42 protein-coding genes and 1 pseudogene are annotated in these 46841 nt (G+C 71.3%); 28 read left to right on the top strand and 15 right to left on the bottom strand.

Annotated elements, in window-relative coordinates:
• On the top strand, positions 1-2618 hold a 2618-nt coding region (locus ACWDR3_RS29785), incomplete at its 5' end, for a discoidin domain-containing protein (RefSeq protein ID WP_450355664.1).
• Positions 2619-2713: 95 nt separating this feature from the next.
• The gene (locus tag ACWDR3_RS29780; RefSeq protein ID WP_450355663.1) at positions 2714-3259 is read left to right on the top strand and encodes an N-acetyltransferase family protein; all 546 of its coding nucleotides are present in this window, start codon (positions 2714-2716) and stop codon (positions 3257-3259) included.
• Here the strand turns inward: ACWDR3_RS29780 and ACWDR3_RS29775 are convergent.
• Both ACWDR3_RS29775 and ACWDR3_RS29770 read right to left on the bottom strand, forming a co-directional pair.
• Positions 3256-3927: a response regulator gene (locus ACWDR3_RS29775; protein ID WP_450355662.1), complete on the bottom strand. Its 672-nt coding sequence runs from the start codon at positions 3925-3927 to the stop codon at positions 3256-3258. The two genes, ACWDR3_RS29780 and ACWDR3_RS29775, sit on opposite strands and share 4 nt — an antisense overlap.
• A gap of 47 nt (positions 3928-3974) precedes the next feature.
• The gene (locus tag ACWDR3_RS29770) at positions 3975-5276 is read right to left on the bottom strand and encodes a sensor histidine kinase (protein WP_450355661.1); all 1302 of its coding nucleotides are present in this window, start codon (positions 5274-5276) and stop codon (positions 3975-3977) included.
• Positions 5277-5500: 224 nt separating this feature from the next.
• Here ACWDR3_RS29770 and ACWDR3_RS29765 point away from each other — a divergent pair, with 224 nt between their 5' ends.
• From ACWDR3_RS29765 to ACWDR3_RS29750, 4 genes are all read left to right on the top strand, one after another.
• Positions 5501-6217, top strand: coding sequence for an ABC transporter ATP-binding protein (locus tag ACWDR3_RS29765; protein WP_450355660.1), 717 nt, complete (start codon positions 5501-5503; stop codon positions 6215-6217).
• The gene (locus ACWDR3_RS29760) at positions 6214-8568 is read left to right on the top strand and encodes an FtsX-like permease family protein (RefSeq protein WP_450355659.1); all 2355 of its coding nucleotides are present in this window, start codon (positions 6214-6216) and stop codon (positions 8566-8568) included. Before ACWDR3_RS29765 ends, ACWDR3_RS29760 begins: the two co-directional genes overlap by 4 nt.
• 85 nt (positions 8569-8653) lie before the next feature.
• Entirely contained in the window at positions 8654-9013 is a 360-nt protein-coding gene (locus ACWDR3_RS29755; RefSeq protein ID WP_401725999.1) for a DUF779 domain-containing protein, read from the top strand.
• A gap of 75 nt (positions 9014-9088) precedes the next feature.
• Positions 9089-10324 carry a phosphodiester glycosidase family protein gene (locus ACWDR3_RS29750; RefSeq protein ID WP_450355658.1) on the top strand — a complete coding sequence of 412 codons (1236 nt, stop codon included), beginning with the start codon at positions 9089-9091 and terminating at the stop codon, positions 10322-10324.
• 12 nt (positions 10325-10336) lie between these two features.
• Here ACWDR3_RS29750 and ACWDR3_RS29745 read toward each other — a convergent pair whose 3' ends face one another.
• The 6 genes from ACWDR3_RS29745 to ACWDR3_RS29720 all read right to left on the bottom strand — a co-directional run bounded on the left by ACWDR3_RS29745 (position 10337) and on the right by ACWDR3_RS29720 (position 15761).
• Complete coding sequence (locus ACWDR3_RS29745) at positions 10337-10531, bottom strand: hypothetical protein (protein WP_401725995.1); 195 nt, start codon at positions 10529-10531, stop codon at positions 10337-10339.
• A 164-nt stretch (positions 10532-10695) separates the two neighbouring features.
• On the bottom strand, positions 10696-11553 hold the full coding sequence (locus tag ACWDR3_RS29740) for a phosphatidylinositol-specific phospholipase C/glycerophosphodiester phosphodiesterase family protein (protein ID WP_450355657.1): 858 nt from the start codon (positions 11551-11553) through the stop codon (positions 10696-10698).
• 171 nt (positions 11554-11724) lie between these two features.
• Positions 11725-12798, bottom strand: a complete 1074-nt coding sequence (locus ACWDR3_RS29735) for an acyl-CoA dehydrogenase family protein (protein WP_450355656.1) — start codon at positions 12796-12798, stop codon at positions 11725-11727.
• Complete coding sequence (locus ACWDR3_RS29730; protein ID WP_450355655.1) at positions 12795-13976, bottom strand: acyl-CoA dehydrogenase family protein; 1182 nt, start codon at positions 13974-13976, stop codon at positions 12795-12797. The genes ACWDR3_RS29735 and ACWDR3_RS29730 overlap by 4 nt, the downstream gene beginning before the upstream one ends.
• Positions 13973-15010, bottom strand: coding sequence for an NADPH:quinone oxidoreductase family protein (locus tag ACWDR3_RS29725; protein WP_450355654.1), 1038 nt, complete (start codon positions 15008-15010; stop codon positions 13973-13975). Before ACWDR3_RS29725 ends, ACWDR3_RS29730 begins: the two co-directional genes overlap by 4 nt.
• A 139-nt stretch (positions 15011-15149) precedes the next feature.
• Complete coding sequence (locus ACWDR3_RS29720) at positions 15150-15761, bottom strand: helix-turn-helix domain-containing protein (protein ID WP_450355653.1); 612 nt, start codon at positions 15759-15761, stop codon at positions 15150-15152.
• A 77-nt stretch (positions 15762-15838) separates the two neighbouring features.
• On the opposite strand from ACWDR3_RS29720, the gene ACWDR3_RS29715 reads away from it, so the two are divergent.
• From ACWDR3_RS29715 to ACWDR3_RS29695, 5 genes are all read left to right on the top strand, one after another.
• Positions 15839-16789 (top strand): NAD(P)/FAD-dependent oxidoreductase, encoded by a 951-nt coding sequence (locus tag ACWDR3_RS29715; RefSeq protein WP_450355652.1) that lies wholly within the window; start codon positions 15839-15841, stop codon positions 16787-16789.
• A gap of 57 nt (positions 16790-16846) precedes the next feature.
• Entirely contained in the window at positions 16847-18385 is a 1539-nt protein-coding gene (locus ACWDR3_RS29710) for an ATP-dependent DNA ligase (RefSeq protein WP_450355651.1), read from the top strand.
• A complete protein-coding gene (locus tag ACWDR3_RS29705; RefSeq protein WP_450355650.1) occupies positions 18382-18852 on the top strand; it encodes an NUDIX domain-containing protein in 471 nt (156 codons plus the stop codon). The genes ACWDR3_RS29710 and ACWDR3_RS29705 overlap by 4 nt, the downstream gene beginning before the upstream one ends.
• A 74-nt stretch (positions 18853-18926) precedes the next feature.
• Positions 18927-20312, top strand: a complete 1386-nt coding sequence (locus ACWDR3_RS29700) for an NADP-dependent succinic semialdehyde dehydrogenase (protein ID WP_450355649.1) — start codon at positions 18927-18929, stop codon at positions 20310-20312.
• Between the two features lie 25 nt (positions 20313-20337).
• Positions 20338-20574 (top strand): DUF6213 family protein, encoded by a 237-nt coding sequence (locus ACWDR3_RS29695; protein WP_450355648.1) that lies wholly within the window; start codon positions 20338-20340, stop codon positions 20572-20574.
• A gap of 61 nt (positions 20575-20635) precedes the next feature.
• Here the strand turns inward: ACWDR3_RS29695 and ACWDR3_RS29690 are convergent, their stop codons facing one another.
• Positions 20636-21220 (bottom strand): thiaminase II/PqqC family protein, encoded by a 585-nt coding sequence (locus ACWDR3_RS29690; protein WP_450355647.1) that lies wholly within the window; start codon positions 21218-21220, stop codon positions 20636-20638.
• Positions 21221-21393: 173 nt separating this feature from the next.
• Here ACWDR3_RS29690 and ACWDR3_RS29685 point away from each other — a divergent pair.
• From ACWDR3_RS29685 to ACWDR3_RS29675, 3 genes and pseudogenes are all read left to right on the top strand, one after another.
• Positions 21394-22464, top strand: a pseudogene (locus ACWDR3_RS29685) (type III polyketide synthase); the annotation flags it as partial.
• A 1-nt stretch (position 22465) separates the two neighbouring features.
• Positions 22466-23683 (top strand): cytochrome P450, encoded by a 1218-nt coding sequence (locus ACWDR3_RS29680; protein WP_450355646.1) that lies wholly within the window; start codon positions 22466-22468, stop codon positions 23681-23683.
• A gap of 7 nt (positions 23684-23690) precedes the next feature.
• Positions 23691-24212, top strand: a complete 522-nt coding sequence (locus ACWDR3_RS29675) for a cupin domain-containing protein (protein ID WP_401725975.1) — start codon at positions 23691-23693, stop codon at positions 24210-24212.
• A gap of 3 nt (positions 24213-24215) precedes the next feature.
• Here the strand turns inward: ACWDR3_RS29675 and ACWDR3_RS29670 are convergent, their stop codons facing one another.
• A complete protein-coding gene (locus tag ACWDR3_RS29670) occupies positions 24216-25442 on the bottom strand; it encodes an acyl-CoA dehydrogenase family protein (protein ID WP_450355645.1) in 1227 nt (408 codons plus the stop codon).
• A gap of 172 nt (positions 25443-25614) precedes the next feature.
• On the opposite strand from ACWDR3_RS29670, the gene ACWDR3_RS29665 reads away from it, so the two are divergent.
• Positions 25615-26259, top strand: coding sequence for a TetR family transcriptional regulator (locus ACWDR3_RS29665; protein ID WP_450355644.1), 645 nt, complete (start codon positions 25615-25617; stop codon positions 26257-26259).
• Here the strand turns inward: ACWDR3_RS29665 and def are convergent.
• Positions 26256-26831 carry a peptide deformylase gene (def, locus tag ACWDR3_RS29660; protein ID WP_450355643.1) on the bottom strand — a complete coding sequence of 192 codons (576 nt, stop codon included), beginning with the start codon at positions 26829-26831 and terminating at the stop codon, positions 26256-26258. The two genes, ACWDR3_RS29665 and def, sit on opposite strands and share 4 nt — an antisense overlap.
• A 111-nt stretch (positions 26832-26942) precedes the next feature.
• Here def and ACWDR3_RS29655 point away from each other — a divergent pair, with 111 nt between their 5' ends.
• The 7 genes from ACWDR3_RS29655 to ACWDR3_RS29625 all read left to right on the top strand — a co-directional run bounded on the left by ACWDR3_RS29655 (position 26943) and on the right by ACWDR3_RS29625 (position 34783).
• Positions 26943-28181, top strand: a complete 1239-nt coding sequence (locus tag ACWDR3_RS29655) for a MurT ligase domain-containing protein (RefSeq protein WP_401725969.1) — start codon at positions 26943-26945, stop codon at positions 28179-28181.
• Positions 28182-28197: 16 nt separating this feature from the next.
• A complete protein-coding gene (locus ACWDR3_RS29650; RefSeq protein WP_124000634.1) occupies positions 28198-28926 on the top strand; it encodes a type 1 glutamine amidotransferase in 729 nt (242 codons plus the stop codon).
• Between the two features lie 212 nt (positions 28927-29138).
• Positions 29139-30164, top strand: a complete 1026-nt coding sequence (locus tag ACWDR3_RS29645; RefSeq protein ID WP_450355642.1) for a 6-phosphofructokinase — start codon at positions 29139-29141, stop codon at positions 30162-30164.
• 99 nt (positions 30165-30263) lie between these two features.
• Complete coding sequence (locus ACWDR3_RS29640; protein ID WP_450355641.1) at positions 30264-31214, top strand: cytochrome c oxidase assembly protein; 951 nt, start codon at positions 30264-30266, stop codon at positions 31212-31214.
• Between the two features lie 187 nt (positions 31215-31401).
• Positions 31402-32721: a DUF6777 domain-containing protein gene (locus ACWDR3_RS29635; protein WP_450355640.1), complete on the top strand. Its 1320-nt coding sequence runs from the start codon at positions 31402-31404 to the stop codon at positions 32719-32721.
• Between the two features lie 30 nt (positions 32722-32751).
• Positions 32752-34599: a protein kinase domain-containing protein gene (locus tag ACWDR3_RS29630; protein WP_450355639.1), complete on the top strand. Its 1848-nt coding sequence runs from the start codon at positions 32752-32754 to the stop codon at positions 34597-34599.
• 13 nt (positions 34600-34612) lie between these two features.
• Positions 34613-34783 carry a hypothetical protein gene (locus ACWDR3_RS29625; RefSeq protein ID WP_402360866.1) on the top strand — a complete coding sequence of 57 codons (171 nt, stop codon included), beginning with the start codon at positions 34613-34615 and terminating at the stop codon, positions 34781-34783.
• Positions 34784-34822: 39 nt separating this feature from the next.
• On the opposite strand, the gene ACWDR3_RS29620 is transcribed toward ACWDR3_RS29625, so the two are convergent.
• From ACWDR3_RS29620 to ACWDR3_RS29605, 4 genes are read right to left on the bottom strand one after another with little or no spacing between them, the layout of a single operon-like run.
• Positions 34823-36040, bottom strand: coding sequence for a sensor histidine kinase (locus ACWDR3_RS29620; RefSeq protein ID WP_450355638.1), 1218 nt, complete (start codon positions 36038-36040; stop codon positions 34823-34825).
• The gene (locus ACWDR3_RS29615; protein ID WP_450355637.1) at positions 36037-37749 is read right to left on the bottom strand and encodes a sodium/solute symporter; all 1713 of its coding nucleotides are present in this window, start codon (positions 37747-37749) and stop codon (positions 36037-36039) included. Before ACWDR3_RS29615 ends, ACWDR3_RS29620 begins: the two co-directional genes overlap by 4 nt.
• Before the next feature lie 52 nt (positions 37750-37801).
• Positions 37802-38164 carry a hypothetical protein gene (locus tag ACWDR3_RS29610; RefSeq protein WP_124001489.1) on the bottom strand — a complete coding sequence of 121 codons (363 nt, stop codon included), beginning with the start codon at positions 38162-38164 and terminating at the stop codon, positions 37802-37804.
• 2 nt (positions 38165-38166) lie between these two features.
• The gene (locus ACWDR3_RS29605; protein ID WP_450355636.1) at positions 38167-38916 is read right to left on the bottom strand and encodes a LytR/AlgR family response regulator transcription factor; all 750 of its coding nucleotides are present in this window, start codon (positions 38914-38916) and stop codon (positions 38167-38169) included.
• Positions 38917-38993: 77 nt separating this feature from the next.
• On the opposite strand from ACWDR3_RS29605, the gene ACWDR3_RS29600 reads away from it, so the two are divergent.
• The 6 genes from ACWDR3_RS29600 (at position 38994) to ACWDR3_RS29575 (ending at position 46725) form a co-directional block, all read left to right on the top strand.
• On the top strand, positions 38994-39479 hold the full coding sequence (locus ACWDR3_RS29600) for an Lrp/AsnC family transcriptional regulator (RefSeq protein ID WP_450355635.1): 486 nt from the start codon (positions 38994-38996) through the stop codon (positions 39477-39479).
• Positions 39480-39632: 153 nt separating this feature from the next.
• Positions 39633-40454 (top strand): dimethylargininase, encoded by an 822-nt coding sequence (gene ddaH, locus ACWDR3_RS29595; protein ID WP_450355634.1) that lies wholly within the window; start codon positions 39633-39635, stop codon positions 40452-40454.
• The gene (gene rocD, locus ACWDR3_RS29590) at positions 40451-41689 is read left to right on the top strand and encodes an ornithine--oxo-acid transaminase (protein WP_450355633.1); all 1239 of its coding nucleotides are present in this window, start codon (positions 40451-40453) and stop codon (positions 41687-41689) included. The genes ddaH and rocD overlap by 4 nt, the downstream gene beginning before the upstream one ends.
• 358 nt (positions 41690-42047) lie before the next feature.
• Positions 42048-44510 (top strand): SpoIIE family protein phosphatase, encoded by a 2463-nt coding sequence (locus ACWDR3_RS29585; RefSeq protein WP_450355632.1) that lies wholly within the window; start codon positions 42048-42050, stop codon positions 44508-44510.
• 69 nt (positions 44511-44579) lie between these two features.
• Positions 44580-45809: a PP2C family protein-serine/threonine phosphatase gene (locus tag ACWDR3_RS29580; RefSeq protein WP_450355631.1), complete on the top strand. Its 1230-nt coding sequence runs from the start codon at positions 44580-44582 to the stop codon at positions 45807-45809.
• 184 nt (positions 45810-45993) lie between these two features.
• Positions 45994-46725, top strand: a complete 732-nt coding sequence (locus ACWDR3_RS29575) for a lysophospholipid acyltransferase family protein (protein WP_450355630.1) — start codon at positions 45994-45996, stop codon at positions 46723-46725.
• Positions 46726-46841: the final 116 nt, after the last annotated feature.

Raw genomic sequence — 46841 nt, 5'->3', positions numbered from 1 at the left:
CCGCGGCCTTCAAGGGTGTACGCCTCGCCAAGACGGTCACGATCGCCGGCGGCGAGACGACCGACGTGGTCTTCGCCCCCGCCGACAACCCCCAACTCCGGCTGCGCAACCCGGCGTTGTGGTGGCCCAACGGCTACGGCGAGGCCACCCTGCACGACCTCACCCTCACCGCCTCCGTCGGCGGCGCGGAGAGCGACCGGCGCACGACCCGCTTCGGGATCCGTCAGTTCGGCTACGAGTACGAGGTGCCGCTGACGTTCCAGACGGGCGGCGACTCCTACGCGCAGACGGTGAACTTCACCCGCCGCAAGGCGCGTTACGTACGGATCATGTGCCGTACACGGGCGACGAGTTGGGGCTCGTCCATGTGGGCCCTGTCGGTCGTGGACAGCCTGGCCCAGGACACCGACCTCGCCCTCGGCAAGACGGCCACGTCCTCCTCCGTGGACGACCCCGGCAACAAGCCGGACAACGTGACCGACGGTGACGCGGGCACGCGCTGGTCCTCGTCCTTCGAGGACGACCAGTGGATCCGCGTCGACCTCGGCTCCTCGGTCTCCTTCGACCGGGTCGTCATCACCTGGGAGCAGGCGTACGCGAAGACCTACACCGTCCAGGTCTCCGACGACGGCGACAACTGGACCGACGCGGCCTCGGTGGACAACACGGCGGTACCGCTGCCGTTCCGGGCCGGTGGCGCGGCGAGCATCCAGAGCGTGGACATCGACGCGCAGAGCGCCCGGTATCTGAGGATCTTCTGCAGTGAGCGAGCGACGGGTTACGGCTCCTCGATGTGGGCCCTGTCGGTCGTGAACAGCGCGTCACCGGACACCGACCTGGCGCTGCACAGGACGGCGACCTCGTCCGCCGACGAGAACTCGGGCAACGGGCCCGGCAACGCCACCGACGGCGACCCGGGCACCCGCTGGTCCTCCTCCTACGAGGACAACCAGTGGATCCGCGTCGACCTCGGCTCGACCGTGTCCTTCGACCGGGTGGTCATCACCTGGGAGGCGGCATACGCCAAGAAGTACACGATCCAGGTCTCCGACAACGGCGACGACTGGACCGACGTGAAGTCCGTCGACAACAGCACCAAGCCGTTGAAGATCAGCGTGAACGGCACCCGGGTCTTCTGCCGGGGCGGCAACTGGGGCTGGGACGAGCTGCTGCGCCGGATGCCGAAGTCCCGTATGGACGCGGCCGTGCGGATGCACCGGGACATGAACTTCACGATGATTCGCAACTGGGTCGCGTGCAGCAACCGCGAGGAGTTCTACGCCAGTTGCGACGAGCACGGCATTCTGGTGTGGAACGACTTCCCCAACGCGTGGGGGATGGACCCGCCGGACCACAAGGCGTTCCTGGACACCGCGCAGGACACCGTGCGCCGGTACCGGATCCACCCGAGCGTCGTGGTGTGGTGCGGCGCCAACGAGGGCAACCCGCCCGCGGCGGTCGACGACGGCATGCGGGCGGCGGTGCGCGCCGAGGCGCCCGACCTGCTCTACCAGAACAACTCCGCGGGCGGGATCGTCTCCGGCGGCGGCCCCTACGGCTGGGTCGAGCCGGAACGCTATGCCTCCGCCGCCACGTACGGCGGTGGTGTCTTCGGCTTCCACACCGAGATCGGCATGCCGGTGGTGTCGACGGCCGAGACGCTGCGCAACCTCGTCGGCGACGAGCCCGAGTGGCCGATCGGCGGCGCCTGGTACTACCACGACTGGAGCACCCGCGGGAATCAGGCACCGCAGAACTACCGCGCCGCGATCGAGTCCCGCCTGGACACCACGACCGGTCTGGAGGACTTGGCCCGCAAGGCGCAGTTCGTCAACTACGAGAACCACCGCGCCATGTTCGAGGCCTGGAACGCCAACCTGTGGGAGGACGCCAGCGGCTTGATGCTGTGGATGTCCCACCCGGCCTGGTACAGCACGGTGTGGCAGACCTACGACTACGACTTCGACGTCAACGGCGCCTACTACGGCTCCCGCAAGGCGAGCGAGCCCGTCCACGTCCAGGCGGACTCGGCGAGCGGCAAGGTGATCGCGGTCAACCACACGCCCAAGGCGATCAAGGGCGCCACGGTTTCCGCGCGCTGCTACGACCTGACGGGACGTCAACTCGCCGCCGAGCAGCGCAAGAAGGTCGACATCGAGTCCTCCGCGACCACGAGCGCGTTCACGGTGAGCAGGGACGGCCTGCCGGACTTCCACCTCCTCCGGGTGCGACTCACGGACGCGCGCGGCGCGTTGCTGTCCGAGAACACGTACTGGCGCTACAAGAACCCGCAGGACATGCGGGCGCTGAACGCCGCGGCGCGGACCCGGGTGTCCGTCGACATCACCGACACGGACGACTCGGGCTCCCGCCACGGCCTCACCGCCCGCCTCCGCAACCGCGGTTCGTCGGTCGCGGCGATGGTGCGCGTCTCGCTCCTCGACGCGAAGTCGGGCGACCGGGTGCTCCCCACCCTGTACAGCGACAACTACCTGTGGCTGCTGCCGGGTGAGTCCCGCACCCTCACCGCGTCCTGGCCGGCCGAGGCACCGGGCGGGACCCGACCGAAGCTGCGGGTGGAGGGGTACAACGTGCCGACGGCCACGGCGAGGCCGTAGGACAGGATCCGGCCGTGGTCAGGGCGGTCGGAACACAGGAGTCGAGGGTCGGGCACATGCGCCGGGCCCTCGACTCCGCGTGTTTCCATACGCTCATGGCCACCGAACCACTCCGCACGCAGCGTCCCGTCGGCATCCGACCGAGGACCGATCACGACCTCAGCCGCTGCGTCGAGGTGCTCGCCGCCGTGCACGAACACAGCGGCTATCCGGTGAACTGGCCTGCTCGGCCCGCGAGTTGGCTGACTCCGGACTCGCTGCTCGCGGCCTGGGTGGCCGAGCTGGACGGGAGAGTGGTCGGTCATGTCGGGCTGTCCCGGAGTGGTGAGGGAGACGTGGCTCCCGGATTGTGGAGCGCGAGGCACGGCACCGGCACCGATACCGCGGTCGTCAGCCGGTTGTTCGTCTCCCCCGATGCGCGCGGGCACGGCATCGGTGCGGCCCTGATGGACCGTGCCGTCGGGGAGGCGCGGGCGCGCGGGCTGCACGCGGTGCTCGATGTCGTCGCGTCCGACACGGCCGCAACCGCCCTGTACGAGCGGCTGGGTTGGGAGCTGCTGGATGTCGTCGAGCAGCGCTGGGCGGCCGACCAGGTCGTGTCGATCCGTTGCTACGCGGCGCCGGGCGGAGTGCGCCGCTAGAGACTCGACCGCGGACTCACCAGTCCCGTCTCGTAGGCCACCACCACCGCCTGGGCCCGGTCGCGCAGGGTGAGTTTGGTGAGGACGCGGGAGACGTGGGTCTTGACGGTGGCCTCGGACAGATGGAGGCGGGCGGCGAGTTCGGCGTTGCTGAGGCCCTCGGCGAGCAGCTTCAGCACGTCGAGTTCGCGCGGGGTCAGGGCCGCCAGGTCGCGGTGCAGGGCAGCCGACGCGGTGCTGGTGCGGGCGAAGCGTTCGACGAGGCGGCGGGTGATGGCGGGGGCGAGCAGCGCGTCCCCGGCCCGTACCGTGCGGACGGCGGCGACGAGTTGCTCGGGGGTGACGTCCTTGAGGAGGAAGCCGCTGGCTCCTGCGGACAGCGCCGCGTACACGTAGTGGTCGAGGTCGAAGGTGGTGAGCATGACCACGCGGGGTGGATCGGTGGCGCCGTCCAGGATGCGTCTGGTGGCTTCCAGGCCGTCCATGTCGGGCATCCGGATGTCCATCAGCACCACGTCGGGCAGGGTGCGGCGGACCGCCGCCACGGCCTCGCCCCCGTCGGCCGCCTCGGCGACCACGTCGATGCCGTGGGCGCCGAGGATCAGCCGGAAGCCGGTGCGTACCAGGGCCTGGTCGTCGGCGACGACGACCCGGAGGGGCGGGTTCATGAATGCTCCAGTCTCAAGAGTGCCGCCGTCCCCCGGTCGCTCCGACTTCACCGGTGCCGCAGGGGGATGAGGGCGTGCACGCGGTAACCGCCTAGGGGGCGTGGGCCGGTGCGCAGGGTGCCGCCGTGGACGGCGAGGCGTTCACGCAGGCCGATCAGTCCGCGTCCGTTGCCGGTGGCCGCGGCGGGGGCGGGCGGGCCGCCGGTGTCGCTGATCTCCACGTCCAGTTCCTCGTCGCCGTACGCGATCCGTACGCTCGCCTCGGCGCCGGTCGCGTGCTTGACGGTGTTGGTCAGGGCCTCCTGCACCACGCGGTAGGCGGCCAACTCGACGCCCGGTGACAGGGATTGGGGTGCCGTTCCGGTCACGGTCAGCTCGACCGGCAGTCCGGCGGCGCGCATCCGCCCGACGAGGGACTCCAGTTGGGCCAGCCCGGGCTGCGGCCCCAGACACCGCTGATCGAGGTCATCGGTGTCCGGCGTGAGCAGTCCCATGACCTGCCGCAGCTCTCCCATCGCCGCCCGGCCGCCCGTCTCGACCGCGAGCAGCGCCTCGCGCGCCTCCTCGGGCGAACTCTCCATGATCGTGCGGGCGGCGCCGGCCTGGATGACCATCACGCTCACGTTGTGCGTGACGACATCGTGCAACTCCCTTGCGATCCGGGCGCGTTCGAGCTCGACGGCCCGGCGCAGCGCCTCGGCCTGCTCGTGCTCCACGGCGGTCAGCCGACTCCGGGTCTCGGCGGCCCGGCGCCGCCAGGTGCGCAGTCCGACGGCGGCGATGACGAGCGGCACGGACAGCAGCAACGGCACGTACTCGGTGGGCACGGTGGGCTGTGTGGTCGCGAGGTCGGGCGGGACGGGGTACGGGAGCGGATACGCGTAGGGGTAGGGCCGGTCGCCGCCGCCCGTGGGCAGGCCGATCAGCGCGACCGCACCCACCAGACTCACCAGCGTGCCCACCCGGTAGGGGCTGTAGGCCGCCGCCGAATAGGCGGCGATGACGCACTGGTAGAAGGTGATCCGGGCGAGGCTGTCCGGGGTGAGCGCGGTCGCCGTCATGACGATCCACAGCACGGTCAGCGGATAGCGGCGCCGCAGGGCGAGCGCCCCCGAGGCCACGAAGACCAGGTCGAGCAGGCCCACCATGCTGTGCCCGTGCGCCTGTTGGTACCCGTCGTCCATCGTGAACTGGACCGAGAGCACGGCCAGGACCAGCGCCAGCGCCCCGTCGGCGAGCCGGTCGCGCCGGCTCGGCACGGGCAGTGGACCGGTCGGCCGCAGCAACGCCCCGGCGCCGACGCGCAGTCGGCCCGGCGCGCCGTGTCCCACCCGCTCCCACACCGTCACCCGTCCAGTCTCCCGGGCCCGCGGCACCTCGGGAATCCCTCCGCAGGCCTGCCCGCGTACATCCGGCGCGTACATCTCAGGGATGACCCCGCACGCCATGGTCCGCACGCGGTACGGCGATTACCCCCGGCGGCCGTCGTGCCCGCACCGCCTCCGTTCCTAGCGTCGTCGCATCCGATACGAGGAGTTCCTCGCCGTCGCGGCGAGGACCGAGGGAGTGGGCCATGAGCACACCCGTGATCGAACTGCACGAGGTCGGCCGCCGCTACGACGCCGGGCCACCGGCGCTGCGGGAGGCGTCGCTGACCGTACGGGCCGGGGAGGCGGTCGCGATCCTGGGACCGTCCGGCAGCGGCAAGTCGACGCTGCTCAACCTGGTCGCGGGTCTGGACCGGCCGGACGAGGGAACGGTCACGGTGGACGGCGTCCGCGTGGACCGGCTCGGCGAGGCGGCCGCCGCGCGCTATCGGCGGACCAAGGTCGGCATGGTGTTCCAGTTCTTCAACCTGCTGGACGACCTGACCGTCGTCGACAACGTGCTGCTGCCCGCCCGCCTGGCGGGCCTCGGCCGGCGCGAGGCGCAGCGCCGCGCGGACGATCTGCTGGAGTCACTCGGCATCGCCCGGCACGCGCAGACCTACCCCGGCCGGCTGTCCGGTGGTGAGCGCCAACGGGTCGCCGTGGCCCGGGCCTTGATGAACCGTCCGCCGCTGCTGCTGGCCGACGAACCGACCGGCGCGCTCGACTCGGCGTCCGGCGAGGACGTGTGCCGGCTGCTGCGGGAGCTCAACGAGGAGGGCCAGACGGTGGTCGTGGTCACCCACGACCTGGCGCTGGCCCGCTCCTGCACCCGCCGCACGGTCCACCTGGTCGACGGCCGGATCACCTCCGACACCGCGACCGGGACGGACATCGACGCGACCACGGAGCCGGTCCGATGACCGCGCTGGTCCGGGTCGTCCGCGTGGGCATGGCCCGGCGTCGGGTGCAGAGTCTGGTGATCGGCCTCGCGACACTGCTCGCGGTGACGGCGTCCGTGCTGGGCGGGTCGCTGCTGGTGGCGTCGGAGGCGCCGTTCCAGAAGGCCTTCGACCGTCAGCACGGGGCGCAGCTGACCGTGGGGTTCGACGCGGACAAGGTCACCGAGGCACAGGTGAGGGCGTCGGCACGGGCCGACGGGGTCGAGGCCTCCGCCGGACCCTTCCCCACCGCCTCGGTGGGCCTGGGCGTCAACTCGCAGGCCACCGTGCCCCTTTCGCTCGTCGGCCGCTCGACCGCCGGCGGCGCCGTCGACAAGGTGGACGTGACCGAAGGGCGCTGGGTGGAGAAGCCCGGCGAGATCGTCCTGTCGGCGGACTCCGGCCCCTCCATACGTGTGGGCCGGCAGGTGACCTTCCCCGACCAGCCCGGCAGCCCGACGCTGACGGTGGTCGGCCTGGCCCGCTCAGTGAGCCGCACCGCCGACGGCTGGGTGCTGCCGTCCCGGATCGCCGACCTCACCGCGTCCGGCGAGCCCGACGGCTACCAGATGCTCTACCGCTTCACCCACGCGGCCACCTCCGCCCAGATCACCCACGACCGGGCCGCGATCGCCGCGACCGTGCCCGCGAAGTCGCTGACGGGCACGCAGTCCTGGCTGTACGTCAAGAAGGCGGCCACCCGCGAGACTTCGCTGTTCGTGCCCTTCCTGGTCGCGTTCGGCGTGCTCGGCCTGGTCATGTCGGTGCTGATCGTCGGCAACGTGGTCGCGGGCGCGGTGGCCACCGGCATCCGGCGCATCGGCGTCCTCAAGGCCGTCGGCTGCACACCCGGTCAGGTCGTCCGGGCCTGCGCGGGCCAGGCCGTGCTGCCGGCCGCGGTCGGCGCGGTCCTCGGCACGGTCGCGGGCCATCTGCTCGCCGTACCGCTGCTGTCCGAGACGGAGGACGCGTACGGCACGACCGGGCTCGGGGTGGAGGTGTGGGTGGACGTGCTGGTGGTCGGCGGGGTGCTGGCGGTGGTCGCGGCCACGGCCTGCGCGAGCGCCTGGCGGGCCGGCCGGCTGCGTACGGTCGACGCGCTGTCCGTGGGCCGCACGCCCGCTCCGGGCCGGGGCCGGCGGGTGGCCCGGCTCACCGCGCGGCTCCCGCTGCCGCGACCCGTCGGCCTGGGACTGGCCCGACCGTTCGCCCGTCCCGCGCGCACCCTCTCGATGGTGGCGGCGGTCGCGTTCGGCGCGGCGGCGGTCACCTTCGCCACCGGCCTGTCGTCCTCGCTCGGCGAGGTGATCGCGGCGAAGAACCACAACGCGGCCGAGGTCACCATCGGCGCACAGGGACCGGGCGGCGGACCCCAACCCCAAGGACGGGTACGCCAGGGGGCCACGCCCGCCGTTCCCGCGAAGGTCGTCTCGGCGATCCGCGACCAGTCGGGCACCCGCCGCTCCTACGGCTCCGCGAGCACGGAGTCGACGCTGTCGGGTGTGTCCGGAAACGTCACCCTGTTCGCCTTCGACGGTGACGCCTCCTGGGGCGGTTTCCGGATGATCTCGGGACGCTGGCTCGCGGCGAAGGGCGAGGCCGTGGTCGCGAGTACGGTGCTGACCGCGGCCGGGGCCGACGTCGGGGACACGATCACGCTGAACCTGGAGGGCAGGCCGGTGTCGGTCCGGATCGTCGGCGAGGTCTTCGACACGGGCGACGACGGCATGCGCGTCTTCACCGAGCTCAGCACCCTCAAGTCGGCCGCGCCGGACCTGAAGCCCACCACCTACTCCATCGACCTGAAGCCGGGCACCGACACGGATGCCTACGTCGACGCGCTCAACGCCGACCTCAAGCCACTGGGCGTCAGCGCGACGAGCGCCAAGTCCCTGAACGGCAGCGACACGGTCACCGTCCTCAACACACTGACCGCGTTCCTGACCGCACTGCTGGTCTCCGTCGCCGCGCTGGGCGTCCTGGGCGGGGTCGTCCTGGACACCCACGAACGCGTCCGGGACCTCGGCGTCCACAAGGCCCTCGGCATGACACCCCGTCAGACCGTCACCATGGTCGTCACGTCGGTCGTCCTGCCGGGAGTCGTCGGAGGCGTCCTCGGCGTACCGCTCGGGGTGGCGGTGCACGACGCGGTGATGCCGGCGATGGGCCGCAGCGCCGGACTGCGCCTGCCCGACTCGGTCACCTCCGTCTACGGCGGTCCCGAACTGGTGCTGCTGGCCCTCGCCGGCACGGCCGTCGCCGTCCTGGGCTCGCTGCTGCCGGCCGGCTGGGCGGCCCGGATCCGCACGGCGACCGCCCTGCGCGCGGAGTAGGGCGCGGGGCGGACAGTCGTGCAACGGAGCCGTGCGAGGGAGCCGTGCAACCCCCTCGCAACCTTGCCCGTGCTGCCCTGGTGGCATGGACGAGGACACTCCGCGCGTCGAACTCACCCCCGCCGCCGCCGACCTGCTGCGCAAGCTGCACGGGACGCACGGCCCGCTGATGTTCCACCAGTCGGGCGGCTGCTGCGACGGCAGCGCGCCCATGTGCTACCCGGAGGGCGAGTTCCGCACCGGGGGCTCGGACGTGCTGCTCGCGGAGCTGGCGGTCGAGGGGGTGCCGGAGCCGGTGACCTTCTGGATGTCGCGCAGCCAGTACGAGGTGTGGAGCCACACGCGGCTGATCATCGACGTCGTAGCGGGTCGCGGCAGCGGTTTCTCGTTGGAGGCGCCCGAGGGGCTGCGTTTTCTCACTCGTTCTCGCGTAGTCGGCGCCTAGGGACCCCGCCGGACACCACCTTCTGATGCACTTCTCCTGAGTCCTGGGACAGTTGACGAGACTTCAGGGGGCACTGTGACGCGTCGTCAAAGACGTCGTTCGGCACACAGATCGGTACTGGCGTTTCTCACGGCGTTCGGCGCGCTGGCCGGTGCGGCCCTGGCGGGGGCGGCACCGGCCAGCGGCGTGCCGAGGGCCGTTTCCGTCGGTTCGGGGGTGACCTACCAGCAGTTCGACATCCAGGGGATCAAGGGGCTGACGCACGCCCACCTGGTCACCGTGAACCTGCGCGACGCGCGCGTGAAGCTCGACCTGCTGTATCCGGGAACGGTCGCCTCCCGGGCCGCGCTGTCCACGCTGGCCAACGCCAAGGGCGCCGTCGCGGCCGTCAACGGTGACTTCTTCAACATCACCGAGGCCCAGCACCCGGGTGTCGAGGCGACGTTCTCCACCGTGGGCCCGGCGATCGCGAGCGGCCGGACGCTGAAGGCGGCGGTGCCGAACGGACAGCGCTTCGGTCCCTCGATGCCGCCGGGCCGCACCACGCAGGACGTCATCGGCGTGGGCGTCGACCGCAGGGCCCGGCTGGACAGCCTGAGCCTCACCGGCTCGGTCCGCACACCGGTGGGGCAACTGCCGCTCGGCGGACTCAACCAGTACGCGCTGCCGGTGGGCTCCGTCGGCGCGTACACCTCCGACTGGGGCAGCGCCTCCCGGGTGCGCGCCACCTGCGGCACCGACACCAACCGCGCCGCCGCGTGCAGCACGGACACCTACGAGGTGACGATCCGCAGCAACCGGGTCGTCTCGACGTCGGACACCCCGGGCAAGGGCGTCATCGCGGCCGGGACCACCGTGCTGGTCGGCCGTGAGGCGGGCGCGCAGCAGCTGCGGAAGTTCTTCAAGGGCGAGCCGGTGAAGGTGAAGACGCGGCTGGTGGCCTCGACCTCCGGGATCCCGTACCGCTTCGCGCTCGGCGGCTACCCGGTGCTGATGGGCGGTCAGCCGCTGGCCGGGCTCGACAACGCGGTCGCGGCCGTGCGGACCGCCGTCGGCATCGCGGACGGCGGACGGAAGCTGCTGCTGTTCGCGCTGGACGGCGCGCCCGCCTACCGCACGGGTCTGACGATCGCCGAAGTGGCCGCCACCATGCGGTCGTTGGGCTCGGTGGACGCCTTCAGCCTGGACGGCGGCGGCTCGTCGGACCTGGTCGCCCGCGAGCCGGGCGCGACCGCCGTGTCCGTACGCAACCACCCGTCCGACGGTTCGGAGCGTCCGGTGCCGACCGGCATCGGGGTCTTCACCAAGTGAGCCCGGCGGGCCTCACGGCCGCAGACTACTGACGATGTCGGCGGTCGCCGTGAGGCCGCTGTGGATGGTGGGCGCCATGCTCGTGCCGGCCAGGAAGAAGCCGAGCAGGGCGCACACCAGGGCGTGCGACACCTTCAGCCCGCCGCTGCGCAGGAAGATCACCGCCAGGATCAGGAGCAGCACCAGCACAGAGATGGAAATGGCCATCGTCAACCTCCTCCGCCACGCCCGTTTCGCGGCGTTCGGCCGTAAGTGTGGCGTAGCAGAGGGTTCGTCCGGGCGGCTGACCCGCCCCCCGGACGTGTGATGTCCACGGTGCCGGATTGACGCCCGGCGGCGGGCGTCCGGGTGACCGGGTGACCGGCCGCGACCTACCGGTGAGCGTCGAGGAAGGCCTCAAGACCTGCCAGGTCGTCGGTGTTGAAGTAGTCCACGCCGGCGTCCAGCAGTTCGGTCCACAGCGCGTCCCGGGCGGGCCCGGCCACCTCGGGGGTGTTCCAGAAGCGCACCTTCTGTCCGCGGCGGTGTGCCTGGCGGATGATGTCGCGCAGCTTCTGCTGCTCCGCCTCGGGGAAGGCACCCGCGCCGAGCCAGGTGAAGTTGAGCTGCCAGTTGTCGCTGATCAGCGGGACGAAGGAGGCGGGCGCCGCGGTGCCGAGGTCGGTGAGGCGACCGTCGTAGAAGGCGCGGCGCACGGTCTGCGCCTCCATGGGGATGCGGGCGGCCCGGTCGCCGGAGATGACGTTGGTGACCGCGCCGGGGTGCACCCGGCCGTGCGCGTACGTGGTGAACAGGTGCTTGTAGCGCTGGAGATGACGGTCGAGTTCGAGGTACGTCGAGGAGCCCTCGGTCTTGATGTCGATGAGCAGTTGCAGCGGCTGGCGGTAACCCCGGTACACGGAACCGTGGTTGCGCTTGACCAGGGCGGCCAGCGGGTCGAGGTAGAGGGACTCCAGGGTGCGCGTCGGGTCCAGTTGGGTCGCGTCGTGCGCGATCAGGAGCTGGTCGCCGACGAGGAAGATGTCGGCCTCGACGCTGCCGAAGCGGTGGTCGAGGGCGTCGAAGAGAGGGCGCGGATGGTCGTAGTCGTTGTGGGCGTGGGCCTTCCACAACGGGCGCTGCCGGTGCTTGTTGTCGCTCGCGAACGCGCTGCCCGCGGGCGGGGCGAGCACGGCCGCGGTGGCGGCGCCGAGGGTGGTGAGAACTCTGCGACGGGTGATGTGGGCCATGTTCTGCCTCCCTGTGGGGCGGGTCGGAACCACAGGGAGTATGCGGCGGGACCAGGCTCGATGAACCTGTACATGCCAGGAGTTGGCCGGACTGCCGTCGCTCGTTCACTCCTTCCGCCCAGCCGCACGAAAAAGCCCGCCCCAGGTGGGGCGGGCTTCACCGGGTGAATCTCAGGGGGCTCGCAGGTCGACGAGTTCGGCCAACTCGGCGCGATGGGCGCCGGTTGTGCCGTATGCGATGGAGTCGGCCTTGGCCCGCTTGAGGTAGAGGTGGACCGGGTGCTCCCACGTCATGCCGAGTCCGCCATGCAACTGCACGGCCTCCTCGGCCGCGTGGACCGCGACCCGTGCCGCGTAGGTCTGCGCGACGGCGACCGCCACATCGGTGTCCTCACCGGTGGCGAGCGCGTCGGCGGCATTGCGGGCGGCGGCCCGGAGGTTGACGACCTCCAGCCACAGCTGCGCGAGCCGATGCTTGAGCGCCTGGAAGCCACCGACCGGCCGGTTGAACTGCTTGCGCTCCTTCAGATAGCGCACGGTCTCGGTCAACGCCCAGTCAGCTAGCCCGAGTTGCTCGGACGCGAGCAGCCCGGCCCCGGCCCGCAACGCACGCCGCACGGCGGGCCCACCATCACCGACGAGCCGGCCACGCGCCCCGTCGAAGGACACGGTCGCGACCGGCCGGGTGAGGTCCAGGGAAACCTGCGCGTTGACTGTGGCCTCGGCCGCCTCCACCGCATACAGCCCACCGTCCTCCGCCGGCACCAACAGCACATCGGCGACGGCCGCGTCCGCGATCCCGGTCAACTCCCCGTACAGCAGCCCGTCTTCGAGTCGTACGGTCTTGAAGGCGCCGCCCGGAGCGACGTTCAGGGCGACCGCGAGGGCGCCGATGCGCCGACCGGAGGCGAGGTCGGCGAGGAGGTCGTCGGCGTCGCAGGCGAGCAGGGCCTCGGTGGCGACGACGGCGCTCGTCAGATAGGGCACGGGGGCCACGGCGCGCCCCAACTCCTCAAGGACGACGGCGACTTCGCGGTGCGTGGCGCCCTGGCCGCCCTTGTCCTCGGGCACCAGGAGACCGGCCAGGCCCATGCCGTCGGCGAGGGACTTCCACAGCGACAGGTCGTGCGGGGTGTCCGACTCGGTGCGCTTGATCACGCTCGCCGCGTCGCAGTGGTCGGTGAGCAGGTCGCGGACGGCGGCGCGGAGGGCCTCTTCCTCCTCCGAGTAGAGCAGGTCGGTCATCGGGCCAGGTCCTTCCATGCGACGTCCTTGTCGGTGCGCGGCTCGGCGGGCAGGCCCAGGACGCGTTCGGCGACGATGTTCAGCAGGACCTCGCTGGTCCCGCCCTCGATACTGTTGCCCTTGGAGCGGAGGTAGCGGTAGCCGGCGTCACGGCCTACGAAGTCCACCAGTTCGGGGCGGCGCATGGTCCAGTCGTCGTACAACAGGCCCTCCTCGCCCCGGAGTTCGACCTCAAGGCCGCTGATCTCCTGGTTGAGGCGGGCGAAGGAGAGCTTCATGCCGGAGCCCTCGTAGCCGGGCTGGCCGGCGACGAGCTGCTGGCGCAGGCGTTCGGCGGTGAGGCGGGCGACCTCGGACTCGACCCAGAGGCCCAGCAGCCGCTGGTGGAGGTCGGGGGTGCGCAGTTCGGGGCGTTCGCGCCAGGTCTTGGCGACCGGGCCGATCATGCCGCCCTCGCGGGGCAGCCGCATGCCGCCGATGGCCACGCGCTCGTTGTTCAGCGTGGTCTGCGCGACCCGCCAGCCGTTGCCGACCTCGCCGAGGCGGCGCGAGTCCGGGATGCGGACGTTCGTGAGGAAGACCTCGTTGAACTCCGCCTCGCCGGTGATCTGGCGCAGCGGACGGACCTCGACGCCGGGGTCGGTCATGTCGCAGAGGAAGTACGTGATGCCCGCATGCTTGGGCACGTCCGGGTCGGTGCGGGCGATGAGGATGGCCCAACGGGCGAGATGGGCGCTGGAGGTCCACACCTTCTGCCCGTTGACGACCCAGTCGTCGCCCTCACGGACGGCCCGCGTACCCAGCGCCGCCAGGTCGGACCCGGCACCCGGCTCGCTGAAGAGCTGGCACCAGACCTCCTCCCCCACCCAGAGGGGCCGCAGATAGCGCTGCTTCTGCTCCTCGGTGCCGTACTGGAGGATCGTCGGCGCGGCCATCCCGAGGCCGATGCCGATGCGCCGGGGGTCGTTGTCGGGGGCGCCGGCGGCCGCCAACTCGGCGTCCACGACGGCCTGGAGGGAGCGCGGCACTCCGAGTCCGCCGAGCCCTTCGGGGTAGTGCACCCAGGCGAGCCCGGCGTCGAAGCGGGCCTTGAGGAAGTCGAGCCGGTCGGTGGTGGCCGGCGGATACGCGGCCAGCAACTCCGCGGTGCGGCGCGTCAGTTCGGCTGCGTCGGTCATGCGCCGGCTCCGCTCTCCTGAGACCCGTTCCCCTGAGACCCGCTCTCCTGAGATCCGTTCCCCTGAGACCCGGCCTCCAGTGACGGGACGATGACGACCCGGCCCGTGGTGACGCCGTCGCCGACCCGCTGCACGGCGTCCGCGGCGCCCGTCAACGGCACCCGCTCGCTCACCAACGGCTTGATGGCGCCGCGCGAGGCCAGGTCGGTGAGCTCCTCGTGGCAGCGCAGGATCAGCTTCGGGTTCTTGGTGGCGTACAGGCCCCAGTGCAGGCCGAGGATCGAGTAGTTCTTCACGAGCGCGTGGTTGAGCCCCGGGCTGGGGATGTTCCCGCTGGCGAAACCGACGACCACGATCCGCCCCTCGAAGGCGACGACCTTGGTCGACTGCGTGTAGGCCTCGCCGCCGACCGGGTCGTAGACCACGTCCGCGCCCCGCCCGCCGGTGGCCTCCTTGACCCGGGCGACGACGTCCTCGCTCCGTCGGTCGACGACGACGTCACAGCCCAACTCCCGGGCCACGTCCACCTTTTCGGCCCCGCCGACGACCCCGATGACGGTGGCGCCGGCGGCCTTGCCGAGCTGGACGGCCGCGCTGCCGACCCCGCCGGCGGCGGCGTGCACGAGCAGCGTCTCGCCCGCCTCCAGGTGGGCCCGGCGGTGCAGGCCGAACCAGCCGGTCTGGTAGCCGATGTGCAGCGCGGCGGCCTCGGCGTCGTCCAGCGAGTCCGGCGCGGGCAGCAGACCGACGGCATCGGCGACGGCGTACTCCGCGAAACCGCCGTACGGCAGCGCGGGGTTGGCGATCACGCGGCGACCGTCCTCGGTCTCGCCGCAGATCTCCACGCCCGGCGTGAAGGGAAGCGGCGGGCGCACCTGGTACTGCCCCCGGGCCATCAGCACATCGGGGAAGTTGATGTTCGCGGCACGCACCTTCAGCAGCACCTGGCCGTCACCGGGCGTGGGCGTCTCCACGTCCTGGAGCCGCATCACCTCGCTCGGCTCGCCGTTCTCGTGCACTTGCCATGCCTGCATGCGGTGCCTCCACGCGACTGCCTCGCCCGACGGGGTTCGAAACGCATACTAAGCGGTCGCTTGCCCTCAGGGAACCGCCCGCACGGAACCGTCACCCACGTCACGCCCGCCGGTCACCCCCGCACACCATGCCCGCCCGTCATCCCTGTCCCGCCCGCTTGGGCCGCGCTCGCACATGCATCCGCTCCCCCTGCGGCCCGAACAGGCTCAGGAACTCGACCGGCCCCTCCCCCGTCGACCCGAACCAGTGCGGCACCCGGGTGTCGAACTCGGCCGCCTCCCCCGCACCCAGCACCACGTCGTGCTCACCGAGCACCAGCCGCAGCCGCCCGGACAGGACGTACAGCCACTCGTACCCCTCGTGTGTGCGCGGGTCCGGCTCCAGCTTCCGCTGCGGTTCCAGCACCTTGAACGCCTGGAGCCCGCCGGGCTGGCGGGTCAGCGGCCAGTGGGTGCGTCCGCCCATCACGATCGGCTTGGCCCGCACCCGCGGATCGCCGGGCGCCGGCGCGCCGACCAGCTCGTCCAGCGGCACCTGGTGCGCCCGCGCGATCGGCAGCAGCAGCTCCAGACTGGGCTTGCGCAGCCCCGACTCCAGCCGCGAGAGCGTGCTCACCGAGATGCCGGTCGCCTCGGAGAGCCCGGCGAGGGTCGCGCCCCGCTCCTTACGGACCCGCCGCAGCCGCGGGCCGACCTCGGCAAGGACCTCGCTCGTGCCGTCGCTCGCGCCGTCGTGCGTGTCGTCACTCATACAGGTATTGCAGTTTCGGCAAACGAGTTTGTCAATCCCGCGATCTCGCAGGACTGTCGACGTGGAGGTGGTCAACCATGACCGACAGGTACGAGAACAGCGACACGTACGAAGTGGTCGTCGTCGGCGGCGGAGCGGCCGGGCTCTCCGCCGGGCTGGTGCTGGGCCGGGCCCGGCGCCACACCCTCGTCGTCGACGCGGGCGAACCGCGCAACGCACCCGCCGCCCATATGCAGGGCTATCTGACCCGGGACGGCATGTCCCCGGCGGAGTTCCTGGCGACCGGCCGCGAGGAGATCGCACGCTACGGCGTCGAACTGGTCCAGGACCGCGCGGTCGACGTGGCACGGGACGACGGGGACTTCACCGTGTCCCTGGCCGGCGGCCGGACCGTACGGGCCCGCGCCCTCGTCATCGCCACCGGCCTCAAGGACGAACTGCCCGACATCCCCGGCCTCGCCGAGCGCTACGGCCGTGACGTGCTGCACTGCCCGTACTGCCACGGCTGGGAGGTACGCGACCAGGCGTTCGGCGTGCTGGCCACCACGCCGATGAGCGTGCACCAGGCGCTGATGGTGTCCCAGTGGTCGAAGGACGTGACCCTGTTCCTGCACGAGATCGCCGAGGACACACTCTCGGACGACGACCTGCGCAGGCTGGCGGCGGCCGGGGTCAAGGTGGTGCCGGGTGAGGTGGCCGGGCTGGTGGTGGCCGACGACCGGTTGACCGGCATCCAGCTGGCGAACGGCACGGTCCACGACCGGTCGGTCCTCTTCACCGCCCCGCGCGCGATCCCGCAGACCGATCTGCTGGCCAGGCTGGGCGCCGAGATGCAGGAGACCCCCTTCGGCACCTACCCGGTGATCGACGAGCGGGGCCTGACGACCGTGCCCGGCTTGTGGGCGGCGGGCAACGCGAGCGGATTCGCGGAGCAGGTGATCAACGCGGCCAGCCGAGGCTACCGAGCGGGCGCGGCGATCAACGGAGAGCTGCTCTTCGCCGATCTCGACTCGGCTGTCCAGGTGTAACCGCCCAGATGTGCACGCCCAGGTGTGGAGCCGCCGCCTCCGTTGCAACATGGCTGCATGCTCCTTGCCCGGCTGGCCCACGTGTCCCAAGAGGTCGCCGCCACCTCGGCGCGATCCCGGAAGATCGCCCTGCTCGCGGAGCTGTTCCGGGACGCCGAGGCGGACGACGTCCCGATCGTGATCCCGTACCTCGCCGGACGCCTCCCGCAGGGACGGCTCGGCGTCGGCTGGAAGGTGCTGAGCAACAAGGTCGCCCCGGCCGCCGAACCGACCCTCACCGTCCGCGAGGTGGACGCCCGTCTCACCGACCTCGGCAAGGTCGCAGGCGCCGGCTCGCAGGCCGAACGGGCCAGGCTGGTCGGTGAGTTGATGGGCGCGGCCACCGAGGAGGAGCAGCGCTTCCTCTTCGGACTGCTCACCGGCGAAGTGCGGCAGGGCGCCCTGGACGCGGTGGCGGTCGAAGGCCTCGCGCAGGCGACCGAGGCCCCGCCGGCGGACGTACGGCGAGCGGTGATGCTCGCCGGTTCCGTGCAACCGGTGGCCCAGGCCCTCCTCTCCGACGGCCCCGCCTCCCTGGACCGCTTCCGCCTCACCGTCGGCCGCCCGGTCCAGCCGATGCTCGCGCACACCGCCGCCTCGGTCGCCGAGGCGGTCGAGAAGCTGGGCACGTGCGCGGTGGAGGAGAAGCTGGACGGCATCCGCGTACAGGTGCACCGCGACGGCGACTCCGTACGGATCTACACCCGCACCCTCGACGACATCACCGACCGCCTGCCCGAAGTGACGGCCGCCGCGCTGGAGTTGAGAGGCGAGCGGTTCATCCTGGACGGCGAGGTCATCGCGTTCGACGCGGACGGCCGGCCGCGTTCCTTCCAGGAGACCGCGGGCCGTGTCGGTTCCCGTGTGGACGTGGCGACGGCCGCCCGCGAGGTCCCGGTCTCCCCCGTCTTCTTCGACGCACTCTCTGTCGACGACCGCGACTTGCTCGACCTGCCGTTCGTCGAGCGGCACGCGGAGCTGGCCCGGCTGGTGCCGGAGCCGATGCGGGTGCGGCGCGCGTTGGTGTCCGGTCCGGACGACACGGCGGCGGCGGAGGCGTTCCTCGCCGAGACCCTGGCGCGCGGCCACGAGGGGGTCGTGGCCAAGGCCCTCGACGCGCCCTACAGCGCCGGTCGGCGCGGCGCGTCCTGGCTGAAGGTGAAGCCCGTACACACCCTCGACCTGGTGGTCCTGGCCGCCGAGTGGGGCCACGGCCGCCGCACCGGCAAGCTCTCCAACCTCCACCTCGGCGCCCGCAACCCGGACGGCACCTTCGCCATGCTCGGCAAGACCTTCAAGGGCATGACCGACGCGATGCTCACCTGGCAGACGGAACGCCTCCAGGAGCTGGCCGTCGAGGACAACGGCTGGGTGGTGACCGTACGCCCGGAACTCGTCGTCGAGATCGCCTACGACGGTCTGCAGAAGTCGACCCGCTACCCGGCCGGCGTCACCCTCCGCTTCGCCCGCGTGGTCCGCTACCGCGAGGACAAGCGGCCGGAGGAGGCGGACACCGTGGAGACCCTGCTGGCCGCACACCCGGAGGTGAAGCCGTGACCGGCCCGAAGCGCAGCGCGGGTCTGCTGCTGTACCGGCGCACCGGGCAAGGTCTGGAGGTGCTGCTCGGTCACATGGGCGGGCCCTTCTTCGCCAAGCGGGACGCGGGCGCCTGGTCCGTCCCGAAGGGTGAGTACGAGCCCGAGGAGGAGACCGCCTGGGACGCGGCCCGGCGCGAGTTCCAGGAGGAGCTGGGGCTGGCGCCGCCCGACGGGGAGGCGGTGCCGCTCGGTGAGGTGCGGCAGACGAACGGCAAGATCGTCACGGTGTGGGCGATCGAGGCCGATCTGGACCCGGCGACGATCGAGCCGGGCACGTTCCGGATGGAGTGGCCGCCGAAGTCGGGGCAGCTGCGGGAGTTCCCCGAGCTGGACCGCGTCGAGTGGTTCGCGCCGGACCGGGCCAGGGCCCTGATCGTCAAGGCGCAGGCCGCGTTTCTCGACCGGCTGGCGGAGCACTCGGACTGAACAGCGGCCCACACGTTGCGGTGCCCGGCGCCGCGCGGGAAGGTCGGAGCAAGCCCGCCCCCAGGAGGTCAGCCATGCCCATCGCGACGGTGAATCCGGCGAACGGCGAGACGCTCAAGACGTACGAAGCCATGGGCGACGAGGAGGTGGAGCGCCGGATCCGGCTCGCCGAGGCGACGTTCCGCACCTATCGCACGACGACGTTCGCCGAACGCGCCCGCCTGCTCACCAGGGCCGCCGAACTCCTCGACGAGGACCAGGCCGACATCGGCGCGGTCATGACCACCGAGATGGGCAAGCCGGTCAAGCAGGCCCGCGCGGAGGCCGCGAAGTGCGCCAAGTCGATGCGCTGGTACGCCGAGCGCGCGGAGGGTCTGCTGGCCGACGAGGAGCCCGCGGACCACGACGTGAAGGACTCCGGGGGATCCCGCGCCCTGGTCCGCTACCGGCCGCTGGGCCCGGTCCTCGCCGTCATGCCCTGGAACTTCCCGCTCTGGCAGGTGATCCGCTTCGCCGCACCCGCGCTGATGGCGGGCAACGTCGGCCTCCTCAAGCACGCCTCCAACGTCCCGCAGACCGCCCTGTACCTGGAGGACCTCTTCCACCGGGCGGGCTTCCCGGAGGGCTGCTTCCAGACGCTGCTCATCGGCTCCGGCGCGGTCGACGAGATCCTGCGCGACGAGCGCGTACGGGCTGCCACGCTCACCGGCAGCGAACCCGCCGGGCGGGCCGTCGCCTCCACCGCCGGCGAAATGATCAAGAAGACGGTGCTCGAACTCGGCGGCAGCGACCCGTACATCGTCATGCCGTCGGCCGACATCGACCGGGCCGCGAAGATCGCGGTCACCGCGCGCGTGCAGAACAACGGGCAGTCGTGCATCGCCGCCAAGCGGTTCATCGTGCACACGGACGTGTACGACGCGTTCGCCGAGCGGTTCGTCGCCGGGATGAAGGCGCTCACCGTCGGTGACCCCACGGACGAGGGCACGGACATCGGACCGCTCGCCACGGAACAGGGGCGGGCCGATCTGGAGGAACTGGTCGACGACGCCAGGCGCAGCGGTGCGGCCGTGCTGTGCGGGGGTGAGCGGCCGGACCGGGAGGGCTGGTGGTATCCGCCGACGGTCCTGGCCGGCATCGACCGCGAGATGCGGATCCACCGGGAGGAGGCGTTCGGTCCGGTGGCCACGCTGTATCGGGCCGACGGCCTGGACGAGGCCGTGCTGATCGCCAACGACACGCCGTTCGGGCTGAGTTCCAATGTCTGGACCCGGGACGACGCCGAGGTGGACCGGTTCGTACGGGATCTGGAGGCGGGCGGGATCTTCTTCAACGGCATGACCGCGTCGCATCCGGCGTTCCCCTTCGGCGGGGTGAAACGGTCCGGGTACGGGCGTGAGCTGTCCGGGCACGGAATCCGGGAGTTCTGCAACATCACGACGGTTTGGCACGGAGCGTGAACGCTGCGCGGCTACCATCCCGTCTGTGAACCGCGAAGTGACTCTGCCTCTGATCGTCGACGACCGCGGGACCTTGCAGGTGGCTGCCGCCGATGTCAGCAAGTTGTTGCGGACCGTGGGTGGGAGGTGGCTGCATCTTGTCGAGGCCGGGGAGGAGTCCCTGGACGAGGACACGGTTGCCGCTCTGACGATCGAGCTTGCGAAGCTGGCCGATCGGATTGATGTGGCCTGCATTGCGCACAGCAGCGGGGGCGCGTCATAGGGGTGCTTGTGCGGTGCCGGGTGCGGGTTGAGTGTGGCTGGTCGCGCAGTTCCCCGCGCCCCTAGGGAGTGCCCTGAGCCTGCGCCAAGAGGCTTGCCCAGAACATCGCCTCGTAGTGCTGAAGTGCTCGACTGTAGTGCCGTACCGCTTCCTCGTCCGTTGGCTCCGCCCTTGGGGCTGGCGGAGCCGGTTCCGCGAAGAAGTCGAAGAAGGCGCATGCTTCATCGGTGAAGGCGTAGTGGCGGCGTAGGGCCGTGGCGATTGTTGCGCAATAGGCGCCCCATTCCGCGAAGTTGGACGTCAGGGCCAGGAGCGCGTCCGTGGGGTCCGCGTTGAGGGACAGCCAGGCGACGTAGGCGGGGTAGGACTGGCAGCCCGATAGGGGCTCGTATGTGCGGGAGCGGGGCTCGTTCACGCCGCAAGCCGTCGCGAAGGCATCCAGGCGCCGGGCCGCCTCCGCCTCTCCTTCCGCGAGCGTCCTGAAGAAATCCGCGGTCTCCGGCTGCGCCTTCGCGCGTTGCGCCAGGTGGAGGAAGGCGCGGCGGTCGGCCGGGATCACCCGTTGTTGTTCCAGGGCAAGGGTTGCGAGGGTCTCCACGGGGGCCGTGCCGGTCGCGATCAGCGCTACCAGGGGGTTCTCGGTCATCGGGGATCCGTCCGTGTGGGTCCGGCTACTGATCCGACCTTTACACAGGGTCCCTGAATTGGAGTAGTCCACCGAGAGAACGTCGCCCCCACGGGTGATCGTGGGTGCACCACCCCCAGAGGTGAACCACCTTCTGACCGGGGGGCCGAAAGCCTTCCGGACGGCGAAAGCAGGCACGGTTCATGGCGACTTTGTGCAGACCCTCGGTGTCCGTCCCGGAGCACGTCATCACGATGGAGGAGACGCTGGAGCTGGCACGCTCCCGCCACGCCGACCACCCCCAACTGCCGCTGGCCCTCCGGCTGATCGAGAACACCGGCGTACGTACCCGGCACATCGTGCAGCCGATCGAGGAGACCCTGAAGCACCCCGGGTTCGAGGACCGCAACCGGATCTACGTGGCCGAGGCCAAGGCCCGGGTCCCGTCGGTGGTGCAGCGGGCGCTCGACGACGCGGAGCTCCTCACCAGCGACATCGACGTGATCATCTACGTCTCGTGCACGGGCTTCATGATGCCCTCGCTCACGGCCTGGCTGATCAACGAGATGGCCTTCGACGCCACCACCCGCCAGATCCCCATCGCCCAGCTGGGCTGCGCGGCCGGCGGCGCCGCGATCAACCGCGCGCACGACTTCTGCACGGCCTACCCCCAGGCCAACGCGCTCATCGTGGCCTGCGAGTTCTGCTCGCTGTGCTATCAGCCCACCGACCTCGGCATCGGCTCCCTGCTGTCCAACGGTCTGTTCGGCGACGGGATCGCCGCCGCCGTGGTGCGCGGACGGGGCGGCGAGGGCATCGAGCTGGAGCGCAACGGCTCGTACCTGATCCCCAAGACCGAAGAGTGGATCATGTACGACGTCCGGGCCACCGGCTTCCACTTCCTGCTGGACAAGCGGGTGCCGGCCACCATGGAGCCCCTCGCACCGGCGCTCCAGGATCTCGCGGGACTGCACGGCTGGGACGCGGCTGACCTGGACTTCTACATAGTCCACGCGGGCGGGCCCCGAATACTCGACGACCTCAGCAAGTTCCTGCAGGTCGACCCGCACGCCTTCCGGTTCAGCCGGGCCACCCTCACCGAGTACGGCAACATCGCCAGCGCCGTCGTCCTGGACGCGCTGCGCCGGCTCTTCGACGAGGGCGGTGCCCAGGACCGGGCGCGCGGGCTGCTCGCCGGGTTCGGACCCGGCATCACCGCCGAGATGGCCCTGGGCCGCTGGCACCGGGACGACGAAACGACGTGACATGAGCGACGACACGATCACCGAGACCTTCCTGCCGCCGATCCGGCACTGGCCCGCGCGCGATCTGACCGGGGTCGACTTCGACCCCGTGCTCGCCGAGTTGATGCGCGAGGGCCCGGTCACCCGGATCCAGCTGCCCAACGGCGAGGGCTGGGCCTGGCTGGTCACCCGCCACGACGACGTACGCATGGTGACCAACGACCCCCGGTTCAGCCGCGAGGCGGTCATGGACCAGCCGGTCACCCGGCTCGCCCCGCACTTCATCCCGCAGCGCGGCGCGGTCGGCTTCCTCGACCCGCCCGACCACACCCGGCTGCGCCGCTCGGTCGCCGCCGCGTTCACGGCGAGGGGAGTCGAGCGGGTGCGCGAGAAATCGCGCGTGCTGCTCGACGAACTCATCGACGAACTCATCGAGAACGGCCCGCCCGGCGACCTCACGGCCACCGTCCTCAGCCCGTTCCCCATCGCGGTGATCTGCGAGCTGATGGGCGTGCCGGCCGCCGACCGGCACGGCATGCACACCTGGACCCAGCTGATCCTGTCCTCCTCGCACGGCAAGGAGGTCAGCGAACAGGCCAAGCAGGAGATGGGCGCCTACTTCGGCGATCTCATCGGCCTGCGGGAGGGCAGCTCCGGCGAGGACGTCACCTCGCTGCTCGGCGCCGCCGTGGGCCGGGGCGAGGTGACGCTCGACGAGGCCGTCGGCCTCGCGGTGCTCCTCCAGATCGGCGGCGAGGCGGTCACCAACAACAGCGGGCAGATGTTCTACCTGCTGCTGACCCGCCCGGACCTGGCCGAACGCCTGCGCGCCGAGCCGGAGATCCGCCCCAAGGCCATCGACGAACTCCTGCGCTACATCCCGCACCGCAACGCGGTCGGCCTGTCCCGCATCGCCATGGAGGACGTGGAGATCCGAGGCGTACGGATCCGCAAGGACGACCCGATCTACGTCTCCTACCTGGCCGCCAACCGCGACCCGGAGGTCTTCCCCGACCCGGAGAAGATCGACTTCGGCCGCAACCCCAACCCGCACGTCTCCTTCGGCTTCGGCCCGCACTACTGCCCCGGCGGCATGCTCGCCCGCCTGGAGTCGGAGCTGCTGATCGACGCGCTGATGGACCGCTTGCCGGGCCTGCGGCTGGCCGTACCCCCGGACCAAGTGCCCTTCAAGAAGGGCGCGTTGATCCGCGGCCCCGAGTCCCTCCCGGTGACGTGGTGAGCCGCCGATGACCGCGCCAGAGGGCCTGCTGGTTCCGCCGGGGCACGGCCGGATCGTCCAAACCCCGGCACAGCGCGTGACGTTCAAGGTCACCGGCACGCACTCCCGGACGGCCTCCACCTTCGAGGTGGAGGTCCCCCCGGGCTTCGACGTCGGCGCCCACGTCCACACCCGCAGCGAGGAGTTGTTCTACGTCCTCGAAGGCGAACTGGACGTCCTGGCCTTCGAGCCGCGCATCCGAACCCCGGACAACTGGCAGCGCTGGGAGTCGAGTTCGGGCACCCGGGTGGTACGAGCCACTCCGGGCACGCTCATCGCCGTACCCCCCGGATGTCCGCACGCGTTCGCCAACCCGACGGACACCCCGGCGAGAATGTTCTTCCAGGCGTCCCCGCCACCGGACCACGAGCGCTACTTCGAGGAACTGCTGGAGATCCTGGGCAGCGGGGGTCCTCCGGACCATGCGGCGATCGAGGAACTCCGGGCGAGGTACGACATCGAGCAGCTGACGCCGCTTCGACATCGTTAGCCGCTAGCGGATGGGCATGCCCGACAACGTACGGGCTATCACCAGTCGTTGGATCTCACTCGTACCCTCGAAGATCGTGTAGATCGCCGCATCCCGATGCATCCGCTCCACCGGGTACTCCCTGGTGTAACCGTTGCCGCCCAGTATCTGGATCGCCTGGGCGGTGACCTTCTTCGCCGTCTCACTGGCGAACAACTTCGACATCGACCCCTCGGCCGCGGTGAACTTCTTCCCGCTGATCGCCATCCAGGAGGCCCGCCACGTCAACAGCCGGGCCGCGTCGATGGACGTCCGCATGTCGGCCAACTGGAAGGCCACACCCTGGTTGTCGATGATGGGCCGCCCGAACTGCTCACGCGTCGTCGCGTATTCGAGGGCCACCTCGTAAGCAGCCCGAGCAGTACCGACCGCCATCGCCGCCACCGCCGGCCGCGAAGCCTCGAACGTGGCCATCGCCGCGTTCTTCACCCGCTCCCCCGCCTTCTTGGCCCGCTCCCGGGCACGGGCGAGGCGCTCGTCGAGCTTCTCCTTGCCGCCGAGCAGACAGGAACCGGGAACACGGGCGTCCTCAAGCACGACCTCGGCGGTGTGCGAGGCACGAATCCCGTGCTTCTTGAACTTCTGGCCCTGCGAGAGACCGGGAGTGCCGGGCGGGACGATGAAGGACGCGTGGCCCTTGGAGCCCAGCTCGGGGTCGACGACCGCGACGACGACGTGGACGTTGGCGATGCCGCCGTTGGTCGCCCAGGTCTTCGTGCCGTTGAGGATCCACTCGTCGTTCGCCTCGTCGTACACGGCACGCGTGCGCATGGAGGCCACGTCGGAGCCGGCGTCGGGCTCGGAGGAGCAGAAGGCGGCGACCTTGACGTCGTTGGCGTCGCCGTACATCTGGGGGATCCAGGTGCCGATCTGCTCCTCGGTGCCGTTGGCGAGGACGCCCACGGCGGCGAGGCCGGTGCCGACTATGGAGAGGGCTATGCCCGCGTCGCCCCAGAACAGCTCCTCCATGGCCATCGGTATGCCGAGGCCGGTGGGGTCGAAGTACTGCTGGGCGTAGAAGTCGAGGGAGTAGATGCCCACCTTGGCGGCCTCTTGGATGACCGGCCAGGGAGTCTCCTCACGCTCGTCCCATTCGGCGGCCGCGGGGCGGATGACGTCGGCGGCGAAGCCGTGCAACCAGTCCCGGACCTCCTTCTGTTCGTCGTTGAGCTCCATGGTGAACTCGGCCATGTCTCCTCCAGCGGCGGCACACCTGCATGTTACTAGCGGTAACACTAGCTTGTTACCCATGAGTAGGAAAAGTCAACTCCTGATGACTCCTCGGCAGCCCGTTCGATGTCAGGCTGAGGTCAGGTGTTAGTTTGCGCAGGCGTCACCGAATCAGCACGGGTGGGGAGAGCTCATGGACACCACGCAGCGGACCGATCAGCAGCGCTCGGCGGACCGCCGCCGGCGCGAGCTGTTGGAGGCCGCCGACAGAGTGGTGCTGCGCGACGGGCCGCAGGCCTCGATGAACGCGATCGCCGCCGAGGCGGGCATCACCAAGCCCATTCTGTACCGCCACTTCGGCGACAAGAGCGGACTCTACGCCGCCCTCGCCACCCGGCACACCGACGCCCTTCTCGCCTCCCTGCGGGCGGCCCTGGACGCGCCCGCGGAACGTCGGGAACGGGTCGAGGCCACGCTGGACACCTACCTCGCGGCGATCGAGGCCCGCCCGCAGGTGTACCGCTTCCTCATGCATCCCGCGGAGGGCGGTCAGACGAGCGACACCGGCTTCGACGTCGGCAAGCACGCGATCCCCCTGCTGCGCCGCATGGGCGAGGAGCTGGCGCAGGTCATCGAGGAGCGGGTGGACCTCGGACCGAACAGCCACCAGCTGGCGCGGGTGTGGGGACATGGCATCGTCGGCATGATGCACGCGGCCGGCGACTGGTGGCTTGGCGAACGCCCGTGCGAACGCGCGGAGTTGGTACGCAGCCTGGCCGACCTCTTGTGGGGCAGGCTGGCCGCGGCAGGGGACAAGGTCGGCGGCCCCGGCTTCTAGTTCGGGACGCTCCCGGTCCGATCCGGGTGATTCCGGCGGCTCCAGGAGGCCTTCGCCTCCTGCCTGAGCACCTTGCGTCTGCGCCATCCCGTGAGGTGGTCGACGTAGACCCGTCCCTCCAAGTGGTCGCATTCGTGCTGGAGGCAGCGTGCGAAGAACCCCGTCCCGCTCACGGTCACCGGCTCGCCCGTGACCGTGAACCCCTCGACCACCGCGTGGTCGTAGCGCTCCGTCCCCGCCTCAAGCCCCGGCAGGGACAGGCAGCCCTCCGGGCCGCGGAGCGACACTCCGTCGGCCTCGACCAGGCGCGGGTTGACGAGGTGGCCCAGGTGGCGCACCTCGTCGTCGTCCGGGCAGTCGTAGACGAAGACCCGCAGGGACTCCCCCACCTGGTTCGCGGCGAGGCCCACGCCCTGTGCCGCGTACATCGTCGCGAACAAGTCCTCGACGAGGCTCGCGAGTTCGGGGCCGAAGTCGGTGACCTCGCGGCAGGGCGTGTGCAACGGGGTGTCGCCGAACAGCGTGAGGGGCCGGACGCGCCCGCGGGTGCCCGGAATGGAGCCGTTTCGCATGGCCGCAAGGGTACGGCGATTCGGGAGTGCGAATGGATCTCGATAGGCTGGCCACCACCACGTTGCCGTCAGGCAGAGGCGCGGCGCGTACGCAAGGAGGATCGGGAACTGATGTCAGGCAACTCGGACCCGCTTTCGCCGCGGGCCAAGATCGCCGTGACCGCCGGCAAGGCGGTCGCTGCGGCGTCGCGTGCCGCAGGCCGCGGCAGCGGATCGGTGATCGGTGGCCGGGTCGCGCTCAAACTGGACCCCGACCTCCTGGCCAGGCTCGCCCAGAGCCTGGACGTCGTCCTCGTCTCGGCGACCAACGGCAAGACCACGACCACCCGGCTGATCGCGGAAGCCCTCGGCGCCGCGGGACCGGTCGTGTCCAACGCGCTCGGCGCGAACATGCCGGCCGGCATCACCTCGGCCCTCGCGGGCGGCTCGGACGCGCGCTACGGCGTCATCGAGGTCGACGAGAAGTACCTGGCCGGGGTGGCCCGGGACACCGACCCCAAGTGCATCGCGCTCCTCAACCTCTCCCGCGACCAGCTCGACCGTGCCGCCGAGACCCGCATGCTCGCCGAGAACTGGCGTGAGGGGCTTGCGGGTTCCAAGGCCGTCGTCGTCGCCAACGCCGACGACCCGCTGGTCGTGTGGGCCGCCTCCTCCTCACCGAACGTGATCTGGGTCGCCGCCGGTCAGATGTGGAAGGACGACGCCTGGTCCTGCCCGTCCTGCGGCGGTGTGATGCAGCGGCCCGGCGACGACTGGTTCTGCGGCGAGTGCGGTTTCCGCCGCCCCACGCCGAGTTGGGCGCTCTCCGGCGACCACGTGCTCGACCCGCACGGCTCCGCCTGGCCGATCCACCTCCAGCTGCCCGGCCGCGCCAACAAGGCCAACGCGGCCTCCTCCGCGGCCGTCGCCGCGGTGTTCGGCGTACCGCCGCAGGTCGCCCTGGAGCGCATGTACCAGGTGCAGGCCGTGGCCGGCCGCTACGACGTCGTGCAGTTCCAGCAGCGCGACCTGCGGCTGCTGCTCGCCAAGAACCCGGCGGGCTGGCTCGAAACGTTCAGCCTGATCGATCCGCCACCCACCCCGGTGATCCTCTCCGTGAACGCGCGGGGCGCCGACGGCACCGACACCTCCTGGCTGTGGGACGTCGACTACACCCGCCTCAGCGGCCACCCGATCTGCGTCGTCGGCGACCGCAAGCTCGACCTCGCCGTCCGCCTGGAGGTCGCCAACCAGCACTTCCAGGTCTGCGACAACCTCGACCAGGCGGTGCAGCAGTGCCCGCCCGGCCGCATCGAGGTCATCGCGAACTACACCGCGTTCCAGGATCTGCGCCGCCGCGTCGGCAACTGACACTCAGGGGACTTTTGTGAGCGACAACAGCCTGCGGGTCGTGTGGATCTACCCCGACCTGCTGAGCACCTACGGCGACCAGGGCAACGTCCTGGTCGTCGAGCGCCGGGCCCGGCAGCGCCGCCTCGACGTGGCGCGCCTCGACGTGCGCAGCGACCAGCCCATCCCGACCTCGGGCGACATCTACCTGATCGGCGGCGGCGAGGACCGGCCGCAGCGGCTGGCGGCCGAGCGGCTGCGCCGGGACGGCGGACTGCACCGGGCCGTGGAGAACGGCGCGATCGTCTTCTCCGTCTGCGCCGGCTACCAGATCCTCGGCCACGAGTTCATCAACGACCTCGGCCAGCGCGAGCCCGGCCTCGGCCTGCTCGACGTGGTCTCGGTGCGCGGCGAGGGCGCGCGGTGCGTCGGGGACGTCCTCGGCGACATCGACCCGCGGCTTGGCCTGCCCCCGCTGACCGGCTTCGAGAACCACCAGGGCGTCACCCACCTCGGCCCCACGGCCCGCCCGTTCGCCCAGGTCCGCCTCGGCAACGGCAACGGCACGGGCGACGGCACGGAGGGCGCGTACAACGACACGGTCTTCGGTACGTACATGCACGGCCCGGTGCTGGCGCGCAATCCGCTCATCGCCGACCACCTGCTGAAGCTCGCGCTCGACGTGAACGCGCTGCCGCCGACGGACGACCGCTGGTACGAGGCGCTCCGCAACGAGCGCATCGCATCTGCGCAGCAGCCTGCGTGATGAAAGGTACGCGGCAGCCTGCCTGACACCTCGTCGCCGACTGCTCGTAACCAGCCCGTCTGACACCGCGTCCGCACAGGTGAGCGGGGTCGTCCAGCAGGCGGACGCACGGTGCTGCCCCGCCCCCTCCTGCCGTTAGGGTGGCGGGGTTCGAGCCGGACGACGTGGTCCGGTCCCGCCTCGTTCCACGGTTGAGAAGGTTCTTTCGGGCTATGCGCATTGGTGTCCTCACGTCCGGTGGCGACTGCCCCGGCCTGAACGCCGTCATCCGGTCCGTCGTGCACCGCGCCGTGGCCGACCACGGTGACGAGGTCATCGGCTTCCGGGACGGCTGGAAGGGCCTCCTGGAGTGCGACTACCTCAAGCTCGACCTCGACGCGGTGAGCGGCATCCTCGCTCGCGGCGGCACGATCCTCGGCTCCTCCCGGGTCCAGCCCTCGCATCTGCGGGACGGCGTGGCGCGGGCCAAGGGGCATGTCGAGGAGCTCGGTCTCGACGCGATCATCCCGATCGGCGGCGAGGGCACGCTGAAGGCGGCCAAGCTGATGTACGACGCCGGCCTGCCGATCGTCGGCGTCCCGAAGACCATCGACAACGACATCGCTGTCACCGACGTCACCTTCGGTTTCGACACGGCCGTCGGTGTCGCCACGGAGGCGCTGGACCGGCTGAAGACCACCGCCGAGTCCCATCAGCGCGTGCTGGTCGTGGAGGTCATGGGCCGCCACACCGGCTGGATCGCGCTGCACTCCGGCATGGCGGCCGGCGCGCACGCCATCGTCGTACCGGAACGGCCCTTCGACATCGAGGAGTTGGCCGCGCGGGTCGGCGAGCGGTTCGAGGCGGGCAAGCGGTTCGCGATAGTGGTCGCCGCCGAGGGGGCCAAGCCGAAGGCCGGGTCCATGGACTTCGACGAGGGCAAGAAGGACGTCTACGGGCACGAGCGCTTCGCGGGGATCGCGCGGCAGCTCTCCATCGAGCTGGAGGAACGGCTCGGCAAGGAGGCCCGTCCGGTGATACTCGGGCACGTCCAGCGCGGGGGTACGCCCACCGCGTACGACCGGGTGCTGGCGACCCGGTTCGGGTGGCATGCGGTGGAGGCCGTGCACCGGGGCGAGTTCGGGAAGATGACGGCGCTTCGCGGGACGGACATCGTGATGGTGTCCCTGGCCGAGGCGGTCGAGACGCTGAAGACGGTGCCCGCCGATCGGTACGACGAGGCGGAGTGCGTGCTCTGACGTTCGGACCACCCTCACCCCGGCCACAGAGGTGGCCGGGGTGAGTCATACCCTGGTCCGGACAGACTTGCACAACCCCCTCGAATCAGGAGCCGTTGGATGGGACACAGCGGGCACGGCATGACCATGGATCTGCCGCCGTTCACGCTGGGGCGGGGGCTCGCGTGGTCCGCCGACCCGTTCTTCCTGATCGCCTGTCTGCTCGGACTCGGGCTGTACGCGTGGGGGGTTGTGCGGCTGCACAGGCGCGGGGACGCCTGGCCCGTGGGGCGGACCATCTCGTACGTCATCGGAGTGCTCACCATCATGCTGGTGATGTGCACCGGGCTGAACGACTACGGCATGGTGATGTTCAGCGTGCACATGGTGCAGCACATGATCATCAGCATGCTGTCGCCGATCCTGATCCTGCTGGGCGCCCCCGTCACGCTCGCCCTGCGCGCGCTGCCGACCACCGGGAAGGGCCGCAAGGGGCCGCGCGAGCTGCTGTTGATGGTGCTGCACAGCCGGTACATGCGGATCATCACGCATCCGGCGTTCACCATCCCGCTGTTCATCGCGAGCCTGTACGGGCTGTACTTCACGCCGCTGTTCGACTTCCTGATGGGGTCGAAGACGGGGCACATCGCGATGATGGTGCACTTCCTGGCCGTGGGCATCGTCTTCTTCTGGCCGATCATCGGCGTGGACCCGGGCCCGCAGCGGCCGGGCTATCTGATGCGGATGCTGGAGCTGTTCGCGGGCATGCCGTTCCACGCGTTCTTCGGCATCGCGCTGATGATGGCGTCGGAGCCGATGGTCTCGACGTTCAAGAACCCGCCCGCCTCGCTCGGCATCGAGGCGCTCTCCGACCAGACCGCGGCCGGCGGGATCGCCTGGGCGTTCAGCGAGGTGCCGTCCGTCCTGGTGCTGCTCGCCCTGCTCTTCCAGTGGTACCGCTCCGAACAGCGCCAGGCCCGGCGCTCGGACCGCGCCGCCGACCGTGACGGCGACAAGGAACTCGAGGCATACAACGCCTATTTGGCCTCATTGAACGCACGCGGGCGTTGAAGGCTTCGTCTTTCTGAAGCATTCAGTAGCATGAAGCGCATTGGGGGAACCGCCAGGGGGAGCGGTAATGACAAAGCGCGCACTCATGTTAGTTCGGAGGATCGCCGTCCTATTGGTCTGCGTACTGGTACTCGGCAGTTGTGACACCGGTACGCCCCTGACCAGAGTGAAAGCAGTGGCCGCGGGAGTGCCTTCTCTCGCACCCTTTTTCGACGAGGACAGCGGCCTCGGCAAGGACGACGCCACGGTCCGCTCGCAGGCCGTGCAGGGCAGCCTGCAGCAAGGGGACACGCCCGGGCTGTACGGCGGGACGCGCGAGCCGACGCTCTGTGACGTCGCCAAGCTGAAGGCGTTTCTCACGGATCCCAGGAACAAGCAGAAGGCTCAGGCGTGGGCAACCGCACTCGACCTCACCACGGCCGAGATCCCGGATTATCTGGACCGGCTCACACCTGTTCTCCTGCGTCACGACACGCTCGTGAAGAACCACGACTACAAAAAGGGAAAGGCTGTTCCCTTCAATTCGCTGCTCCAGGCGGGAATCGCGATTCTCGTGGACCAGCAGGGACTGCCGGCCGTGAAGTGCTCGTGCGGAAATCCGTTGCGGCCCTTCGAGGGTGACACCAGCCGGATCTCGGTCACGTTCGACGACGGCAACAAGAAGTGGCAGGGGTACGAGCGTTCGTCCGTGGTGGCGGTGCGGCCCGCGCCCCGGAAGCTGGCGAAGCTCGCCCTCGTCGACGTCGACGACCCCGACACGGGCATCAGCCGACCGGTTGGCACGACGGGCAAGGCCGACTCGACCTTCGACACCCGCGAGCTGCGCGCGGTGCCCGTCCTCGCCGGTACGACCTTCGGGGAGGCGAGCCTGCGGCTGGCCGACACGGGCCTCGCGACGGGGTACGGCGGCAAGCAGGCGCCAGCCGCCGACGCGCGCGTGACGGCGTCCGATCCGCCGGCCGGGACGGAGCTGCGGTTCGGGCAGTACGTGACGCTCACGGCGGTCGGCGGGAGTGCGTCGGACAGCGGCACGTCCAGCGGCGGTACGTCCGACAGCGGCGGCGGCACGCCGGGCGGGGGCTCGACGCCTCCCCCGCCGTCGGTCTCCGACCCGTCGTCCAAGACGCCACCGTCGTCGCCCTCGGGCAGCGGCACCGGCTCGTCGTCCACCCCGCCGTCGAGCGGGCCGCCCACGTCGAGCGGTCCGTCCACGTCGAGCCCGCCGCCGAGTTCGAAGGCGCCGGACAGCTCTCCGCCGACGACGACCGTCGCTCCGCCTCCCGACCCGCCGAGTCCACCGCCGCCCGACGACCCGGTGACCACCAGCGCACCGCCGCCGCCACCGCCGCCACCGCCGAGCGATCCGGTCACGACGAGCGCCCCGCCACCGCCGAGCGACCCGGTCACCACCAGCGCGCCACCGCCGCCCAGTGACCCGGTCACCACCAGCGCGCCCGGCACGAGTGAGCCCGGGTCGTCCGGGCCCGCTTCGAGCGCGAGCGCCTAGCGCACCGCAGACCCCGGGGGGAGTCACCGGATGCCTTCAGGATCGTCGACGTCGGGAGTGGGCCGGGTCATCGCCGGCCGCTACCTGCTGCTGCACCAGTTGGGCGGCGGGGGCATGGGTCATGTGTGGCTCGCCCACGACCAGAGACTCGTCTGCGAGGTGGCGCTGAAGGAGATCGTGTTCCGGGACCAGGACCCGGTCGGCGAGGAACGGGAGTCCCGGGTGGCCAGGGCCCGCGCGGAGGCCCGGCACGCGGCCGGGCTGCGGGGTCATCCGAATGTGCTGACGGTGCACGACGTGCTGGAGCACGAGGGTCTGCCGTGGATCGTCATGGAGTACGTGGCGGGCGCGGTGGACCTGCGTGACCTGGTCGACCAGCGGGGCCCCCTCGCGCCCGCGGAGGCCGCCCGGGTCGGGCTCGCCGTGCTGGACGCGCTGACGGCCGGGCACGAGCGGGGCGTCATGCACCGGGACGTGAAGCCGGCGAACATCCTGCTCGCGCCGGACCGCGGCGGGGCGCCGTACGGCCGGGTGCTGCTGACCGACTACGGCATCTCGGTACGGCCCGCGGGCGGCGAGACCCGCTACACGATGGCGTCCGTGCTGGTGGGGACGTCGGGCTATCTGGCGCCTGAACGGGCCACCGGAGGGCCTCCTACCGCGGCCGCCGACCTGTTCTCGCTGGGCTGCACGCTCTACCACGCCGTCGAGGGTCAAGGGCCCTTCGAGCGGGAGTCGCATCTGGCGCAGGTGACCGCGGTGGTCATGGAGGAGCCGCGGCCCGCCGTGCGCGCCGGCGCGCTGGGTCCCGTACTGGCCGCTCTGCTCGCGAAGGATCCGGCGGAGCGGTTGTCCGCGGCGGAGGCGGAGGCGGCGCTGTCGGGGATCGTCACGCCCCAGGCCGAGCCGTACGCCCGTACCCAGACGGACCTCGGCTCGCAGCCGCCGTGGGCGGGTGCGGCCCCGCCCCCTCCGCCGCCCGCGCCCGGCGTGCGGGGCTTCGGTCCTGCCCCCGTGCCCTCGGCCGGGTCGTCGCCCGCCCGGCACCGCCGCGAGGTCCCGCGCGTCCTGCGTGCCGTCATCGCCGTCGCTCTCGGCCTGGTGCTGGCCCTGGGCGGGGTCTGGTACGCCATGGCCCACCGGTCGTCCACCGAGGACACGACGGCGTCGGCGCCGCCCTACGGCTCGGGCGTGGGGCTGGTGAAGCCGCTGAAGGACGGCGACTGCGTGCTCGCCGACTGGTCCGGGGAGCGCTTCCAGGGCACGCCCCGGCTGCGGCTGGACGGAGGCTGTGTCGGAGGCGCGCCCGACGGACAGGTGATGGCGTTCGCGCCGGCGGGGTCGGCGGACGAGGCCCGGCAGACCGGTGCGGCCCGCTGCGAGGAGCGGACGCGGGAGTTCCGGGAGCGGCTCGCGGACGTCCGTGCGGTCGCGGTGGTGCCGAGCGCGGCCGGTTTCCAGGCCGCCGGGCGCCGTACGGCCTGTCTGGTGCTCGGCGCGCACGGGCCGGTCTACGGCCCCCTCGGCGCGCACCGCAAGCTCGGCTCGTCCTTCACCGACACCACGAACATGCAGCGCAGGGACTGTCTCAAGACTCGGACGAACCGGGACACCCAGCTGGTCTCCTGCACGGGCGCGTACGACGAGCAGGTGCTCGGTTTCACCCGGCTCGGCTCCGACGTCACCCTCACGGAGGCACGGACGGAATCGGACGCGGCGTGCGCGAAGGACGTGCCGCCAGGGGACTACGGCTTCGATCCCTCCGTCTACACGGCCGGGTCCTGGACCAGCGAGGGGCCCTGGAAATCGGGCACACATTTCGTCGTGTGCACCGTCCGGAGGCAGAACGGGGGCACCATGGAGGGGGACGAACCATGAGGAGGGTGTCGCGATGCCCGGTTCTACGGACGGCTCTACCAAGGCGATGGGGGTGCTCACCGTCGGAGGTCTCGTCGCGGTGACGGCCTACACGGTGGCGCTCGGCAGCAACGGCTGGCTGTGGTTCGGCTGGGTCGTGCTCGGGTTGCTCACGCTGGGGATGGTGGCCACGCGCAGCGCCTGAGGGGTACTCGGGAGGGCGGCTGTCCTCGGCATCCGAACCTCACTCGGTGGTCAGGCGCCCCGCCGAGTGGACTCCGGGCTGGTACTTGGGCAGCCGTGCCGTGACCTTCATGCCGGCGCCGACCGCCGTCTCGATGACGAGCCCGTACTCGTCGCCGTAGACCTGGCGGAGCCGGTCGTCGACGTTGGACAGACCGATGCCGCCGGAGGGGCTGACCTCGCCGGCGAGGATGCGGCGCAGCAGGACGGGGTCCATGCCGACGCCGTCGTCCTCGATGACGACGAGCGCCTCGGCGCCGGTGTCCTGCGCGGTGATGGTGATGTGGCTCTTGCCGCCCGCGGTCACCGTGTTGCCCTCCAGGCCGTGCTTGACCGCGTTCTCCACCAGTGGCTGGAGGCAGAGGAAGGGCAGGGCGACCGGCAGCACCTCGGGGGCGATCTGCAGGGTGACGGAGAGGCGGTCGCCGAAGCGTGCCCGCACCAGCGCCAAGTAGTGGTCGATGGCGTGCAGTTCCTCCGCGAGGGTGGTGAAGTCGCCGTGCCTGCGGAACGAGTAGCGGGTGAAGTCGGCGAATTCGAGGAGGAGTTCGCGGGCGCGCTCGGGGTCGGTGCGGACGAACGAGGCGATCACCGCGAGCGAGTTGAAGATGAAGTGCGGGGAGATCTGGGCGCGAAGTGCCTTGATCTCGGCCTCGATCAGCCGGGTGCGGGACTGGTCCAGATCCGCCAACTCCAGCTGGACGCTGACCCAGCGGGCGACCTCGCCGGCCGCCCGGACCAGGACGGCGGACTCGCGCGGGGCGCAGGCGACGAGCGTGCCGTGCACCCGGTCGTCGACGGTCAGTGGGGCGACGACCGCCCAGCGCACCGGGCAGTCGGGGGTCTCGCAGGAGAGCCGGAAGGCCTCGCCGCGGCCGGTCTCCAGGGCGCCGGCGAGGCGGTCCATGATCTCGGTGCGGTGGTGGGCGCCGACCCCGTCCCAGACCAGGACCTCCTTCTGGTCGGTGAGGCACAGCGCGTCCGTGCCAAGCAGCGAGCGCAGTCTGCGCGCCGACTTGCGGGCGGTCTCCTCGGTCAGGCCCGCCCGCAAAGGGGGCGCGGCGAGGGAGGCGGTGTGCAGGGTCTGGAAGGTGGCGTGCTCGACGGGGGTGCCGAGTCCGCCGAGGTTCTGCGGGCGTGCCGTGCGCCGTCCGAACCAGAACCCGGCGGCCAGCAGCGGCAGTACGGCCACGCACAGCCCTGCCAGGAAGCCGCTCATGCCTTCACCTCCGCGCGCAGTTCCTCCGGCAGATGGAAGCGGGCCAGGATCGCTGCGGTCCCGGTCGGCACCCGCCCCGGGGTCGCCAACGACACCAGCACCATGGTGAGGAAACCGAGCGGCACCGACCAGAGGGCGGGCCAGGCGAGCAGCGCGTGCAGCGGGCCGGTGCCGGGGAAGCCCGCCATGGTGGCGGCCACGGCGACGAACGCGCCGCCCCCGCCGATCACCATGCCGGCGGCGGCGCCCGGCGGGGTCAGCCGGCGCCACCAGATGCCGAGGACGAGCAGCGGGCAGAAGGACGACGCGGACACGGCGAAGGCGAGGCCGACCGCGTCGGCCACCGGCAGCCCGCCGACCAGGACGCTCGCGGCCAGCGGCACGGCCATGGCGAGCACGGTGCCGAGCCTGAAGTGCCGTACGCCACGCGCCGGCAGGACGTCCTGGGTGAGCACGCCCGCGACGGCCATGGTCAGCCCGGACGCCGTGGACAGGAACGCGGCGAACGCCCCGCCCGCCACCAGCGCGCCGAGCAGGTCGCCGCCGGTGCCGCCGATCATCCGGTCGGGCAGCAGCAGGACGGCGGCGTCCGCGTCGCCGGTGAGGCCGAGTTCGGGGGTGTAGATGCGGCCCAGGGCGCCGTAGACCGGCGGCAGCAGGTAGAAGGCGCCGATCAGGCCGAGGACGGCCACCGTGGTGCGGCGGGCGGCGACTCCGTGCGGGCTGGTGTAGAAGCGGACGACCACGTGCGGCAGGCCCATCGTGCCGAGGAAGGTGGCGAGGATCAGTCCGTACGTGGCGTACAGCGGGCGTTCCTCACGGCTGGCCTCCAGCGAGGTCGACATGCCGTTGCTGCTGCCCCGGTCGGCGGCGGGGACGGCGGAGCCCTTGGCGAAGGTCAGGCGGGTGCCGTGCTCGATGTGGTGTGTACCGGCGGCGAGTTGGACTCTCTGGTCGTCGTGGACGCGGCCGTCCACTCTGCCGTCGACCGTGACGGTGAGCGGTCGGTCGAGGGTGAGGTCGAGGCTGTCGTCGACGGTGACCACGCGCTGCTGACGGAAGGTGGCCGGTTCCTCGAAGGCGTGCCGGGGCGAGCCGTCGCCCTGCCAGGCGAGGGCCAGGAAGAGCGCGGGCACCAGCAGGGCGGTGAGCTTGAGCCAGTACTGGAAGGCCTGCACGAAGGTGATGCTGCGCATGCCGCCGGCGGCGACGGTCGCGACCACGACGACCGCGACGATCCCGCCGCCCAGCAGGTCCGGGGCACCGGTCAGCACTGCCAGCGTCAGCCCGGCTCCCTGGAGTTGGGGCAGCAGATAGAGCCAGCCGACGCCGACGACGAAGGCGCCCGCGAGGCGGCGCACGTTCTGCGAGGCGAGCCGGGCCTCGGCGAAGTCGGGGAGGGTGTAAGCGCCGGAGCGGCGGAGTGGAGCGGCGACAAAGAGGAGCAGGACCAGGTATCCGGCGGTGTAGCCGACGGGGTACCAGAGCATGTCGGGGCCCTGGACCAGGACGAGGCCCGCGATGCCCAGGAAGGAGGCGGCGGAGAGGTATTCGCCGCTGATGGCGGCCGCGTTGAGGCGGGGGCCGACGGTGCGGGAGGCGACGTAGAAGTCGGAGGTGGTGCGGGAGATGCGCAGGCCGAAGGCGCCGACCAGGACGGTCGCGACGACGACGAGGGCGACGGCGGTGACGGCGTAGCTGGAGTTCACCGGCGTATCGGTCCTCGGGCGGTACGGTCCCCGGTCCGGGTGGGTCGGGTGCTCATCGGTCCTCGACCAGGCGCACGAAGTCCCGTTCGTTGCGCTCGGCGCGGCGGACGTACCAGAGGGCGAGCAGGACGAGCGGGGCGTAGAGGCAGAAGCCGAGGACGGCCCATTCGAGGCGGTGGGCGTCGGGCATGGCCGCGAAGACCAGGGGCAGCGGGCCGATCAGGAGTCCGAGGACGGCGAACACGGCAAGGGCGGCGCGCAGTTGGGTGCGCATGAGGGAGCGGACGTAGGTGTGGCCGAGGGTGGTCTGCTCGTCGATCTCGGTGCGGGGGCGGTAGTAGCCGGTGGCGCGCCGGACGCGGCGGGGCGGTCCGGTGACGGTGACGCGGCGTTCGGCGGGGTCCTGGTTCGGCACTGTCACGGCCTCCTCATCAGCAGGTCGCGCAGTTCGCGCGCGTGGCGGCGGCTGACCTGGAGCTCCTCGTCGCCGACCAGGACGCTCACCGTGCCCGCGTCCAGGCGGAGTTCGCCGACGTGGCGCAGGGCGACGAGGTGGCGGCGGTGGATGCGCACGAAGCCGCGCAGCCGCCAGCGCTCCTCCAGGGTGGACAGCGGGATCCGTACGAGGTGGCTGCCGCGGTCGGTGTGCAGGCGGGCGTAGTCGCCCTGGGCCTCGACGTGGGTGATGTCGTCGACGGCCACGAAGCGGGTCACGCCGCCGAGTTCGACGGGTATGTGGTCGGGGTCGGGTTCGTGCACGGGGATGCGCGGGGAGCTGCCGGTGAGTTCGGCGGCCCGGCGGATCGCCTCCGCGAGCCGTTCCTTGCGGACCGGCTTGAGCACGTAGTCGACGGCCTTGAGGTCGAAGGCCTGGACGGCGAAGTCCTCGTGGGCGGTGACGAACACGACCAGCGGCGGCTGCGCGAACCCGGTGAGCAGCCGGGCCAGGTCGAGGCCGTCGAGGCCGGGCATGTGGATGTCGAGGAAGACGACGTCGATCGCCGCGGCCCCGCCGGGACCGGACTCCAGGGCGCGGTTGAGCCGGCGCAGCGCCTCGGTCGCGTCGCCCGCGCCCTCCGCGCTGCCGATGCGCGGGTCCGCGTGCAGCAGATAGAGCAGCTCCTCCAGGGAGGGGCGTTCGTCGTCGACGGCGAGGGCGCGCAGCATGAACCCGGAGTGTAGGTGGAATCCGGACGGCTGGACATGTGCCGGGCGTGCACGTTCCCGCTGGATACAGTGCGGGCATGAACAGCAGGCCCGCGCCGTTCGACGAGCTCGACCGGAAGATCATCAACGCCCTGATGGCGAACTCCAGGACCAGTTTCGCCGAGATCGGCTCCGAGGTCGGGCTGTCCTCGACGGCGGTGAAGCGCCGGGTGGACCGGCTGCGCGAGACCGGGGTGATCACCGCGTTCACGGCGACGGTGGAGCCGTCGGCGCTGGGCTGGCTGACGGAGGCGTACGTCGAGGTGTACTGCGAGGGCGCGGCCCCGCCCCGGCGGCTGGCGGAGGTGGTCCGCAACCATCCGGAGATCACCGCGGCGATGACGGTGACGGGCGGCGCGGACGCGCTGCTGCACGTGCGGGCGCGGGATGTCGAGCACTTCGAGGGGGTGCTGGAGCGGATCCGCGCCGAGCCGTTCGTGCGGAAGACGATCAGCGTGATGGTGCTGTCCCATCTGATCCCGGAAAGCCCCGAAGCGGGCGCGACCCATCCGGCTCCCGAATAAACATCCGAGTGCGCAGCGTTGCTGCGTCGAGGGTCTCAAAGACGCATTGTTCCTGCGCAGACACGCAACTTTCATTCCTTGTCGCGCGGCTCCGTCACTTCTTACCTTGGTGTCAACCCTCACTCGTCATCAAGGAAGCGGAGGAACCCCTCTGTGTCCGACTCCCGTGTGCCGCGCCGGCGGCGCTTCCTCGTCTGTGAACCCAGACATTTCGCCGTGCAGTACGCGATCAATCCCTGGATGCGTCCCGACGCCCAGGTCGATGTCGACCTGGCCCGGGAGCAGTGGCACGCCCTGATGGGCGCCTACCGGGCCCACGGCCACGACGTCGACGTCGTGGAGCCGGTCGTCGGCCTGCCCGACATGGTCTTCGCCGCGAACTCGGCGGTCGTGGTGGACGGCCGGGTCTTCGGCTCCCTCTTCCACGCGCCCGAGCGGCGCGGGGAGTCCACGCACTACGACACCTGGTTCAAGTCGGCGGGCTTCGACGTGCACCGCCCCGAGTCCGTCTGCGAGGGCGAGGGCGACCTCGTCTGGACGGGCCGGTACCTGCTGGCCGGCACCGGCTTCCGCACCACCCGCGAGGCCCACCGAGAGGTGCAGGAGTTCTTCGGCCACCCGGTGATCAGCCTGACCCTGGTGGACCCGCGCTTCTACCACCTGGACACCGCGCTGTTCGTGCTCGACGACGGGGCCGCGAACAACATCGCGTACTACCCGGAGGCGTTCTCACCCGGCAGCCGCGAGGTGCTGGCGCGGCTGTACCCGGACGCCGTGCTCGCCACGGCCGAGGACGCGATGGCGTTCGGCTTGAACTCCGTCTCCGACGGCCGTCATGTCTTCATCGCCCCGCAGGCCGAGGCCCTCGCCGCCGCGCTCACCGACCGCGGCTATGTCCCCGTACCCGTCGACCTGTCCGAGTTCCGCAAGGCCGGCGGCGGCATCAAGTGCTGCACTCAGGAGATCCGTTCATGACCACCACCGCAGACGTGCCCGCCCCCGCCCGTACCTCCGCCGACCTGATCCGCGCCGAGGAGCCCGTCCTCGCGCACAACTACCACCCGCTGCCCGTGGTGGTCGCCCGCGCCGAGGGCACCTGGGTCGAGGACGTCGAGGGCAAGCGCTACCTCGACATGCTCGCGGGCTACTCGGCCCTCAACTTCGGCCACCGCCACCCCGCGTTGATCGAGGCGGCCCACCGCCAGCTGGACCGGCTGACCCTCACCTCGCGCGCCTTCCACAACGACAGGCTCGCCGAATTCGCCGAGCGGCTGGCCGAGTTGACCGGCCTCGACATGGTCCTGCCGATGAACACCGGCGCCGAGGCGGTCGAGTCCGGCATCAAGGTGGCCCGCAAGTGGGCGTACGAGGTCAAGGGCGTCCCCGCCGACCAGGCCACGATCGTGGTCGCCGCGGAGAACTTCCACGGGCGTACGACGACGATCGTCAGCTTCTCCACGGACGAGACGGCACGGGCGGGCTTCGGCCCGTTCACGCCTGGCTTCCGGATCGTGCCGTACAACGACCTGGCGGCCCTGGAGGCGGCGGTCGACGAGACGACGGCGGCCGTGCTCCTGGAGCCGATCCAGGGCGAGGCCGGCGTGATCATCCCGGATGCGGGCTACCTCACCGGCGTACGCGAACTGACCCGGCGCAAGGGCTGCTTGTTCATCGCCGACGAGATCCAGTCGGGCCTCGGGCGCACGGGTCGGACGCTGGCCGTCGAGCACGAGTCGGTCGTCCCCGACGTACTGCTCCTCGGCAAGGCGCTGGGCGGTGGCATCGTGCCGGTGTCCGCGGTCGTGGCCGGGCGGGACGTGCTCGGGGTGCTGCGGCCCGGCGAGCACGGTTCGACGTTCGGCGGCAACCCGCTGGCGGCCGCGGTCGGCACGGCGGTGGTCGAGCTGCTGGAGACGGGTGAGTTCCAGCAGCGGGCCACCGATCTCGGCGTGCTGCTGCGGGACGGTCTGGCCGGGCTCGTCGGCAAGGGCGTCGTCGGCTTCCGCGCGCGCGGGCTGTGGGCGGGCGTCGACGTCGACCCGGCGATCGGCACCGGACGCGAGGTCAGCGCCCGGCTCATGCGCGAGGGGATCCTGGTCAAGGACACCCACGGCTCGACGATCCGGCTCGCCCCGCCGCTGACCATCACCGGCGAGGAGCTGGAGTCGGCACTGGGGACGCTGGCGAAGGTGCTGGCCGAGGGGGCGTGAGCGCGGGCTGAGCGAGGCGGGTGGGGCGACGGGGGCTCTGTCGTCCCACCGGTATCGCTGGGCGACGGGGGCTCTGTCGTCCCACCCGGTATCGCTGGGGCGACGGTGTTTCTGTCCTCCCACTCGCATCGCGGGGGGACGGAGTCCCTGGCGTCCGACCCGTCTCACTGAGGCGTCGGAATCTCCGGCATCCCATCCGCCCCGCTCAGCCCCACCCACCCCTCTCCCCCTCACCCGACCCACCCGCGTGTCCCCTCCCGATGCATGTGCGATGCCTCCCGCAGCCCTTCCGATGCCGTGAAGGGTGAAGATGGGGACATGTGGTGGTAGACCACTCTCAGCGACAGAGAGGTCGGCCTTGGGCACTCATGAGGAGCATGACGTGGACCGGCGGCGGTTCGACGTGGCCGATGCCGCTCCCTTGCTGCTCGATGCCCGGGGCGTGGTGACCAGCTGGACGCGCGGGGCCCAGCGACTGCTGGCCTACTCGGCCGGCGAGGTCGTCGGCACCGCGGTCACCGGACTGCTGGCCGCCGGAGACGCGGCGCGGGTGCCCGAACTGGCCGAGCGGTGCCGTCGGGACGGCGGCTGGGTCGGACTGCTGACCGCGCTGCGCAAGGACGGCCGGCCGGTCCGGGTCATGGTCCGTATCACTCCTGCGGTGGAACCGGGCGGCACGGACCACTGGCTGGTGCTGGTGTCGGACCTGTCCGGCGCACCCGGCTGGGACATGAGCCGCAGCGTGCTGGAACAGATGGTCACCCGCTCGCCGGTCGGCATAGCGATCGTGGACGCCAACCTGCGCTTCGTGTGGTCGAACGCGGCCCTGGAGCAGTTCGGCGGCGGACCGGCCGGGCACCGCCTCGGCCGGCGCCTCGCGGAGATCCAGCCGGGACTGAACGCCGAGGGCATCGAGACGCAGATGCGGCGCGTACTGGCGTCCGGTGAGCCGGTGGTCGGCTACGAGCACGTGGGCCAGGTACGGGCGGCCCCGCACCGCGAGACCGCGCACATGATGTCGTTCACCCGGCTGGAGGACGACCGCGGACATCCGATGGGCGTCTACTACACCGTCGTCGACATCACCGAGCGGCACCGCGCCCGTCAGCGCCTCGCGCTGCTCGACCGGGCCGGCGAGCACATCGGCCGCACCCTGGACATCGAACGCACCGCCCAGGAACTGGCCGACGTCGCAGTACCGGACTTCGCCGACTACGTGACCGTCGACCTGCTGGAGTCGGTGCTGCGGGGCGCGGAGATCGCCCCGGGCCCGGTCTCCGTCACGGACCAGGTGCCGCTGCGCCGGGCCGGCCACCAGTCGGTGAACGCCGGTGTGCCGGAGGCCGTCGTCGGCGTCGGTGATGTGGCCGCCTACCTCCCCACCTCGCCGCTGGTGCGCGCGCTGGCCTCGGGCCGGGCCTGGCGCGAGGAGCGGCTGGACCCGCTCGCCAAGGAGTGGGCCACCCGCATCCCGGGCGGCCGGGAGGCCACCTTCCTGGAGCTGGGCCTGCACAGTGTGCTGATCGTGCCGATCCGCGCCCGTGGCGTCACCCTGGGCGTCACCACCTTCTTCCGGCGCGGCCGCCAGGAGCCCTTCGACGCGGACGACCTGAGCCTCGCCGAGGACCTGGTCTCCCGGGCCGCCGTCTGCGTCGACAACGCCCGCCGCTACACCCGCGAGCGCGACGCCGCCCTGGTGCTCCAGCGCAGCCTCCTCCCCCGCCGCCTCCCCGAGCAGGACGCGGTCGAGGTGGCCGCCTGCTACCGCCCCGCCGACGAACTCACCGGCCTCGGCGGCGACTGGTACGACCTGATCCCGCTGTCCGGCGCGCGCGTAGCGCTCGTCGTCGGCGAAGTACCCGGGCACGGGATCGACGCCGCCGCCGGCATGGGCCGGTTGCGCACCGCCGTACGCACCCTGGCCGCCCTCGAACTGCCGCCCGAGGAGGTGCTGGCCCACCTCGACGACCTGGTCGGACGGTCGGCCCGCGAGGAGGGCGGCGAACCGGGCGCGCGCGGGGCCGACGGCATGGTGCGGATCGTGGGGTCCGGCTGTGTGTACGTCGTCTACGACCCCGTCGACGGCCAGTGCTCGATGGCCGCCGCGGGCCATCCGGCGCCGGCGGTCGTGATGCCCGACGGCACCGTCAGCTTCGTGGACCTCCCGCAGGGGGCGCCGCTCGGTGCCGGCGGGCCGCCCTTCGAGTCGGTCGAGCTGGCCCTCGCGGAGGGCAGCGTGCTCGCACTGCACACCGACGGGCTGCTGGCCCGGGGTGAGGACTGGGCCGTCGACGCGGACCGCGACCGGCTGCGCGGGGCCCTGGAGCGGGTCGCGTCCTCCCTCGACCTGCGCTGCCGGGCGGTGGTCGACGCGCTGGTCCCGGACCGGCCGCACGACGACGTGGCCCTGCTGCTTGCCCGCACCCGGCTGCTCGGCGAGGACCAGGTCGCCGACTGGGACCTGCCCGGCGACCCGGCCGTCGTCGCCGACGCCCGCAAGGCGGCGGCCCGGCAGCTGACCGCGTGGGGCCTGGAGGAGCTGGCCTTCACCACGGAACTGGTGGTCAGCGAACTGGTCACCAACGCGATCCGGTACGCCACCGGGCCCATCCGGCTGCGCCTGATCAAGGACCGCGCCCTGATCTGCGAAGTCTCCGACGGCGGCGCCACCGCACCCCATCTGCGCCACCCGCGCACCACGGACGAGGGGGGCCGCGGACTGCTCCTGGTCTCCCAGTTCACCCAGCGCTGGGGCACCCGCTTCGTACCGGAGGGCAAGGTCATCTGGGCGGAACAGTCCCTGACGGATCCTCCCGGCTGACGCACGAGTACGGAACATACGTCGCATGCCATGGGAAACTGGTGTGATTCCGGCGGTGAGGCGGCGGTCATGACGGTTACGGCGATCGACTACGCGGGAGTGTTCCAGGCGCTGCCGGGGATGGTGGCGCTGCTGACGCCCGACCTGGACTACGCGGACGCCAACGAGGAGTACCTGCGGATGAGCGGGCGCACCCGCGAGCAGGTCGTCGGCCACCATCTCTTCGACGTCTTCCCGGACAATCCCACCAACCAGTCGGCCTCCGGCATGCGCAATCTGGCGGCCTCGCTGGAGCGGGTGACGGAGACCGGCGAGCGGGACGCGATGGCCCTGCAGCGCTACGACGTCGAGGACCCCGAACGGCCCGGCGAGTGGGAGGAGCGCTACTGGAGCCCGGTCAACGCGCCCGTGCTCGGCCCGGACGGCAAGGTGGTGCTGCTGGTGCACCGGGTCGAGGAGGTCACCGAGCTGATCAAGGCGCGCGGCGGCCCGACCGGCGGCAAGGCCCGGGTCCTGGAGGCCGAGCTGTACACGCGCGCCCGGGAGCTCCAGGAGCTGAACGAACGCCTCCGGCAGGCGCACGCCCGCGAGCGCGAGGTGGCCCTCGCCCTCCAGGAGGCGATGCTCCCGGCCCGCCGCCAGGTCGGCCACCACCAGGCGGCCGTGCGCTACCGACCGGCGGTCGGCGCGCTGAACGTGTGCGGGGACTGGTACGACCTCGTCGACCTGGTCGGCGGCCACCGCATCGGCGTAGCGGTCGGCGACGTCGTCGGGCACGGGCTCGCGGCGGCCGGTGTCATGGGCCAGCTGCGCAGCGCGCTGAGCGCGGCCTCACGCGTCGCGTCGGGACCGGCCGAGGCGCTGAACGTCCTGGGCCGCTACGCCCATGTCGTCGACGGCGCCGAATCGGCCACCGCCGTCACGACGTTCATCGACTTCGACGCGCACACCATCACCTACAGCAGCGCCGGCCATCCCCCGCCGGTCCTCCTGCACGCCGACGGACGCCTGGAGTTCCTCGACCGGGCCACCGACCCGCCGCTGGACGCCCGCCCCGACCCGGTCCCCAGACCCGAGTTCCGCACGACGTACACCAAGGGAGCGACCCTGGTCCTGTACACCGACGGCCTGATCGAGCGCAGACACGAGGACATCGACACCGGCCTGACCCGCCTCGCCGACTCCCTGACCCGCCACCGCACGGCCGACCCCGAGACCCTCGCGGACGCGGTCCTCCTCGAACTGCTCCCACCGGGGGGCGCCACCGACGACACAGCCCTCGTGATCGTGCGGCTGTGAACGGCTGCCGTACGACGGTGATCAAGTACCCTGCGCCCGGCCGCAGTTGGGTGCGATCGGGACACAACTGTCGGCCGTGTTCCGGCAACCCCTGCCTGCACCTACACTGACAAGCCCACGACACGCCGGTTGACCTGCTGGAACGCGGGGACCCGCCGAGCCGCCGGAGTGAGGAGCAACCCCTTTGTTCTACTACGTACTCAAATACGTGTTGTTGGGACCTCTGTTGAGAGTGGTCTTCCGGCCTCGCACCGAGGGCCTGGAGAACGTTCCGGCGACGGGTGCCGCGATCGTCGCCGGCAACCACCTGTCCTTCGCCGACCACTTCCTGATGCCGGCGATCCTCAAGCGGCGCATCACCTTCCTCGCGAAGAAGGAGTACTTCACCGGCCCCGGCATCAAGGGCCGGCTCACCGCGACCTTCTTCCGCAGCGCGGGCCAGATCCCGGTCGACCGCACCGGCAAGGAGGCGGGCCAGGCGGCGATCCGCGAGGGCCTGGGCGTCCTGAGCAAGGACGAGCTCCTGGGCATCTACCCGGAGGGCACCCGCTCGCACGACGGCCGCCTCTACAAGGGCAAGGTGGGCGTCGCGGTCATGGCCCTCAAGGCCCAGGTCCCGGTCATCCCCTGCGCGATGATCGGCACCTTCGAGGCCCAGCCGCCCGGCAAGGTCATCCCGAACATCCACCCCGTGACCATCCGCTTCGGCAAGCCTCTCGACTTCTCCCGCTACGCCGGCATGGAGAACGAGAAGGCGATCCTGCGCGCGATCACCGACGAGATCATGTACGCCATCCTGACGCTCTCCGAGCAGGAGTACGTCGACCAGTACGCGGCGGTGGCGAAGGCGGAGCAGGCGGAGGCGGCGGGCATCGCCGAGAAGGAACGCCGGTTCCGCCGGATGCCGTTGGGCTAGGCGAGCCGCTCGGCCCCTGTGGGCCGGGGCGAGTTGACGAAGGGACACGCTGAAGCCGACCCCCGCGATACGGCCCACAGCCGGGCCGCGTTCCCTGTGTCCAGGGCGTAGGGCGC

The organism is Streptomyces sp. NPDC001002 (genome assembly GCF_053599215.1).
Note: the sequence above shows the minus strand (reverse complement) of the source record. Positions and strands in the feature narration are given on the sequence as shown.

Excerpts from the sequence above, each read along its gene's own strand:
- ACWDR3_RS29780 (WP_450355663.1), top strand. The coding sequence starts at position 2,714 with ATGGCCACCGAACCACTCCGCACGCAGCGTCCCGTCGGCATCCGACCG.
- ACWDR3_RS29775 (WP_450355662.1), bottom strand. The coding sequence starts at position 3,927 with ATGAACCCGCCCCTCCGGGTCGTCGTCGCCGACGACCAGGCCCTGGTA.
- ACWDR3_RS29765 (WP_450355660.1), top strand. The coding sequence starts at position 5,501 with ATGAGCACACCCGTGATCGAACTGCACGAGGTCGGCCGCCGCTACGAC.
- ACWDR3_RS29760 (WP_450355659.1), top strand. The coding sequence starts at position 6,214 with ATGACCGCGCTGGTCCGGGTCGTCCGCGTGGGCATGGCCCGGCGTCGG.
- ACWDR3_RS29755 (WP_401725999.1), top strand. The coding sequence starts at position 8,654 with ATGGACGAGGACACTCCGCGCGTCGAACTCACCCCCGCCGCCGCCGAC.
- ACWDR3_RS29745 (WP_401725995.1), bottom strand. The coding sequence starts at position 10,531 with ATGGCCATTTCCATCTCTGTGCTGGTGCTGCTCCTGATCCTGGCGGTG.
- ACWDR3_RS29740 (WP_450355657.1), bottom strand. The coding sequence starts at position 11,553 with ATGGCCCACATCACCCGTCGCAGAGTTCTCACCACCCTCGGCGCCGCC.
- ACWDR3_RS29735 (WP_450355656.1), bottom strand. The coding sequence starts at position 12,798 with ATGACCGACCTGCTCTACTCGGAGGAGGAAGAGGCCCTCCGCGCCGCC.
- ACWDR3_RS29730 (WP_450355655.1), bottom strand. The coding sequence starts at position 13,976 with ATGACCGACGCAGCCGAACTGACGCGCCGCACCGCGGAGTTGCTGGCC.
- ACWDR3_RS29725 (WP_450355654.1), bottom strand. The coding sequence starts at position 15,010 with ATGCAGGCATGGCAAGTGCACGAGAACGGCGAGCCGAGCGAGGTGATG.
- ACWDR3_RS29720 (WP_450355653.1), bottom strand. The coding sequence starts at position 15,761 with ATGAGTGACGACACGCACGACGGCGCGAGCGACGGCACGAGCGAGGTC.
- ACWDR3_RS29715 (WP_450355652.1), top strand. The coding sequence starts at position 15,839 with ATGACCGACAGGTACGAGAACAGCGACACGTACGAAGTGGTCGTCGTC.
- ACWDR3_RS29710 (WP_450355651.1), top strand. The coding sequence starts at position 16,847 with ATGCTCCTTGCCCGGCTGGCCCACGTGTCCCAAGAGGTCGCCGCCACC.
- ACWDR3_RS29700 (WP_450355649.1), top strand. The coding sequence starts at position 18,927 with ATGCCCATCGCGACGGTGAATCCGGCGAACGGCGAGACGCTCAAGACG.
- ACWDR3_RS29690 (WP_450355647.1), bottom strand. The coding sequence starts at position 21,220 with ATGACCGAGAACCCCCTGGTAGCGCTGATCGCGACCGGCACGGCCCCC.
- ACWDR3_RS29680 (WP_450355646.1), top strand. The coding sequence starts at position 22,466 with ATGAGCGACGACACGATCACCGAGACCTTCCTGCCGCCGATCCGGCAC.
- ACWDR3_RS29675 (WP_401725975.1), top strand. The coding sequence starts at position 23,691 with ATGACCGCGCCAGAGGGCCTGCTGGTTCCGCCGGGGCACGGCCGGATC.
- ACWDR3_RS29670 (WP_450355645.1), bottom strand. The coding sequence starts at position 25,442 with ATGGCCGAGTTCACCATGGAGCTCAACGACGAACAGAAGGAGGTCCGG.
- ACWDR3_RS29665 (WP_450355644.1), top strand. The coding sequence starts at position 25,615 with ATGGACACCACGCAGCGGACCGATCAGCAGCGCTCGGCGGACCGCCGC.
- def (WP_450355643.1), bottom strand. The coding sequence starts at position 26,831 with ATGCGAAACGGCTCCATTCCGGGCACCCGCGGGCGCGTCCGGCCCCTC.
- ACWDR3_RS29655 (WP_401725969.1), top strand. The coding sequence starts at position 26,943 with ATGTCAGGCAACTCGGACCCGCTTTCGCCGCGGGCCAAGATCGCCGTG.
- ACWDR3_RS29645 (WP_450355642.1), top strand. The coding sequence starts at position 29,139 with ATGCGCATTGGTGTCCTCACGTCCGGTGGCGACTGCCCCGGCCTGAAC.
- ACWDR3_RS29640 (WP_450355641.1), top strand. The coding sequence starts at position 30,264 with ATGGGACACAGCGGGCACGGCATGACCATGGATCTGCCGCCGTTCACG.
- ACWDR3_RS29630 (WP_450355639.1), top strand. The coding sequence starts at position 32,752 with ATGCCTTCAGGATCGTCGACGTCGGGAGTGGGCCGGGTCATCGCCGGC.
- ACWDR3_RS29625 (WP_402360866.1), top strand. The coding sequence starts at position 34,613 with ATGCCCGGTTCTACGGACGGCTCTACCAAGGCGATGGGGGTGCTCACC.
- ACWDR3_RS29620 (WP_450355638.1), bottom strand. The coding sequence starts at position 36,040 with ATGAGCGGCTTCCTGGCAGGGCTGTGCGTGGCCGTACTGCCGCTGCTG.
- ACWDR3_RS29605 (WP_450355636.1), bottom strand. The coding sequence starts at position 38,916 with ATGCTGCGCGCCCTCGCCGTCGACGACGAACGCCCCTCCCTGGAGGAG.
- ACWDR3_RS29600 (WP_450355635.1), top strand. The coding sequence starts at position 38,994 with ATGAACAGCAGGCCCGCGCCGTTCGACGAGCTCGACCGGAAGATCATC.
- rocD (WP_450355633.1), top strand. The coding sequence starts at position 40,451 with ATGACCACCACCGCAGACGTGCCCGCCCCCGCCCGTACCTCCGCCGAC.
- ACWDR3_RS29580 (WP_450355631.1), top strand. The coding sequence starts at position 44,580 with ATGACGGTTACGGCGATCGACTACGCGGGAGTGTTCCAGGCGCTGCCG.